The organism is Actinocatenispora thailandica, from assembly GCF_016865425.1.
GTDB classification, from domain to species: domain Bacteria; phylum Actinomycetota; class Actinomycetes; order Mycobacteriales; family Micromonosporaceae; genus Actinocatenispora; species Actinocatenispora thailandica.
In genome coordinates this window covers 3,331,872-3,389,542 of record NZ_AP023355.1, presented here as the reverse complement: position 1 = coordinate 3,389,542, position 57,671 = coordinate 3,331,872, and the positions used below count along the sequence as shown (strand labels likewise).

The 57,671-nt window shown below is 73.1% G+C and carries 47 protein-coding genes, 1 pseudogene and 1 riboswitch (2 of these 49 cut by a window edge); of the genes and pseudogenes, 23 read left to right on the top strand and 25 right to left on the bottom strand.

Features of this window, described 5'->3' with window-relative positions; translation table 11 throughout:
* The 7 genes and pseudogenes from steA to Athai_RS15045 all read left to right on the top strand — a co-directional run.
* Window positions 1–11: the 3' end of a putative cytokinetic ring protein SteA gene (gene steA, locus Athai_RS15075; protein WP_203962069.1), read on the top strand. The gene continues 1,171 nt to the left of window position 1, outside the view; only the last 11 of its 1,182 coding nucleotides appear in the window; its start codon lies beyond the left edge, outside the window; the stop codon is at window positions 9–11.
* Window positions 8–934: a copper transporter gene (locus tag Athai_RS15070; protein WP_203962068.1), complete on the top strand. Its 927-nt coding sequence runs from the start codon at window positions 8–10 to the stop codon at window positions 932–934. Before steA ends, Athai_RS15070 begins: the two co-directional genes overlap by 4 nt.
* On the top strand, window positions 934–1,881 hold the full coding sequence (locus Athai_RS15065; protein ID WP_239156953.1) for a hypothetical protein: 948 nt from the start codon (window positions 934–936) through the stop codon (window positions 1,879–1,881). The genes Athai_RS15070 and Athai_RS15065 overlap by 1 nt, the downstream gene beginning before the upstream one ends.
* A 160-nt stretch (window positions 1,882–2,041) precedes the next feature.
* A complete protein-coding gene (locus Athai_RS15060; RefSeq protein ID WP_239156952.1) occupies window positions 2,042–3,133 on the top strand; it encodes a glycosyltransferase family 4 protein in 1,092 nt (363 codons plus the stop codon).
* A complete protein-coding gene (locus Athai_RS15055; RefSeq protein WP_203962066.1) occupies window positions 3,130–5,187 on the top strand; it encodes a hypothetical protein in 2,058 nt (685 codons plus the stop codon). The genes Athai_RS15060 and Athai_RS15055 overlap by 4 nt, the downstream gene beginning before the upstream one ends.
* A gap of 260 nt (window positions 5,188–5,447) precedes the next feature.
* Window positions 5,448–7,211 (top strand): annotated as a pseudogene (locus Athai_RS15050) (CTP synthase); the annotation flags it as partial.
* Between the two features lie 128 nt (window positions 7,212–7,339).
* On the top strand, window positions 7,340–7,927 hold the full coding sequence (locus tag Athai_RS15045; RefSeq protein WP_239156951.1) for an NUDIX domain-containing protein: 588 nt from the start codon (window positions 7,340–7,342) through the stop codon (window positions 7,925–7,927).
* A gap of 178 nt (window positions 7,928–8,105) precedes the next feature.
* Here Athai_RS15045 and Athai_RS34150 read toward each other — a convergent pair whose 3' ends face one another.
* Window positions 8,106–8,726 carry a TM2 domain-containing protein gene (locus tag Athai_RS34150; protein WP_239156950.1) on the bottom strand — a complete coding sequence of 207 codons (621 nt, stop codon included), beginning with the start codon at window positions 8,724–8,726 and terminating at the stop codon, window positions 8,106–8,108.
* A gap of 204 nt (window positions 8,727–8,930) precedes the next feature.
* Here Athai_RS34150 and Athai_RS15035 point away from each other — a divergent pair, with 204 nt between their 5' ends.
* The 5 genes from Athai_RS15035 (at window position 8,931) to Athai_RS15015 (ending at window position 14,292) form a co-directional block, all read left to right on the top strand.
* Window positions 8,931–9,941 carry a site-specific tyrosine recombinase XerD gene (locus Athai_RS15035; protein ID WP_203965733.1) on the top strand — a complete coding sequence of 337 codons (1,011 nt, stop codon included), beginning with the start codon at window positions 8,931–8,933 and terminating at the stop codon, window positions 9,939–9,941.
* Between the two features lie 265 nt (window positions 9,942–10,206).
* Window positions 10,207–11,088, top strand: coding sequence for a ParA family protein (locus Athai_RS15030; protein WP_157035239.1), 882 nt, complete (start codon window positions 10,207–10,209; stop codon window positions 11,086–11,088).
* A gap of 111 nt (window positions 11,089–11,199) precedes the next feature.
* On the top strand, window positions 11,200–12,402 hold the full coding sequence (locus tag Athai_RS15025) for a segregation and condensation protein A (protein ID WP_420829782.1): 1,203 nt from the start codon (window positions 11,200–11,202) through the stop codon (window positions 12,400–12,402).
* Window positions 12,284–13,534 carry an SMC-Scp complex subunit ScpB gene (gene scpB, locus Athai_RS35285; RefSeq protein WP_203966737.1) on the top strand — a complete coding sequence of 417 codons (1,251 nt, stop codon included), beginning with the start codon at window positions 12,284–12,286 and terminating at the stop codon, window positions 13,532–13,534. The genes Athai_RS15025 and scpB overlap by 119 nt, the downstream gene beginning before the upstream one ends.
* Complete coding sequence (locus Athai_RS15015; RefSeq protein WP_203962064.1) at window positions 13,531–14,292, top strand: pseudouridine synthase; 762 nt, start codon at window positions 13,531–13,533, stop codon at window positions 14,290–14,292. The genes scpB and Athai_RS15015 overlap by 4 nt, the downstream gene beginning before the upstream one ends.
* On the opposite strand, the gene Athai_RS15010 is transcribed toward Athai_RS15015, so the two are convergent.
* From Athai_RS15010 to Athai_RS14985, 6 genes are all read right to left on the bottom strand, one after another.
* The gene (locus tag Athai_RS15010; protein WP_203962063.1) at window positions 14,262–15,185 is read right to left on the bottom strand and encodes an EamA family transporter; all 924 of its coding nucleotides are present in this window, start codon (window positions 15,183–15,185) and stop codon (window positions 14,262–14,264) included. The two genes, Athai_RS15015 and Athai_RS15010, sit on opposite strands and share 31 nt — an antisense overlap.
* A 219-nt stretch (window positions 15,186–15,404) precedes the next feature.
* Window positions 15,405–16,244: an ABC transporter ATP-binding protein gene (locus Athai_RS15005; RefSeq protein ID WP_239156949.1), complete on the bottom strand. Its 840-nt coding sequence runs from the start codon at window positions 16,242–16,244 to the stop codon at window positions 15,405–15,407.
* Window positions 16,241–17,266 carry an ABC transporter ATP-binding protein gene (locus Athai_RS15000; protein ID WP_203962062.1) on the bottom strand — a complete coding sequence of 342 codons (1,026 nt, stop codon included), beginning with the start codon at window positions 17,264–17,266 and terminating at the stop codon, window positions 16,241–16,243. Before Athai_RS15000 ends, Athai_RS15005 begins: the two co-directional genes overlap by 4 nt.
* A complete protein-coding gene (locus Athai_RS14995; protein ID WP_203962061.1) occupies window positions 17,263–18,189 on the bottom strand; it encodes an ABC transporter permease in 927 nt (308 codons plus the stop codon). Before Athai_RS14995 ends, Athai_RS15000 begins: the two co-directional genes overlap by 4 nt.
* A complete protein-coding gene (locus tag Athai_RS14990; RefSeq protein ID WP_203962060.1) occupies window positions 18,189–19,196 on the bottom strand; it encodes an ABC transporter permease in 1,008 nt (335 codons plus the stop codon). The genes Athai_RS14995 and Athai_RS14990 overlap by 1 nt, the downstream gene beginning before the upstream one ends.
* 30 nt (window positions 19,197–19,226) lie before the next feature.
* On the bottom strand, window positions 19,227–20,990 hold the full coding sequence (locus tag Athai_RS14985) for an ABC transporter substrate-binding protein (protein ID WP_203962059.1): 1,764 nt from the start codon (window positions 20,988–20,990) through the stop codon (window positions 19,227–19,229).
* A gap of 557 nt (window positions 20,991–21,547) precedes the next feature.
* Here Athai_RS14985 and cmk point away from each other — a divergent pair.
* The gene (gene cmk / locus Athai_RS14980; RefSeq protein WP_239156948.1) at window positions 21,548–22,255 is read left to right on the top strand and encodes a (d)CMP kinase; all 708 of its coding nucleotides are present in this window, start codon (window positions 21,548–21,550) and stop codon (window positions 22,253–22,255) included.
* The gene (gene der, locus Athai_RS14975) at window positions 22,252–23,718 is read left to right on the top strand and encodes a ribosome biogenesis GTPase Der (protein ID WP_203962058.1); all 1,467 of its coding nucleotides are present in this window, start codon (window positions 22,252–22,254) and stop codon (window positions 23,716–23,718) included. Before cmk ends, der begins: the two co-directional genes overlap by 4 nt.
* 267 nt (window positions 23,719–23,985) lie before the next feature.
* Here der and Athai_RS14970 read toward each other — a convergent pair whose 3' ends face one another.
* Window positions 23,986–24,798, bottom strand: a complete 813-nt coding sequence (locus Athai_RS14970; protein ID WP_203962057.1) for a hypothetical protein — start codon at window positions 24,796–24,798, stop codon at window positions 23,986–23,988.
* Window positions 24,799–24,856: 58 nt separating this feature from the next.
* On the bottom strand, window positions 24,857–25,783 hold the full coding sequence (locus Athai_RS14965; RefSeq protein ID WP_239156947.1) for a LysR family transcriptional regulator: 927 nt from the start codon (window positions 25,781–25,783) through the stop codon (window positions 24,857–24,859).
* Window positions 25,784–25,867: 84 nt separating this feature from the next.
* Between Athai_RS14965 and Athai_RS14960 the strand changes: the two genes are divergently transcribed.
* From Athai_RS14960 to Athai_RS14950, 3 genes are read left to right on the top strand one after another with little or no spacing between them, the layout of a single operon-like run.
* A complete protein-coding gene (locus tag Athai_RS14960; protein WP_203962055.1) occupies window positions 25,868–26,572 on the top strand; it encodes a succinate dehydrogenase cytochrome b subunit in 705 nt (234 codons plus the stop codon).
* Between the two features lie 2 nt (window positions 26,573–26,574).
* Window positions 26,575–28,524 (top strand): fumarate reductase/succinate dehydrogenase flavoprotein subunit, encoded by a 1,950-nt coding sequence (locus Athai_RS14955; protein ID WP_203962054.1) that lies wholly within the window; start codon window positions 26,575–26,577, stop codon window positions 28,522–28,524.
* A complete protein-coding gene (locus tag Athai_RS14950; RefSeq protein WP_203962053.1) occupies window positions 28,521–29,267 on the top strand; it encodes a succinate dehydrogenase/fumarate reductase iron-sulfur subunit in 747 nt (248 codons plus the stop codon). Before Athai_RS14955 ends, Athai_RS14950 begins: the two co-directional genes overlap by 4 nt.
* Window positions 29,268–29,330: 63 nt before the next feature.
* Here the strand turns inward: Athai_RS14950 and Athai_RS14945 are convergent, their stop codons facing one another.
* The 3 genes from Athai_RS14945 to Athai_RS14935 are packed head-to-tail and all read right to left on the bottom strand — an operon-like array spanning window position 29,331 to window position 30,443.
* Window positions 29,331–29,510 (bottom strand): DivIVA domain-containing protein, encoded by a 180-nt coding sequence (locus Athai_RS14945; RefSeq protein ID WP_203962052.1) that lies wholly within the window; start codon window positions 29,508–29,510, stop codon window positions 29,331–29,333.
* 52 nt (window positions 29,511–29,562) lie between these two features.
* A complete protein-coding gene (locus tag Athai_RS14940) occupies window positions 29,563–30,030 on the bottom strand; it encodes a MarR family winged helix-turn-helix transcriptional regulator (RefSeq protein ID WP_203962051.1) in 468 nt (155 codons plus the stop codon).
* Complete coding sequence (locus Athai_RS14935) at window positions 30,027–30,443, bottom strand: SRPBCC family protein (protein ID WP_203962050.1); 417 nt, start codon at window positions 30,441–30,443, stop codon at window positions 30,027–30,029. The genes Athai_RS14940 and Athai_RS14935 overlap by 4 nt, the downstream gene beginning before the upstream one ends.
* A gap of 135 nt (window positions 30,444–30,578) precedes the next feature.
* Window positions 30,579–30,705, top strand: a riboswitch (FMN riboswitch).
* Between the two features lie 66 nt (window positions 30,706–30,771).
* Between Athai_RS14935 and Athai_RS14930 the strand changes: the two genes are divergently transcribed.
* On the top strand, window positions 30,772–31,413 hold the full coding sequence (locus Athai_RS14930; protein WP_203962049.1) for a nicotinamide mononucleotide transporter family protein: 642 nt from the start codon (window positions 30,772–30,774) through the stop codon (window positions 31,411–31,413).
* 54 nt (window positions 31,414–31,467) lie between these two features.
* On the opposite strand, the gene Athai_RS14925 is transcribed toward Athai_RS14930, so the two are convergent.
* Window positions 31,468–33,102 carry a phospholipase C gene (locus Athai_RS14925; protein ID WP_203962048.1) on the bottom strand — a complete coding sequence of 545 codons (1,635 nt, stop codon included), beginning with the start codon at window positions 33,100–33,102 and terminating at the stop codon, window positions 31,468–31,470.
* Window positions 33,103–33,209: 107 nt separating this feature from the next.
* A complete protein-coding gene (locus Athai_RS14920; protein ID WP_203962047.1) occupies window positions 33,210–33,815 on the bottom strand; it encodes an acyl-CoA-like ligand-binding transcription factor in 606 nt (201 codons plus the stop codon).
* Window positions 33,816–34,146: 331 nt separating this feature from the next.
* Between Athai_RS14920 and Athai_RS14915 the strand changes: the two genes are divergently transcribed.
* A complete protein-coding gene (locus Athai_RS14915) occupies window positions 34,147–35,085 on the top strand; it encodes a sigma-70 family RNA polymerase sigma factor (RefSeq protein WP_203962046.1) in 939 nt (312 codons plus the stop codon).
* A 71-nt stretch (window positions 35,086–35,156) separates the two neighbouring features.
* Window positions 35,157–36,086 carry a TerC/Alx family metal homeostasis membrane protein gene (locus tag Athai_RS14910; protein WP_203962045.1) on the top strand — a complete coding sequence of 310 codons (930 nt, stop codon included), beginning with the start codon at window positions 35,157–35,159 and terminating at the stop codon, window positions 36,084–36,086.
* Window positions 36,087–36,101: 15 nt separating this feature from the next.
* On the opposite strand, the gene rhmD is transcribed toward Athai_RS14910, so the two are convergent.
* From rhmD to Athai_RS14885, 5 genes are read right to left on the bottom strand one after another with little or no spacing between them, the layout of a single operon-like run.
* Window positions 36,102–37,289: an L-rhamnonate dehydratase gene (gene rhmD, locus Athai_RS14905; protein WP_203962044.1), complete on the bottom strand. Its 1,188-nt coding sequence runs from the start codon at window positions 37,287–37,289 to the stop codon at window positions 36,102–36,104.
* A gap of 1 nt (window position 37,290) precedes the next feature.
* Window positions 37,291–38,301: a zinc-dependent alcohol dehydrogenase gene (locus Athai_RS14900; protein WP_203962043.1), complete on the bottom strand. Its 1,011-nt coding sequence runs from the start codon at window positions 38,299–38,301 to the stop codon at window positions 37,291–37,293.
* Window positions 38,302–38,349: 48 nt separating this feature from the next.
* Complete coding sequence (locus Athai_RS14895) at window positions 38,350–39,114, bottom strand: SDR family NAD(P)-dependent oxidoreductase (RefSeq protein WP_203962042.1); 765 nt, start codon at window positions 39,112–39,114, stop codon at window positions 38,350–38,352.
* Window positions 39,115–39,148: 34 nt separating this feature from the next.
* Window positions 39,149–39,922 carry an MBL fold metallo-hydrolase gene (locus Athai_RS14890; protein ID WP_203962041.1) on the bottom strand — a complete coding sequence of 258 codons (774 nt, stop codon included), beginning with the start codon at window positions 39,920–39,922 and terminating at the stop codon, window positions 39,149–39,151.
* Window positions 39,919–40,713, bottom strand: a complete 795-nt coding sequence (locus tag Athai_RS14885; RefSeq protein WP_203962040.1) for an IclR family transcriptional regulator — start codon at window positions 40,711–40,713, stop codon at window positions 39,919–39,921. The genes Athai_RS14890 and Athai_RS14885 overlap by 4 nt, the downstream gene beginning before the upstream one ends.
* A gap of 116 nt (window positions 40,714–40,829) precedes the next feature.
* Here Athai_RS14885 and Athai_RS14880 point away from each other — a divergent pair, with 116 nt between their 5' ends.
* From Athai_RS14880 to Athai_RS14870, 3 genes are all read left to right on the top strand, one after another.
* Window positions 40,830–44,987, top strand: a complete 4,158-nt coding sequence (locus Athai_RS14880; RefSeq protein WP_203962039.1) for a hypothetical protein — start codon at window positions 40,830–40,832, stop codon at window positions 44,985–44,987.
* A gap of 227 nt (window positions 44,988–45,214) precedes the next feature.
* Window positions 45,215–46,546: an MFS transporter gene (locus Athai_RS14875; protein ID WP_203962038.1), complete on the top strand. Its 1,332-nt coding sequence runs from the start codon at window positions 45,215–45,217 to the stop codon at window positions 46,544–46,546.
* Window positions 46,543–49,971, top strand: a complete 3,429-nt coding sequence (locus Athai_RS14870; RefSeq protein ID WP_203962037.1) for an alpha-L-rhamnosidase — start codon at window positions 46,543–46,545, stop codon at window positions 49,969–49,971. The genes Athai_RS14875 and Athai_RS14870 overlap by 4 nt, the downstream gene beginning before the upstream one ends.
* Before the next feature lie 108 nt (window positions 49,972–50,079).
* On the opposite strand, the gene Athai_RS14865 is transcribed toward Athai_RS14870, so the two are convergent.
* From Athai_RS14865 to Athai_RS14840, 6 genes are all read right to left on the bottom strand, one after another.
* On the bottom strand, window positions 50,080–51,267 hold the full coding sequence (locus Athai_RS14865) for a YbfB/YjiJ family MFS transporter (RefSeq protein ID WP_203962036.1): 1,188 nt from the start codon (window positions 51,265–51,267) through the stop codon (window positions 50,080–50,082).
* Complete coding sequence (locus tag Athai_RS14860; protein WP_203962035.1) at window positions 51,264–51,851, bottom strand: TetR/AcrR family transcriptional regulator; 588 nt, start codon at window positions 51,849–51,851, stop codon at window positions 51,264–51,266. Before Athai_RS14860 ends, Athai_RS14865 begins: the two co-directional genes overlap by 4 nt.
* A gap of 219 nt (window positions 51,852–52,070) precedes the next feature.
* The gene (locus tag Athai_RS14855; protein WP_203962034.1) at window positions 52,071–55,067 is read right to left on the bottom strand and encodes an alpha-L-rhamnosidase; all 2,997 of its coding nucleotides are present in this window, start codon (window positions 55,065–55,067) and stop codon (window positions 52,071–52,073) included.
* Window positions 55,068–55,123: 56 nt separating this feature from the next.
* Window positions 55,124–56,149 (bottom strand): fatty acid desaturase family protein, encoded by a 1,026-nt coding sequence (locus tag Athai_RS14850; RefSeq protein WP_203962033.1) that lies wholly within the window; start codon window positions 56,147–56,149, stop codon window positions 55,124–55,126.
* Window positions 56,150–56,258: 109 nt separating this feature from the next.
* A complete protein-coding gene (locus Athai_RS14845; RefSeq protein ID WP_203962032.1) occupies window positions 56,259–57,293 on the bottom strand; it encodes a S41 family peptidase in 1,035 nt (344 codons plus the stop codon).
* Window positions 57,290–57,671: the 3' portion of a hypothetical protein gene (locus Athai_RS14840; RefSeq protein ID WP_203962031.1), read on the bottom strand. Its footprint extends 131 nt past the window's final position; only the last 382 of its 513 coding nucleotides appear in the window; its start codon lies off the right edge, out of view; it ends in the stop codon at window positions 57,290–57,292. The genes Athai_RS14845 and Athai_RS14840 overlap by 4 nt, the downstream gene beginning before the upstream one ends.

Sequence of the window (57,671 nt, the reverse complement as noted above, 5' to 3'; positions counted from 1 at the left end):
TGTTCTCGTGATCAACTTTCGCTATCACGTCGTCACGTTGACGGCGGTCTTCCTCGCTCTCGCCGTCGGCCTGGTGCTCGGCACCGCGGCGCTCAACGGCACGCTCACCGACAACCTGAACGACCAGGTCGGTGAGCTGCGCAAGTCCAACGAGCAGTACCGCGGCCAGGTGCAGCACCTGACCAGCGAGGCGAACAAGAAGGAGGACTTCGACCGGCAGCTGGCGCCGCGGATCCTCGCCGGCACGCTGACCAAGCGGTCGGTGCTGGTGCTCGCGCTGCCCGGGGCCGACGACAAGGCGGTCAGCGGGACCGAGCAGATGCTCGGCTACGCCGGGGCGTCGCTGGCCGGCGAGGTGCGGCTGACCAACACGTTCACCGATCCGAAGAACAACGACGCCTTGAACGACCTGGCCTCGGCGAAGCTGCCGGTGGACATCCACACCACGCTGCCGAACAACGCCGACGGTGTCGAGTCGTCCTCGGCGTTGCTCGCGGCGGTGCTGATGAAGCGGCACGACACGGTGTCGAAGGACTCCCGCACCACGGTGCTCACCGCGTACGCGACAGGGCAGAACCTGATCGTCGGCAAGGCGGTGAAGACGCCGGCGGAGGCGGTCGTGGTGGTGGCCGGGCCGCCCGCCACCGATCCGGACGCCGCGAAGCGCAACGCGTCCGCGGTGACCGTGGTGCGCCAGTTCGCCAAGGCGGGGCAGGCGGTCCTGGCCGGCCCGGGTACCTCCGGGCAGGGCAACGTGATCGGCGCGGTGCGCGGCGACAGCGAGCTGACCGCAACGGTGTCCACAGTGGACACGCTGAACCTGGTACAGGGGCAGATCACCACGGTGTTGGCGTTGTCCGCCCAGCTGTCCGGCACGGTCGGGCAGTACGGGCTGGGCGACGGCGCAAGCCAGCTGCTGCCGGCGAGTGGCTGATGGCGGCGGATGCGGTGCGTCGAGCGGGCTCGGCCGGTGCAGCGCGCGGTTCGTCGGCCGGACGGGCGCTGGCCGGGGTGCTGAGCCGGGTGGCCGTGGCCGGGGCTGGTGCGGTGGCGGCCCGGGCGGTGCTCGGCGCGGTGCGCTCGGCGCCGGTCGCGGGTGCGCTGGAGCGGGTCAACCATCGCGGTACGACGGTGAGCCTCGCGGCCGGCCCGGCGCTGGCGGTGGCCGCCGCCGGCGCCGCGGCTCTCGGCGCGGGCGACGGCGGCACCCGGGCGGCCGCGCTGACGGTCGGGCTGTCGGCCGGTGCGGTCGGGCTGTACGACGACGTGGTGGGGCAGCGCCCGGATCAGCGGCAGGCCAAGGGGTTCCGCGGTCATCTGGCCGCCCTGCGGGCCGGCCGGGTGACCAGCGGACTGGTCAAGATCGGCGGGATCGGCGCGGCGTCGCTCGCCGCTGCGGCCCTGGCCGACCGGGGGCGCGGCGTGCATCCGGTCGACACGTTGGTGTCGGCCGGCGTGCTGGCCGGCGCGGCGAACCTGGCGAACCTGTTCGATCTGCGTCCGGGCCGGGCGGTCAAGGTCGGCCTGCTGGCAGGCGGTCCGCTGGTCGCGGGCCGGGCCGGCGGGCTCGCCGCCGGCGCGCTCGGCGCCGCGGGCGCGCTGCTGCCCGACGACCTGCGCGAGCGGGTGATGCTCGGCGACGGCGGCGCGAACGCGCTGGGCGCCCTGCTCGGGCTGGCCGCCACCCGCACGCTGGGGCGATCCGGCCGGATCGCCCTGTTGGCCGGGATCGCCGGGCTGACCCTGGCCAGCGAGAGGGTCAGTTTCACCGCCGTGATCGAGGCCCATCCGGTGCTGGCAGCGGTGGACCGCTGGGGCCGCATTCCGGCGGTACCGGTCGATCGCTCGCAGTTCACCGCATCGGCCGAGCCGCGCCCGTAACCCGGCGTTCGCCGGGTCGCAGCGACCTGTCAGGCTAGGAACGACCGGCGGGACACGGTGTCCCGCAGCGGAGGCGACAGCGACGGGGACGCGCGACGCCCCGTGCGGCCAGGGGCCCCAGGGTGCGGGTCGGCCGCCGGACCGCGCGGTGGGGAGAAGCGTGGCAGACGTACGGGATCGGGTCGCGCTGGTGCTGCCCACCAGCACCGGCGGCATCGGCCGGCATGTCGGTTCGCTGGCCGCCGCGCTGGTCCGGGACGGGCATCCGGTTCGGGTGCTGGGGCCGCGTGAGGTGGCCGAGCGGTTCGACTTCGGTGCCGCGGCCTTCCGCCCGGTGCCGATCTCCGCGGGCCTGAATCCGGCCCGGGATCTTCCGGCGCTCGCGGCGCTCGCCGCCGGGCTGCGCGGTGCGGACGTGGTGCACGCGCACGGCATGCGGGCCGGGCTGCTCGCCGCGCTGGCCCGACCGCGGTCCGCGCCGCTGGTGGTGACCTGGCACAACCTGTTGCCGAACAACGGATCCGGCCCGCGCCAGCGGCTGCTCGCCGCACTGGAGCGGCGGCTGGCGCGGTCCGCCACCGTGCACCTGTGCGCCTCCGACGATCTGGTCGACCGGGTGCTGCGACTGGGGGGCCGGGACGTCCGGCCGGCGCCGGTGGCCGCGCCGTCGCTCCCGCCGCCACGGCGCGACGCGGCCCAGGTACGTGCCGAGCTCGGTGCGGTGGGCCGCCCGCTGGTGCTGTCGGTCGGTCGGCTGCACCAGCAGAAGGGGTACGACCTGCTCGTCGACGCCGCGGCCCGGTGGCGCGGCGTCGAGCCGCGGCCGCTGCTGGTGATCGCCGGTGACGGGCCGGAACGGGCCGCGCTGACCGACCGGATCGCCGCGACCGGGTCACCGGTCACGCTGCTGGGCCACCGGGACGACGTGGCCGACCTGCTCGCCGCCTGTGATCTGGCGGTGGTGTCGAGCCGCTGGGAGGCCCGGCAGCTGTTCGCCCAGGAGGCGCTGGCAGCCGGTCGGCCGCTGGTGTGCACGGCGGTCGGCGGGGTGCCGGGCTTGGTCTGCGACGCCGCCGTGCTGGTACCGGCCGGCGACGGTGATGCGCTGGCCGGTGCGGTCGAGGCGCTGCTGGCCGACCCGGCTCGCCGGTCCGAGCTGGCCGCACGGGCACGAGATCAGGCCGCGCGCTGGCCGACCGAGGCGGACACCGTGGCCCAGGTCGAAGCCGTCTACGCCGAGCTGCTCGAATGAGCCGTCGGCGCTGCACCGGGTTCGCCGGGCTGCTGATCGCGCTCGGCGTACTGCTCGGGCTGGCGGCGCCGGCGTCGGCGGCACCCACCCACACCGCCCGCTCCAGCGGCCAGGTGGTCGTCATCGGGGTACCGGGGCTGCGCTGGGACGACGTGTCCTCGACCGGCACGCCGGCGCTGTGGCGGCTCGCCCGGCAGGGCTCGATCGGTACCCTCTCGGCGCGGTCCACTCGCGCGTTGACCTGCCCGGACGACGGCTGGGTGACGCTGGGTGCCGGTGCCCGGGCGCAGCGCGGCCCGCATCGGGCGACGCCGAGGACCTGCCCGGATCCGCCGGCCCGGCTGGTGGTGCACCCGGACGGTTCGGCGGTGCTGGACGACCAGCCGGACGTGGTGTCGCGCAACGCTGCGGTGCAGGCGCGACCCGGCGCCCTGGCGGAGTCGCTGCGCTGCGCGACCGCGATCGGCCCGGGCGCGGCGATGGCGGCGTCCCGGCCGGTCGGCCGGGTCACCCAGTACCTGCCGACGCTGCCGCGACGTCCGCGGGCGGTGCTGGCGCGCTGCCCGCTCACCGTCGTGGACGCCGGCCGGGTCACCGGTACCGGCGCGTCCCGGCGGGCCGCGGTCCGCGCCGTGGATCGGCTGGTCGCGCGGGTGCTGGCGGCCCGGGCGACTGATTCCACGGTGCTCGTGGCCGGGGTGTCGGACACCGGGGCTCCGGCGCGGCTGCACGTGGCGATCGCCGAGGGGCCGGACTTCCGCGGCGGGTGGCTGACCTCCGGCAGCACCAAGCGCACCGGGTACGTGCAGCTGGCCGACGTGGCGCCGACGGTGACCGACACGCTGGGGTTGCGGCGTCCCGCCGTGTTCAGCGGCCAGCCCTGGCAGCACGGCTCGGCGCGGAGCGCGACGATGACGGCGAGTCGAAAGCGGCTGATCGACGCGGACCGCTCGTCGGTGGCCACCGCCGGTGTCGCCGGCTGGTTCGTGGTGGTGCTGGTGGCCAGCCAGCTGCTGCTGTACCTGCTGGTCGGGCTCGCGCTCAGCCGGCTCGTCGACGCGCCGGAGCGCACCCGCGCCCTCGTCTCCACGGCGGCGACCGCGGCCGCCCTGGTGGTACCGGCGATGCTGCTGGCCAACGTGGTGCCCTGGTGGCGTACCGGCGCGCCCGGGTGGACGTTTCTGGCCGTCGCGGCGGGCTGGCTCGCGGTCGCGACCGCGGTGGTGCGGACCGGGCCGTGGCGGCGCTGGCGGCTCGGCCAGCCGGCCGCGACCGCGGCCGTGGTGGTGGCGGTGATCGGCGTCGACGTGGTCAGCGGCGCGCACCTGGAGCTGGACAACGTGGTCGGCTACGCCGCGGTGACCGGCGACCGGTACACCGGGCTGGGCATGGTCGGGCTCGGCGCGTTCGCCGCCGCGGTACTGGCGCTCGCCGGCTGCCTCGCCGTCCGGGTGCCCCGCCGGTACCGGCCGCTGCTGATGGCGCTGGTCGGTGGGGCCGGCGTGGTGGCCGTCGGCGGGCCGTTCTTCGGCGCCGACCCGGGTGCGGCGATCGGGATGACCGCCGGGGCCGCGGTGGCGGCGGTGCTGTCCCGGGGCGGGTTTCTCACCCTCACCCGGCTCGGTTGGGCGATCGTCGCCGGGGTGGGGGTCACCGGTGCGTTCGCGCTGCTGGATCTGACCCGGCCGGCGGAGCAGCGTGGCCACCTGGCCCGGTTCGTCGGCAACCTGTTCGGTGGGACCGCCGGTCCGGCGCTGCACCGGGTGATGCAGGCGAACACGATGGCCACGATCGGCAGCCTGCTCAGCCTGCTGGTCGTGGTGGCCGCGGTGTTCGTCGGGCTGGTGCTGCTGGGGCCGACCGCCGGGCTGCGCCGGGTGTACGGCCTGTTCCCGTCGCTGCGCGGCGCGCTCGCCGGTGCCGCGGTCGCCGCGGTACTGGCTGGGCTGTTCGACGGGGCCGGGCTGATCGTGACCGGCGCGGCGGCGTCGGTGGCGGTGCCGCTCGCGGTGCAGTACTGCCTGCAGGTGACGCGGCCGGTGCGGAACGAGTAGGTACCTGCCGGTTCGGCCCGTCCCTGCTCACACGTCCCGACGGCGCGCCCGGTGGTTCTCTTCGGTCCGGCCGGGCCTGCTGTTACTCTGGAGTCCCGTGGATCGCGTGGCATTCTCCTCGGACGGCCTGCTTGTCTTGGCCGGCGAACGGCCCGACCACCTGCGGCAACGGCACAGTGCCAGGAACGGGCACGATGCCAGCAACGGGACGACGCCGCAGTCATCTGTCGCATTCGCCGCACTCACCACGGGAGTCCGTTTTGGCCGGCTCGGCGCGCACGACCAAACACATCTTCGTCACCGGGGGCGTCGCCTCGTCGCTCGGTAAGGGCCTGACCGCCTCCAGCCTCGGTAACCTGCTCACCGCACGCGGGCTGCGGGTGGTGATGCAGAAGCTCGATCCGTACCTCAACGTCGACCCGGGCACCATGAACCCGTTCCAGCACGGCGAGGTGTTCGTCACCGAGGACGGCGCGGAGACCGACCTGGACGTCGGCCACTACGAGCGGTTCCTCGACTCGCCGCTCGGCGCGTACGCCAACGTCACCACCGGGCAGGTCTACTCGACGGTGATCGCCAAGGAACGCCGCGGCGAGTACCTGGGTGACACCGTCCAGGTGATCCCGCACATCACCAACGAGATCAAGGAACGGATCCGGGCGATGGCGGTGCCCGGCCCCGACGGCGCGACGCCGGACGTGGTGATCACCGAGGTGGGTGGCACCGTCGGCGACATCGAGTCGCTGCCGTTCCTGGAGGCGATCCGGCAACTGCGGCACGAGATCGGCCGGGACAACTGCTTCTACCTGCACGTCTCGCTGGTGCCCTACCTGGCGCCGTCGGGTGAGCTGAAGACCAAGCCGACCCAGCACTCGGTGGCGGCGCTGCGCAACATCGGTATCCAGCCGGACGCGATCGTCTGCCGCTCCGACCGGGACATCCCGGCGGGCGTCAAGGCCAAGATCGGGCTGTACTGCGACGTCGAGGCCGAGGCGGTCATCGGCTGCCCGGACGCGCCGAGCATCTACGACATCCCGAAGGTGCTGCACCGGGAGGGCCTGGACGCCTATCTGGTGCGCCGGATGGACCTGCCGTTCCGGGACGTCGACTGGACCCGCTGGGACGACCTGCTGCACCGGGTGCACCGGTCCCGCGGCAGCGTCACGATCGCGCTGGTGGGCAAGTACATCGACCTGCCCGACGCGTACCTGTCGGTGACCGAGGCGCTGCGCGCCGGCGGCTTCGCGCACCGGGTGCACGTGGACATCCGGTGGGTGCGCAGCGACGACTGCGAGACCCCGGCGGGTGCCGCCGCGGCGCTGCGCGGCGTGGACGGGGTGCTGATCCCCGGCGGGTTCGGGGTGCGGGGCATCGAGGGGAAGATCGGCGCGGTGCGGTACGCGCGGGAGAACGCGATTCCGACCCTCGGGCTGTGCCTGGGCCTGCAGTGCATGGTCATCGAGACGCTGCGCAACGTGGCCGGCCTGGCCGGCGCCGACTCGGCCGAGTTCGACGAGCGCGCCGCGCACCCGGTGATCGCCACCATGGCCGACCAGCGTGACGTGGTCGCCGGGGAGCGGGACATGGGCGGCACCATGCGGCTCGGCGCGTACCCGGCGACGCTCGCGGCCGGCTCGCAGGTGGCCCAGGCGTACGAGACGACCGAGGTCAGCGAGCGCCACCGGCACCGGTACGAGGTGAACAACGCCTACCGGGACAAGCTCGCCGCGGCCGGCGTGGAGATCAGCGGTACCTCGCCGGACGGCCGGCTGGTGGAGTTCATCGAGATGCGCCGCGAGGTGCACCCGTTCTTCGTCGCCACCCAGGCGCACCCGGAGTTCAAGTCCCGGCCGACTCGGCCGCATCCGCTGTTCCGCGCGTTCGTCGCCGCCGCGGTGGACTACGAGCAGGCCGAGCGGCTGCCGGTGACGCTGCCCGACACCGATGACGACGTCCCGACGATCGCTCCGGCGAGCAGTGCGTCGGCCGGTTCCACGGCGGCCTCCGCGGCGGGGAGTGCGTCGGCCGGTTCCCCGGCGGCCTCCGCGGCGGGGAGTGCGTCGGCCGGTTCCACGACGACCTCCGCGGCGGGGAGTGCGTCGGCCGGTTCCGCGGCGGTCGCGCCGCGGGCGGCGGTGTCCGGGGCGAGCTCGTGAGCGCCGGCCGGTCCGACTACCCGGTCGTCGAGCACGTCGAGCGGCCGGTCAACCCGGTGTTCTCGCTGGTCAGTGACAAGGTACGGATGCCCGACGGGGAGGTCGCGCGGCGCGACTTCATGCATCACGTCGGGGCCGTGGCGGCGGTCGCGGTGGACGCCGACGAGTCGGTGCTGCTGATCCGGCAGTACCGGCATCCGGTCGGCGAGACGATGTGGGAGCTGCCCGCCGGACTGACCGACGTGCCGGGGGAGGCGCCGGTGGACACCGCCCGGCGCGAGCTGGCCGAGGAGGCGGACCTGACGGCTCGCGACTGGCGGATGCTGCTCGAACTGCACACCACGCCCGGCTGCTCGGACGAGCGGATCCGGGTGTACCTGGCTCGCGAGGTGGCACCGGTGCCGGCGCACGAGCGGTTCGAACGCACCGCCGAGGAGGCCGGGCTGACCACCCGCTGGGTGCCGCTGGCCGACGCGGTGGCGATGGTGACGACGGGCGAGCTCACCAATGCCACGGCGGTCGCCGGGGTGCTGGCCGCGGCCCGCAGCCGGGACAACGGCTGGACGGGCCTGCGCCCGGCCTGACCCGTACCGTGGGGGCCCGGCTCGTGCGGAGCGCCCGGCTCGTGCGGGGCGCGCGGTTCGTGCGGGGCGCGCGGTTCGTGCGGGGCGCCCCGCCCGGGGCAGGCTGCCGGGTGCGGGTGCTCGGCAGCCTGCGGGCGCCCCGCCCCGGCCCGGCCGGGCCGAGCGCCCGGGGGCCCGGTCAGTTGTCGCGCAGCTTGCGGCCCTCGGAGTCGGGGATCGAGTTGTTGGCGAGGATGATGATGCCCTCGATCAGGCCCCAGATCGCGCCGATGCCGGCGGTGCAGACCGTGGCCACGATCTGCAGTACGCCGAGCCCGACGTAGCCCATGTAGAAGCGGCCCACGCCGAACCCGCCGAGCAGGATGCTGAGCAGGCCCGCGATCAGCTTCGTCTTGTCCGACAGCGGCTGCCCGGTGACCGGGTCGTACGCCGGCTGCCCGTAACCGGCCGGGGCCGGCTGCTGGTAGCCCTGCTGGTATCCCGGCGGCTGCCCGTAGCCCTGCTGATAGGGATCCTGCTGGTACGGATCCTGGTACGCCTGCTGGTAGCCCTGTTGCTGATACGGGTCACCGGCCGGCGGGTAGCCGCCCTGCCCCGCCCCCTGGTACCCGGCGCCGCTGTTCGGGTAGCCGGGTCCGCTGCCCGGCGCCGGCAGGTTGCCGCCCTGGTACGGACTGCCGGACGCGGGCGGGTACGGACCGCCGCTGGTCGGATAGCCGGGCCCGCTGGCAGGTTGGTTGTTTCCCCCGCCGGGCCCCTGGTTGGGCGGAGGATACGGACCGCCTGGGTCGTACGTCATGGCGGCGACGGTATCCAATCCGCAGGTCGCTGCCAACGGAGGGGCCGGAAACCGACCGTAACGGTGGCGGGTTCCGGACCCACGTCCATACCACGGACCGTCTCGCGACCGATGATCACGCACGGTGGCCCGAAGCCCGACCGGTACCTCCTAGGATGGGGTGCGGCCAGTGGAGGTGGCGTGTCCAGCGACGTGTCGGGCGAGATGTCGACCTCCCGGGCTGCCCGGCGGGAACCCGCACCCGACGGGCCGGAGCAGACCACCCCCGAGCTTCGGGCGGCGGTGCGGGCCTATCTCGACCACCTGCTCGTGGAGCGGGCGCTGGCCGGCAACACGCTCAGCTCGTACCGGCGGGACCTGGGTCGCTACCAGCAGTGGCTGGTCGCGGCGGGTGTCACCGCGCTGGCCCAGGTCGGCACCGGCCACGTCGCGGAGTTCCTGGCCACGCTGCGGCTCGGCGACGAGCAGCACCCGCCGCTGTCGGTCTCCTCGGCCGCCCGGACGGTCAGCGCGGTGCGCGGGCTGCACCGGTTCGCCGCCGCGGAGGGGCTCACCGACGGCGACCCGGCGCACGACGTCCACCCGCCGACGCCGGGCCGGCGGCTGCCGAAGGCGCTGTCGGTGTACGAGGTGGAGCAGCTGCTCGCCGCGGCCGGCGCCGAGACCGACGCCGACCCACTGGCGCTGCGCGACCGCGCGCTGCTGGAGTTCCTGTACGGCACCGGCGCGCGCATCTCCGAGGCGGTCGGCGCCGCCGTCGACGACCTGGACCTCGCCGACGGGCGTACCGGTGACGCGGCGGGCAGCACCGTGCGGCTGTCCGGCAAGGGCGGCAAGACCCGGCTGGTACCGGTCGGCGGCTACGCCTGCCGGGCGGTCTCGGCGTACCTGATCCGGGCCCGGCCGGCGCTGGCCCGCGCCGGCGGCGGGCACGGCGCGCTGTTCCTCAACGCCCGGGGCGGCGCGCTGTCCCGGCAGAGCGCGTGGTCGATCCTGCGCCGGGCGGCCCAGCGGGCCCGGCTGGCCGGGTCGGTGTCGCCGCACACGCTGCGCCACTCGTTCGCCACCCACCTGCTCGACGGCGGCGCCGACGTGCGGGTGGTGCAGGAGCTGCTCGGGCACGCCTCGGTGACGACCACACAGGTCTATACGCTGGTGACGGTCGACAAACTGCGTGAGGTGTACACCACGACCCATCCACGCGCGCGGGCTTGAGCCGACCCGTACCGTTTGACTCGACGCGCCGGTGCCCGATCAGACGGTGTCCGGTGCAGGACAGGAGCGTGCCGCCGTTGCGACACGCCGGGGATGATGGCGGGCGAGAAGATCCCACCGTGGCGTACAGTCGGGCCACGGCCGCCCCTCTTCCCCGGTGGTCCGGGGCGGCGCCGGGATTTCCGGGCAGCCGGTGGGAAGGGTGTTGAGGATGACGAGTCTCAGCGGGGACGCGTGGGACAAGCTCCGGCAGGAGCCGCCTCCCATGGAGCTCGGCGCTGAGGCGGAGCTGGGGCCGGCCGACCCGTCGGCGTACACGATCAAGCGTCCGATCCTGCAGCCGCCGCCGGTCGAGCGGCACGGGCCGGCCCGCATCATCGCGATGGCGAACCAGAAGGGTGGCGTCGGCAAGACCACCACCACGATCAACCTGGGCGCCGCGCTCGCGGAGTACGGGCGGCGGGTGCTGATGGTCGACTTCGACCCGCAGGGCGCGCTGTCGGTGGGCTTCGGGGTCAACCCGCACAACCTCGACCTGACCATCTACAACCTGCTGATGCAGCGCGACGTCGGCCTGGACGAGGTGCTGTTCAAGACCAACGTGGACGGGCTGCACCTGCTGCCGGCCAACATCGACCTGTCGGCGGCCGAGATCCAGCTGGTCAACGAGGTCGCGCGGGAGCAGACGCTGACCCGGGTGCTGCGCCCGGCGCTCAAGGAGTACGACTACATCCTGATCGACTGCCAGCCGTCGCTCGGACTGCTGACGGTCAACGCGCTGACCGCCGCGCACGGTGTGGTGATCCCGCTGGAGTGCGAGTTCTTCAGCCTGCGCGGGGTGGCGCTGCTGCTCGACACCATCGACAAGGTGCGCGAGCGGCTCAACTTCGACCTGGAGCTGGAAGGCATCCTCGCCACCATGTACGACTCGCGTACCACGCACTGCCGGCAGGTGCTGCAGCGCGTCGTCGAGGCGTTCGGCGAGCGGGTCTACCAGACCGTCATCACCCGTACGGTCCGGTTCCCGGAGACCACGGTCGCCGGCGAGCCGATCACCACCTGGGCGCCCTCGTCGTCCGGCGCCCGGGCGTACCGCCAGCTCGCCCGCGAGGTCATCGGCCAGCAGTCGCTGCGCCAGGGGATGTAGGTACGGTCGTTCGGTGGCTGGGGTGACGGTGGGCCGGCTGCCCGAACACGCGCCGGTGCCGGGGTGGTGACCGGTGCGGCGGACCAGCCCGGCGTGGGTAACGTTGCGCAGGTGAGCACGCCCGCACCGTCCGAACCCGAGCGGTCACCGACCGCCGCTTCCGCTCTCGATCCCACGACCGGGTCCGGGACGGCCGACGGCCTGGGCGGCGATCCCGGTGGTACGACCGGGGAGGTCGATGGTGCCACCGAGCCGGCCGACGACACCCTCGACGCCGACGCCGACGCCGACGCCGACGCCGGGGCCGGGGCCGACGGCGGTGAGCGCCGCGGCGGGTTCAGCGTCCGGTTGGACAACTTCGAGGGTCCGTTCGACCTGCTGTTGCAGCTGATCAGCAAGCACAAGCTGGACGTGACCGAGGTTGCGCTGTCCAGGGTGACCGACGAGTTCATCGCGCACATCCGGGCGATGGGCAGCGAGTGGGACCTGGACGAGGCGAGCGAGTTCCTGATCATCGCGGCCACCCTGCTGGACCTCAAGGCGGCCCGGCTGCTGCCCTCCGCGCAGGTGGAGGACGAGGAGGACCTGGCCCTGCTGGAGGCGCGCGACCTGCTGTTCGCCCGGCTGCTGCAGTACAAGGCGTTCAAACAGGCGGCGGCGCACCTCGACGAGCTGGAGAAGTCGGCCGCCCGGCGCTACCCGCGCACCGTCGGGCTGGAGCCGCGGTACGCCGAGGTGCTGCCGGAGATCGTGCTGTCCATCGGGCTGGACCGGTTCGCACAGCTCGCGGTGCGCGGCATGACACCCAAGGCACCACCGACCGTGACGATCGACCACGTGCACATGGTGCGGGTCAGCGTCCGGGAGCACGCCGCGATCCTGGCCGAACGTCTGCAGCGCATCGGTACCGGTACGTTCCGGGCGCTGTGCTCGGACTGCGCGAACACGCTGGAGATGGTGGCGCGGTTCCTCGCCCTGCTGGAGATGTACCGGGAGAACATGGTCGGGTTCGAGCAGCTGGAGGCGCTCGGCGAGCTGACCGTACGGTGGCAGGGCGGCGACGGCGCGGCCACGCTCGACGTGGACGAGTACGCGGGCACCCCGCCGGCCGCGGACCCAGCGTCCGGGGATGCCGGCGGCCCGGCCGGCGACACCGACGAGGCGCAGCCGCAGCAGCAACGGGGGAGAGCAGCACGTGACCGGCAGCGAAGACGACCAGGCGCGCGGCGACGCGTCGTCGCTGGCCGACCGGGTGGCCGCGTGGACCCCGCCGTGGGCCCGCCCGGCACCCGCCGCCGACGACGCGGCCGCTGATGCCGTACCGCCGGATCCGGCCGCGGCCGACGACCGTGAACCGGCCGAGCGCAGTGACCCGGCCGACGACCGTGAACGGGCCGACGGCAGTGACCCGGCCGACGGCAGTGACCCGGCCGACTGCCGGGGGCCTGCCGACGGGGCGACGCCGGATCATGCCGAACCGCCGACGCTCGAGGCCGAGTCGACCTCAGGGGACCGGGAGCCGGTCGCCGACACGTCCTCCACGACCCCGTCGCTCGCACCGGGCGCGGAGGTGTCCACGGACGACGACGAACGGCCGGCCGAGGCATCGGAGCCGGCGTGCGCCAGCGCGCCGGCCGACGGTGCGGCCGACGGTGCGGCAGACGGTGCGGCCGACGGTGCGGCCGACGGTGCGGCCGACGATGCCGGGCCGGGCCCGGACGCCGAGCCGAACAACGGCGCCGGGACGCTCGACGGTGTCGGGCCTGCGGCCGGTGTCGGGCCTGCGGCCGGCGCTTCGCCGGTCGATGGTGTCGGGCCTGCGGGCGGTGCCGGGTCGGGCGTGGCAGCACAACCGGCGCCGGAACCGACCGCCGCCGCGGCCGAGCCGCGGGCACTGCCGGAGCTGGACGATCCGGAGACGCTGCGCGCGGCGCTGGAGGCCATCCTGATCGTGGTGGACGAGCCGGTCAGCGAGGTGGTGTTGGCGCAGGTGCTGGAGCGCCCGACGGCCACCGTGGCGGCGGCGGTGCGCGAGCTGGCCGAGTCGTACAGCGCGCAGCGGCGCGGTTTCGAGCTGCGCCAGGCGGCGGGCGGCTGGCGGATCTACACCCGGGACGACTTCGCGCCGTACGTGGAGCGGTTCGTACTCGACGGTCAACAGGTGCGGCTGACCCAGGCGGCGCTGGAGACGCTCGCGGTGGTCGCGTACAAGCAGCCGGTGAGCCGGTCCCGGGTGTCCGCGATCCGCGGTGTCAACTGCGACGGCGTGATGCGCACCCTGGTGACCCGCGGGCTGATCGAGGAGTGCGGCTCCGAGCCGGAGTCCGGCGCGTACCTGTACCGCACCACCACTCTGTTCCTGGAGCGGATGGGCATCAACTCGACCGACGACCTGCCCGACCTGGCACCGTTCCTGCCCGACGACCTCCCCGAGGAGACACCGTGAGCCACGCCGACTCCGCCGCTGCGCCCGACGGCCTGCAGCGGTTGCAGAAGGTGTTGGCGGCCGCCGGGCTCGGGTCGCGGCGGGCCTGCGAGGAGCTGATCGCGGCCGGCCGGGTGACCGTGGACGGTCGCGAGGCGCAGCTCGGCGACCGGGCCGACCCGCGGGTCTCGGTGGTGCACGTCGACGGGCTACGGGTGGTCACCGACGACCGGATGGTGCACCTCGCGCTGAACAAGCCGCGCGGGGTGCTGTCGGCGATGTCCGACGACCGCGGCCGGCGCACTCTCGCCCAGTACGTGCCGGGGGACGTGACGCGACTGTTCCACGTCGGTCGGCTGGACGCCGACAGCGAGGGTCTGCTGCTGCTGACCAATGACGGCGATCTGGCGCACCGGCTGATGCACCCGTCGTACGAGGTGGCGAAGACCTACCTGGCGCAGGTGCCGGGCCCGGTGCCGCCGGCGGTCGGTCGTCGGCTGCGCGACGGGGTGCAGCTGGAGGACGGGCCGGCCGCGGTCGACCGGTTCCGAGTGGTGTCCACCGATCGGGGCCGGGCGCTGGTCGAGGTCGTGTTGCACGAGGGGCGCAACCGGATCGTGCGCCGGATGCTCGCCGAGGTCGGGCATCCGGTGGAGCGGCTGATCCGCACCCGGATCGGTTCGGTGGCACTGGGTGACCTGCGGCCGGGGGTGACCCGGCCGCTGAGCCGGGAGGAGCTGGGCGGGCTCTACGGCGCGGTGGAGGCCGGCGCCCGCTGACCGACCGCGAGCAGCAGCAGCGCGGCGCCGAGCAGCGCCTCGCCGACCCAGCCGGCGACCGCGAGCCGCTCGTGCAGCACCAGCACACCCAGTACGGTGGCGACGGCCGGCTCGGCGAGCGCGAGCGTGGTGGCGACGGCCGCGGTGACCGTGCGCAGCCCGCGACCGTAGAGCACGTAGGCGAGGAACGTGGTGACCAGCGCCAGGTGGGCCACCACCAGCGGCCCGTGGCCGTGCAGCATCCAGGCCGGCCCGGCGGCGAGCTGCAACGGCAGGACGAGCAGCGCGCCGCCGCCGAACATCGCGCCGGTCACCGGCGCCGAGCCGCGACCGCGGGAGATCAGCAGCCCGGCGATCGCGGTGTACGCGGCGTAGCTCGCGCCGGCGGCCACGGCGAGCAGGATGCCGACCGGGTCCAGGTGCGCGGTCGCGTCGCCGCCCACGGCCAGCAGCACGGCGCCGGCCAGGCAGCCGGCGGTCGCCAGCACCCACCGGCGTCGCGGGCGGTGCCGGCGCAGCAGCCAGTCGAGCAGCCCGGCGCTGACCGGCGCGCAACACAGCATGATCACCGTGCCCGGTGCGACGCCGGCCCGGGCGACGGCCGGGAAGAACGTCAGCGGGTAGCCGGCGACGGTGGCGGCGCCGAGCACGACCAGCGCGTACTCGCGCCGGCCGCGGGCGGCCGGCCCGGCGCCGGCGAGCCGGCCGGTGAGGTACAGCAGGAGGCCGCCGATCGCCAGGCCGGACGAGCCGACGACGACGGCGGGCACCCCCGCCGGTGCGAAGGTACTGACGGTGCCGGTGCTGCCCCACAGGGCCGCGGCGGCGAGGACGCACAGCGCTCCGGCGCTGCTGGAGGACGGTACCGCGGGCTGTGCGGTGGAGGTGGACACGGCGCTGCTCCCACGACGAGATCGGTGTGGACCGGTGGTGGGCGCGGGCGGCGTCGGATCGATGCCGGCAGCGCACGGGACCACCGCCGCGCCGGTGCGGAACCGGTGGCGGTGGGGTGCTGCCGCGGCGCCCTCAGCGCGCGGGCGGCGGGGTGACGGGGGGCCAGAAGCGCATCCCCGAACTCTAACGGTCGGTGCCGGGGGCCGGTGCGGGGGCGATCAGCCGGCGTCGTGCAGCCGCGGTACGTCGGCGAGCAGCTTGCGGGTGTAGTCGTGCCGCGGATCGAAGATGACGCGTTCGGCCGGCCCGGCCTCGACCAGCCGGCCCTGGCTGAGCACCAGTACCTGGTCGGAGACGTAGCAGGCCTGTCCGATGTCGTGGGTGATGAACAGGATGGTCAGCCCGGCGCGGTCACGCAGGTCGGTCAGCACGTTGAGGATGGTGGCGCGCAGCGAGGCGTCCAGCATCGAGGTCGCCTCGTCGGCGATCAGCAGGCTCGGCCGCATCAGCAGCGCGCGGGCGATCATCACCCGCTGCCGCTGCCCGCCGGACAGCTGGTGCGGGTACCGGCCGAGCACGTCGCCGGCCGGCAGCCCGACCTGTTCCAGCGCGTCGAGCATGCGCTGTTCGGTGAGTTCGGCGCCGAGCAGCCGGCGGGACCGGGCGAGCAGCCGCCGTACCGTGAAGAACTGGTTGAACGCGCTGAACGGGTCCTGGAACACCGCCTGCACCTGCCGCCAGTACGCGGTGGTGTCGGTACGGCCGGTCACGTCGGCACCGTCGAACACCAGCCGCCCGGAACTGACCGGCAGCAGCTTGAGCAGCATCCGGGCCAGCGTGGACTTGCCGCTGCCGCTCTCGCCCACCACGGTGGTGATCTCCCCGCGGCGCAGTTCGAACGACACGTCGTCGACCGCCCGTACCGCCGTGCTGCCCCGGCCGAACACCCGGGTCAGGTGCTCGGCGACGACCAGCGGCGCACCCGTGGCCGCGGGGGTCTCGGTGCCGTCGGCGGCCGGTGTCGCGGCGCCGGCCGGTGGGTCCGCCTCGATGCTCACAGCCTCGCCTCCAGCGGCTCGTCGGGATGCTCGGCACGCCACCAGCAGGTCGCGTAGCCGCCGCCGATGGTGCCGAGCAGCGGCGGTTCCCGTTCGGCGCAGACGTCGCTGGCCAGGCTGCACCGCGGATGGAACCGGCAGCCGGCGGGCGGTGCGGACAGGTCCGGCGGCGCCCCGGCGATCCCGCCGACCCGGCGGGTACGGATCTGCGGCTCCGGCACCAGCACCGAGGCCAGCAGCGCCGCGGTGTACGGGTGGCGCGGGTCGTCGATCAGCCCGGCCGCGTCGCCGACCTCGACCAGCCGGCCGGCGTACATCACCGCGATGCGGTCGGCGACCGCGCGCAGCACCGGCAGGTCGTGCGTGACGAACACGATCCCGCCGACCAGCCCGCGGTGCAGCAGCTCGCGGAGCAGCTCGGTGAGTGCCCGCTGGGTGGACACGTCCAGCGCAGAGGTCGGCTCGTCGGCGATCAGCAGCTTCGGATCCAGCAGCGTGGACAGCACGGTGACCACCCGCTGGCGCATCCCGCCGGACAGCTGGTGCGGGTAGCTGTGCACCACCCGGCGCGGCAGATCCAGCGCGTCCAACCGGTCGGTGAGCAGGTCGAGCGCCTCGGCCCGGCGGATCCGGCCGCGGTGCGCCCGGACCACGTCGACGGCGAGGTCGCCCACCCGGGTGGTGGCCGACAGCGAGTTCATCGCGCCCTGGGGCAGCAGCGACACGACGCTGCCCCGCCAGGTTCGCGGTGGGCGCCGGCCGCCGGACAGGTCGAGCTGCTCGCCGTCGATGGTCAGCTCGCCGCCGAGCACCGACAGCGGCGGCCGCGCGGTCAGCGACAGCACCGCGGCCAGGGTCGACTTGCCGCAGCCGGATTCGCCGGCGATGCCGAGGACCTGGCCGCGGGGCAGCTCCAGGCTCACGTCGTCGACCGCCACGACGTCGGTGCCGCGCTGCCCGCGGTACGCGGCGCGCAGCCCCCGCGCGTGCACCAGTGGCGCCGGTGCGGTGGTGTCGCTCATTCCGCCGCTCCTTCCGGTACCGGCCGCCGCGCCGGCGGCGCCGGCGGGGTCACCGGGGCGCGCCGTCCGGGCCGGCGGCGGCGTGCGGTACCGGCGTGCCGGCGCAGCCGCGGGTTGAACACCTCGTCCAGGCTGGACTGCAACATCAGCAGCGCGAACGCGAGCAACGTCAGCATCAGCGTCGGCGGGACGAACGCCCACCAGGCGCCGGTGCGTACCGACTCCCAGGCGAGCGCCCAGTGCAGCATGATGCCCAGCGACACCCCGCCGGACGGGCCGAGGCCGAGCATCGACAGCGCCGCCTCGTTGAGCACCGCGCCGGAGACCTGCAACACGAACGCCATGCAGATGTAGGACAGCATGTACGGCACCACGTCGTAGCAGATCAGCGAGAACGTGCCGGCGCCGGACAGCCGGGCCACGTCCAGGTGCTCGCGGGTACGGACGCTGGACGCCTGGGCGCGCACCGCGCGGGCGGTCCACGGCCAGCTGGTGACCGCCAGCACGATCGCGAGGGTCACCGTGGATCGGGTGCCCAGCGCGATGGAGATCAGTACCAGCACCACGATCGACGGGATCGCCAGGATCACGTTGGTGAAACCCATCAACCCCTCCTCGACGGCGCCGCCGCGATAGCCGGCGAGGGTACCGATCGCCACCCCGAGCAGGGTGGCGATCGCGCCCGCCACCAGACCGATCACCAGCGAGGTGCGGGTGCCGTACATCAGGTTGGTGAACACGTCGTGACCGAGGTTGTCGGTACCCAGCCAAGCGTGCCCGCTGGGGTGGTCGTACAGGCCGCCGACCACGTCGCCGACCTGGTGGGTGCGGAACACCAGCGGCGCGACCAGTCCGAACAGCAGGACCGCGGCGACGATGCCGGCCGCCACGTAGAACCGGGTGGAGAAGCGTGCGGTGGACATCAGCGGTCACCTCGGCTGCTGGCCCGGATGCGCGGATCGATGATGCCGTACGCGACCTCGACGCAGAAGTTCGCGACCAGCACCGCCACCGCGATCAGCAGCGTCAGACCGGTCACCACCGGGTAGTCGTTCTGGCTGATCGCGGTGAACAACAGGGTGCCCACACCCGGGTAGGAGAACACGATCTCGGTGATCAGGGCGCCGCCGACCAGCGTCCCGATCGACAGCGCGAGCCCGGTGACCTGCGGCAGCATCGCGTTACGGAAGATGTACCGGACGATCGTCCGGTCCCGCAGCCCCAGCCCCCGGTCGTAGTTGACGTAGTCGCTGCCCAGCTCGTACACCGCCATCGACCGCATGCCGACCGCCTGGCCGCCGACGAACACGATCACCAGGGACAGGAACGGCAACCAGTAGTGCGTCAGCGCATCGGAGACGAACGCGGCGGACAGCTCCGGCGAGTTGCCGAACGAGTAGCCGCCCGAGGGCGGCAGCACCGGGATCACCACCGCGAGCAGGTAGAGCAGGAGGATCGCCACGCAGTAGTACGGCATCGACGAGGTGAACAGCGAGCCGAGGAACGCGCCGCGGTCGAACCAGCCGCCGCGGTACGCGGCGAGCGCGCCGAGCACGTTGCCCACCAGCCAGCCGATCAGGATCGCCGGCAGCTGCAGCGCGATGCTCCACGGCAGCGCCTGCCCGATCAGCCCCTGTACGGTCGCCGGCGACTGGGCGAACGAGACGCCCAGGTCGCCGTGCGCCAGGTGGCCCAGGTAGACCACGAACTGCTGCCACAGCGGCTTGTCCAGGCCGAACTCGTGCACGTAGTGGGCGTGGATGGCGTGCAGCTGGCTGCCCTCCACACCACCGCGCGACAGCGACGACACGATCGTGTCGACCGGGTTGCCCGGGATGAGTCGCGGCAGCAGGAAGTTGAGCAGGATCGCCACCAGCAGCGCACCGAGATACCACGCCGCCTTGCGCCCCAGGTACCGCGGCAGGCTCATGAACACCCCCTCACCACCTCCGCCGGGCGCTCATGACTTCGTGGTGGGCTTGAGGTCGTAGAGCCAGTCGATGCCGGCACCGCGGAACTGCGGTGGCCCGGTGGGATGTTTCGCGGTGGGGAAGCCGCTCCAGGTCTTGGTGTTGAACTCGTAGAAGTCCAGCGGCCGGTACACCAGCGGGATCATCGGTGCGTTGGCCATGAAGATGCGGTCCAGCTCGCCGTAGGTCTGCTTGGCCGCGTCGCCGGTCTGGGTGGCGGCCTTGTCCAGCAGCGGCGCCACTCGCGAGTCGTGGAACCGGCCGTAGTTGTAGAACGCCGACGTGCCCGGCTTCGACACGCCGCGCGAGTCGAGCACGTCCCGGAACCGCTGCCACGGGCTCGCCGCGCTCACCCCGGCCACGTACCAGCAGGCCAGGTCGAAGTTGCCGTTCTGCACCGCGGTGGTGGTCTGCGCCTGCTGCGGGAACTTCGTCGAGATGTCGAAGCCGGCCGCCTTGGTGCTCTCCGCCACCACCTGCAGCGCGGTCTGCCAGTCCGACCAGCCGGTCGGGGTCTGCGCGGACCACGGGCCGAGCCGGGTGCCGTCGGGCAGCCGATACACCCCGTCGGAGCCCTTCTTCGCGCCGAGCTCGTTCTCCAGGATCGACCGAGCCTGCGCCGGGTCGTACTTCCAGCCGTGCTGCGCGACGTTCTGCGCGTCGAAGTACTGCTCCTCCACACCGCGGGGGAGGATCACGCTGGACTGGGCCGGATCGGAGTACTGCGACATCGCGGTCTTCGCGATCCGGGCGTAGTCGATCGCGAACGCGAGCGCCCGGCGCACCTTCGGATTGTCCAACCCCTTCTTGGTGGTGTTCACCACCAGCATCGGGATCGACCCGGGCACCTGGTACGGCGCCTTGTCGTACCAGGTGCCGACCGGCTCGTGCTTGTCCTGCCACATCTTCCAGATCTCCGGCGTGAACTGTTGCATCACGTCCACCTCGCCGCGTTCGAACGCGAGGTTGCCGGCACTGTTGTCCTTGAAGATCGGGTGCACCAGGTACTGCGGTACGGGCAGCTTGCCGCGCACCGCCTTGCCCCAGTACTTGTCGTTGCGGGTGTACGCCAGCTGCGAGGCGGAGTACTTGTCCAGCTGGTACGGGCCGGAGCCGACCGGTTTGGTCACCGGGTACTCGGACAGCTGCTTGGTCTTCTGCTCGATCGGCGCCCAGATGTGCTTGGGCATGATGTACACCGTCGCGAGCGACGACTTGACCATGCCGGGGTTGGGTTGCTTCGCGTCGAGCTCGATCGTCACGGTGTGCGGGTCGGTCGCGGTGACCGACTTCGCGTACTCGAAGAACGCCCCGAACGGCACCTCGGGGTGGCTCTTGGCCAGCTCCAGCGTGTAGACCACGTCGTCCGCGGTGACCGGTTTGCCGTCCTGCCAGGTCGCCTTCGGTTGCAGCGCGACCTGCAGGGTGTGGTCGTCCGGCGCGGTGAGCTTGCTGCCCAGCTGCGGCTCCAGCTTGCCGTTGAGCAGGTTGAACCCGAACAGCGTCTCGAAGACCAGCTGCATGTTGTCCTGCGCGGTGGGCCAGCCGGCGTTGGGGTTGAGCGGGTTGAACGTGGTGGGCGGGGACCACTGGAAGCCGGCCACGAACAGGGTCTTGCCGCGCTTGCCGCCGGCGCTGCCGCCGCTGCCGCAACCGGTGAGCAGGGTGCCGCCGAACGCGGCGCCGGCTCCGGCCAACGACACCCCGGCGAGAAACTGTCGGCGGGTGGTCTGTGGTGCGGATTTCTCGGTCATCGTGCTGCCTCCTCCACGGAGCCGCTACGTTTTGTGGTTGACCGGTTCAGCAATGAGCTGGAATGAGAGCACCATGAATGCGGGCTACGGGCGCACGAACACCGGTTCCGCCGCGTCATCGTGGCTTCAAGAAATGACGACACGCCACCGAGTCCGCGCCGGGCACGGTAAAAGACGTGCTCGGATACGATCCGACCTGAGCTGGTAGAAGGAGATTAGAGCGGTCCGGAGTGCTGCGCAATCCCTGTGCAAGTCAATTTTCGTAGCGGTTTCGTCAACTCTCGGCCGACCGGCCTTCGAGCTTTGAAAACGGCGACGACCCGGGGTAGGTCCGGCATTGAGGTGAACCGGTTCGCCACCTCGCCGCCGGGACCTGGCCGATCGGGCCGCGCGCCACCCGGCGGCGCGGTGCTCGGTGCATCCGGGGCGCTCCGTAGACTCGCTGGTGGTGTCCGGCGCCGGCAGCGACCGGTCGGCGTGCCGCCGGCCGGCCCGACGGGGCGGTGCGGCTGCGGCCAGGCGCCAGCAGATTGACGGCATGTCCAGGGAGGACAGCGGTGCAGACCGACAGCAATCGGACGCCGTTTCACGGCGTGGTCGCGATCGACGGGCCGTCCGGCTCCGGAAAGTCGACCGTGGCCAAGCGGCTGGCCGTCGCGCTTCGCGCCGGCTACCTGGACACCGGGGCGATGTACCGGGCGGCCACCTGGGCGGTGCTGGCCGCCGGCGTGCCGCTCAGCGACGCCGACGAGGTCGCGGCCTGCGTCCGGTCGGCCGCCCTGTCCATCACCACCGATCCGACCGCGGTGTCGGTCCGGGTCGGTGACGTCCCGGTGGACGCCGCCATCCGGGGCCCCGAGGTCACCGGGGCGGTGTCCGCGGTGTCCGGCGTGCCGGCGGTGCGCGCGCACCTGATCGCCGAGCAGCGCCGGCTGATCGACGCCGCCCGCGACGTCGGCGGCATCGTGGTGGAGGGTCGCGACATCGGTGCCGTGGTGGCGCCCGATGCGGAGCTGAAGGTGTTCCTGACCGCCGATCCGGCCGAGCGGGCCCGTCGACGCAGCGCCGAGACCGCGGCGGACGTCGCGGCCACCGCGGCCGACCTGCAGCGCCGCGACACCGCCGATTCGAAGGTGACCACACCGCTCGCCGCCGCGGACGGCGCGATCGCCCTGGACACCACGTACGAGTCGATCGACCAGGTCGTCGACCGGCTGCTCGGGCTGCTGTCCGCGCACGCCCCGGCCGGGGTCGAGGCGCCATGACCGGCGCGGTACCGCCGGACTCCCGGGACGCCGGCCACGCGCCGGACCCGGCGGCGTACGACGGGGAGTTCGACCTGCTGTCCGACGACGGTTTCGGCGCGCCCGGCCTCGCGCTGCCGGACCAGCCGACCGGGCCGGTGCCGGTGGTGGCGGTCGTCGGCCGGCCCAACGTCGGCAAGTCGACCCTGGTCAACCGGATCATCGGGCGCCGGCAGGCGGTCGTCCAGGACACCCCGGGGGTCACCCGGGACCGGGTGGCCTACGACGCGTCCTGGAACGGCCGGCCGTTCACCGTGGTGGACACCGGCGGCTGGGAGCCCGACGCGAAAGGCCGCGCGGCGGCCATCGCGGCGCAGGCCGAGTCCGCGATGCAGGCCGCCGATGTGGTGGTACTGGTCGTCGACGGCGTCGTCGGCAGCACCGACACCGACGAGGCGGCGGCCCGGGTGCTGCAGCGCGGCGGCAAGCCGGTGCTGCTGGTCGCCAACAAGATCGACAACACCCGGCTGGAGTCGGACGCGGCGGCGCTGTGGTCGCTCGGGCTGGGCGAACCGCTGCCGGTTTCGGCACTGCACGGTCGCGGCTCCGGTGACCTGCTCGACCTGGTGGTGGCGAAGCTGCCGGAGCAGCCCGCCGCGGCGGAGCCTGGTGCCGGCGGACCGCGCCGGGTCGCGCTGGTCGGCCGGCCGAACGTGGGCAAGTCGAGCCTGCTCAACAAGCTGACCAAACAGGACCGCGCGGTCGTCGACAACGTCGCCGGGACCACCGTCGACCCGGTCGACTCACTCGCCGAGATCGGCGGGCAGACCTGGCAGCTGGTGGACACCGCCGGGCTGCGCAAGCGGGTCGGCACCGCGAGCGGCACCGAGTACTACGCCAGCCTGCGCACCAACGCCGCGATCGACGCGGCCGAGGTGGTCGTGGTGCTGCTGGATGCGAGCGAGCCGATCTCCGAGCAGGACCAGCGGATCCTGACCAAGGTGGAGGAAGCCGGCCGGGCGCTGGTCATCGCCTTCAACAAGTGGGACCTGGTCGACGAGGACCGCCGCTACTTCCTGGCCCGCGAGATCGAGCGCGACCTGCGCCGCATCACCTGGGCGCCGCGGCTCAACATCTCGGCGCGTACCGGCCGGGCGGTGGACAAGCTCGCGCCGGCGATGCGCACGGCGCTGGCCGGCTGGCAGACCCGGGTACCGACCGGGCGGCTCAACCAGTGGGTGACCGAGCTGGTGCAGGCGCACCCGCACCCGGTACGGGGAGGTCGGCAGCCACGGATCCTGTTCGCCACCCAGGCGGGGATCTGCCCGCCGCGGTTCGTGCTGTTCACCACCGGCGCGCTGGACGCGGCGTACGTGCGGTACGTGGAGCGGCGGCTGCGCGAGGACTTCGGCTTCGTCGGCAGCCCGATCCAGCTGTCGGTGCGGCCGCGCAAACGCCGGGGCGACAAGTCCGGCAAGCACTGACCCGGCGCCCGCCCGCCGACCGGGTGCCGAACCGGTGGCGGGCGCCGGCACTGCGGCGCCACACCGGCGCCGCCACGGCACCGGGTCAGCGGGCGATCACCAGCACCGGTGTACCGGTCGGGGTCCAGGTGCAGCCGGCCGTCGTCGACGGTGCCGGTGGCCCGTCGGCTCGTACCGGTCGCCGATCCTCGCCGGTTCCTCCGGCGCGGGGGTTGCAGCACGGGGCGGCCCGAACCCCGGCGGCGAGCAGCAGCACCCGCCCTCAGGTCAGGACAGCCGGCCGAGCACGTACTTGACGATCGCGCGGGCCTGCTTGTCGGCGGTCGAGTAGCCGAGGTTGGTGCCCGAGTAGGACTTGCCGTCCGAGCTGGCGCCGTCGTAGCTGGCGCCGCCCCACTTGACCGAGACGACCACGTTCCCGGCGCGTGCCTCGACCCAGGCGCCGCCCAGGTGGTAGCTCTTCGCGTCGGCTTCGGTGTTGCCGTACACGACGACGTTGGTGTACTTCGCGGTGAACGCCTCGTCACCGAGCCCGGAGATGTCCTTCGGGTCCTTCTCGTACTTGTTGTTGGCCTCGCCGGCGTACGACTTGTCGTCGGCGAAGCTGCTCTTGGCGTCCTCGATCGGGCCCCGGGAGCTGACCGACCTGGTCACCTGAACCTGCAGGTAGGCGCACTTGTCGCTGCGGAAGATCTCCCAGGAGCACGCCCACTGGTCCTTGTCGGTGGTCTTGTCCGTCTTGGCGCCGTCGACCAGCTTCGGCTTGCTGCTGCCGATCGAGCACTCCTTCGGCAGCGCGCTGTACGTCTTCGCCGAGGCCGAGGCCGAGGCAGAGGCCGACGGGGTGGCGGTGCGCGACGGGGTCCGGCCGCCGGCGCCGGGCTGGCCGCTGGTGCCGCCGCCAACGGCGAGGACCACGCTGACCACGACAATGCCGACCAGCGCCGCGGCGCCGACCGCGAGCACGGCGGGGAACCAGGCGGGGCGCCGGGGCCGCGGCGGAGTCGGGGAGCCCCAGCCGCCGGTCGGCGCGGTCGCGCCCGGGTTCTGGTCGGGCCGCCAGCCGGTGTAGTCGCTCATGCTGCGATTGTTCGTGATCGCCGCCACCCCGGTCACCCGGCCCCCGTCAGCGCGGGCGTCAGGCGACCGGGCGGGTACCGCGGGGGAGGGTGCCGGCGCGCGCCGCCTGGTCGAGGTAGCCGAGCAACACGTCGCGCAGCGCGCGGGCGGCCCGCGGCGGCTGGACGTCCTTGCGGTGTGCCAGCCCGATGGTGCGAGACAGTCCCGGCCGGGCGAACGGGGTGATCCGGAAGCTGTCCGCGACCACCATGCTGGGTACCACGGCGAGGCCGAGGCCGGCCGAGACGAAGCCGAGTACCGCGTCCATCTCGCCACCCTCGATGGCGAAGCGCGGCTCGAACCCGGCGTCGTGGCAGGCGGTCACGGTGAACTCGCGCAGGTCGTACCCGCGGCGGAACATCACCAGCGGCTGGTCCTCCAGGTCGGTGATGCGCATCGCGTTGTCGTCGGTGGGTGGCGGCGCGTCGATCGCGGAGGCGACGACGAGTTCCTCCCGCAGCAGCGGGGTGGTGGCGAGGGCCGGGCCGGAGGCGGCCACCGGCAGGATGATCAGCGCCACGTCCAGCTCGCCCTCGGCCAGGTCGCGGACCAGATCGCGGGAGCCGGACTCCTCGATGGTCAACCGGATGCCCGGATACTGCCGGCGGTACTCCCGCAGGACGGCCGGCAGCAGGCCGGTGAGCAGGCTCGGGGTGGCGCCGAGCCGGACCCGGCCGGAGCGCAGCTGGACCAGCTCCTGTACCTCCAGCCGGGCCGTGTCGACGTCCGCCAGGATCCTCCTGGCCAGCGGCAACAGCGTCTCGCCGGCGGGGGTGAGGGAGATGTTGCCCCTCGCCCGGCTGAACAGCGGAGCGCCCATTTCGTGTTCCAGCGCCCGGATCTGCTTGGACAGCGACGGTTGGGCGACGTGCACCATCTCGGCGGCGCGGGTGAAGTGCCGGGTCTCCGCGACGGCGAGGAAGTAGGCGAGCTGCTGAAGTTGCACCGCTCCACGATAGCTGGAGGCTATCGAGTCCAGCGCGATCATGTCTTGGACCTCATGGCACAACCGGTCCTACCGTTGTCGGACGTGGCAATAGCGACCCGGGCAGCCCGCCCCTCACCCCTCCGCACGCTGTGGCACTCGACCGTCGGCAAGAAGGCGGTCATGGCCACCACCGGCGTGATCATGCTGCTGTTCCTGATCGTGCACATGGCCGGGAACCTCAAGATCTTCTTCGGCCCGACCGACTTCAACGGCTACGCGCACTGGCTGCGCACGATCGGCGAGCCGGCCCTGCACTACAGCTGGTACCTGTGGATCCAGCGGGTGGTGCTGCTGGCCTGCCTGGTGGCGCACGTGGTCTCGGCGATCCAGCTGACGCACCGTGACATGCACGCCCGGCCGCAGCGCTACCGGTCGAAGCGGCCGTGGCGGGCCACCTTCGCCACCAACACGATGCGCTACGGCGGCGCCATCCTCGCGCTGTTCGTGGTCTGGCACATCCTGGACCTGACCGTCGGTGCGGTGAACCCGCGTGGCGAGGCGGGCCACCCGTACCAGAACGTCGTGGCCGACTTCCAGGTGTGGTGGATCGGGCTGATCTACGTCGTCGCGATGCTCGCCCTGTGCCTGCACATCTACCACGGCTTCTGGTCGGCGGCGCAGACGCTCGGCGCCAACAACGCGGCCCGCAACGTGGCCTTCAAGACGATCGCCACCGCCCTGGCGCTCGTGATCACCGTGGGCTTCCTATCCGTACCGGTCGCGGTGATGACCGGGCTGGTGAGTTGATCATGTCGAAAAAGGTTGGTTCCTACACGGTCGGCGACGACATCGTCGACACCAAGGCACCGTCCGGCCCGGTCCAGGAGCGTTGGGACGCCCGGCGGTTCGGCGCCAAGCTGGTCAACCCGGCGAACCGGCGCAAGCACCGGGTCATCGTGGTCGGCACCGGCCTCGCCGGCGGCTCGGCGGGTGCCACCCTCGCCGAGCAGGGCTACCACGTCATCCAGTTCTGCTACCAGGACTCGCCGCGGCGGGCGCACTCGGTGGCGGCGCAGGGCGGCATCAACGCGGCGAAGAACTACCGCAACGACGGCGACTCGGTCTACCGGCTGTTCTACGACACCGTCAAGGGCGGCGACTTCCGCTCCCGCGAGTCGAACGTCTACCGGCTGGCGCAGGTGTCGGTGGAGATCATCGACCAGTGCGTCGCGCAGGGCGTCCCGTTCGCCCGGGAGTACGGCGGGCTGCTGGACAACCGGTCGTTCGGCGGCGTGCAGGTCTCCCGCACCTTCTACGCCCGCGGGCAGACGGGCCAGCAGCTGCTGCTCGGCGCGTACCAGGCGCTGAGCCGGCAGATCGATGCCGGCAACGTCGAGATGCACCCGCGTACCGAGATGCTCGACCTGATCGTGATCGACGGCCGGGCCCGCGGCATCGTGGCCCGCGACCTGGTCACCGGGGAGATCTCCACCTACCTCGCGGACGCGGTGGTGCTCGCCAGCGGTGGGTACGGCAACACGTTCTACCTGTCCACCAACGCCAAGGGTTCCAACGCCACGGCGATCTGGCGGGCGCACAAGCGCGGCGCGCACTTCGCCAACCCGTGCTACACGCAGATCCACCCGACGTGCATCCCGCGCTCCGGCGACCACCAGTCGAAGCTGACCCTGATGAGCGAGTCGCTGCGCAACGACGGCCGGATCTGGGTGCCGAAGAAGAAGGGTGACACCCGCTCGCCGGAGCAGATCCCCGAGGACGAGCGCGACTACTACCTGGAGCGCATCTACCCGTCGTTCGGCAACCTGGTACCGCGGGACGTCGCCTCCCGGGCGGCGAAGAACGTGTGCGACGAGGGGCGCGGCGTCGGCCCCGGTGGCCTCGGCGTGTACCTCGACTTCGCCGACGCGATCGCCCGGATGGGCCGGGACAAGGTCGCCGAGAAGTACGGCAACCTGTTCGAGATGTACGAGCGGATCACCGCCGAGGACCCGTACCGGGTGCCGATGCGCATCTACCCGGCGATCCACTACACGATGGGCGGGCTGTGGGTCGACTACGACCTGCAGTCGACGATCCCGGGCATGTTCGTGATCGGCGAGGCGAACTTCTCCGACCACGGGGCGAACCGGCTCGGTGCCTCGGCGCTGATGCAGGGCCTGGCGGACGGCTACTTCGTGCTGCCCGCCACGATCAACGACTACCTGGCCCGCGGCGGCTTCGAGGCGGTCGAGCCGGACGACCCGGCGATCACCACCACGGTGGCCGAGGTGCAGGACCGCATCAAGCGGCTGCTGGCGGTCGACGGTGACCGCACCGTCGACTCGTTCCACCGTGAGCTGGGCACCCTGATGTGGGACGAGTGCGGCATGGCCCGCAGCGCCGAGGGGCTGAAGAAGGCGCTGCGGCGGATCCCCGAGCTGCGCGAGGAGTTCTGGCAGCGGGTGAAGGTGCCCGGTACCGGGTACGAGCTGAACCAGTCGCTGGAGAAGGCGAACCGGGTGGCCGACTTCCTGGAGCTGGCCGAGCTGATGTGCCTGGACGCGCTGCACCGCGAGGAGTCCTGCGGCGGGCACTTCCGGCTGGAGTCGCAGACCGAGGACGGCGAGGCCGAGCGCGACGACGAGAACTTCAGCTACGTCGCCGCCTGGGAGTACACCGGCGTCGGTGAGCCACCGGTGCTGCACAAGGAAAACCTGGACTTCGAGTACGTCCACCCGACCCTGCGGAGCTACGCGTGAACCTGACCCTGCGGATCTGGCGGCAGCCCAGCGCGGACGCCGACGGCCAGATGGTGACCTACCAGGTCACCGACGTCAGTGGCGACATGTCCTTCCTGGAGATGCTCGACATCCTCAACGAGGACCTGATCCTGCGCGGCGAGGAGCCGGTGGCGTTCGACCACGACTGCCGCGAGGGCATCTGCGGCTCGTGCGGCATGGTCATCAACGGCCAGGCGCACGGCCCGGAGCGCACCACCACCTGCCAGCTGCACATGCGGCAGTTCGCCGACGGCGACGTGATCGACATCGAGCCGTGGCGGGCCGGTGCGTTCCCGGTGGTCAAGGATCTGGTGGTGGACCGGTCGGCGTTCGACCGGATCATCCAGGCCGGCGGCTACATCACCGCGCCGACCGGTACCGCGCCGGACGCGCACGCGGTGCCGGTGCCGAAGCCCGATGCCGACTCGGCGTTCAACAACGCCACCTGCATCGGTTGCGGCGCCTGCGTGGCGGCGTGCCCGAACGGTTCGGCGATGCTGTTCACCTCCGCCAAGATCAACCACCTGAACGTGCTGCCGCAGGGGCAGCCGGAGCGCGAGTCCCGGGTGCTCAACATGATCACCACGATGGACGAGGCCGGCTTCGGCGGCTGCACCAACACCGGCGAGTGTGCGTCGGCCTGCCCGAAGGGCATCCCGCTGGCGAGCATCGCCAGGATGAACCGGGAGTTCCTGCGCGCCACCCGCAAGGTCGGTCGCTGACCGCCCTGGAGGGTCGATTCGGCGACCGCTCCGGCGTCCATGATGGACACCGGGGCGGTCGTCTCAGCGCCGGCTGACCTGCTCGACGTACCGGTCGACCTGCGCGGTGTCGTAGCCCCGCAGCACGACCCGGAAGCGGGCCGGTGCGGTGCCGCCGGCGCGCAGCTGGTCGATCCAGTCGTCCACGGCCCGCACGTCGTAGCCGCGCAGCACGACCGTGAACTGTGGCTCGAAGTCGGTCATCGCCACCTCCCGGCCGTGCATGGTAGCCAGTCGGGTCATCCGTTCCCGGCGGTCAGGAGTGCCGGTCCGGACGGCGACGCAGCATCCGGGACAGCAGCCGGGCCGCGGCGGCCTCGTCCGGGCCGAAGAACTCCGCGTCGACCGCCTCGACCGCACCGACCGCGTGCCGGGCGACCTCGGTACCAGTGGCGGTGAGCCGGAGCCGGCGGGCCCGGCTGTCGGCCGGATCGACCTCGCGGACCAGCAGCCCCTTCGCCTCCAGCTTCCGCACCACCTGCGAGGTCATCTTGACGTCGGTACCGGCCTGCCGGGCCAGTCGCAGCTGGTTCGGCGCCTCGCCGTGCTCGTCCAGCCACCACGCGCACGCCAGCAGCACGAACTGCACGTGGGTCAGCTGGTACTCGGCGAGTGCCGCGGTCACGGCCCGCTGCCAGTCGAGGGTCAACCGCCACAGCAGGAACCCGGGGCTGTCGGCGGCACCGCCCGGGAAGCGGCTCGCCGGCGGCTCGGCGGTGGTCACTTCTCGGCCAGCGCGAGCAGCCCGGCCATCGCCGCCGGGAAGTCCTCGGTGATCTGCGGGCCGAGCTGTGGCCCGAGCGTGTCGGACGCCGCGCCGGTGATCTCCAGCCGGTGCCGCACCCGGGTACCGCCGGACTCCAGCGGCTCCAGCGAGTGCCGGAACCGCAAAGTGACCCCGCCGAACTCGGTGACGTCCGCGTAGGCCACGCCGTCGGTGATCTCGGCGATGGTCGATGTGATGGGGTCCTGGCCGACCGGGTTCATCACCACCCGGGAGCCGACCCGGAACTCGCCGTCCAGCCGAACCGACTCCATCGAGGTGTCCCAGTCGGCCCAGTGGTCGAGATCGCGCAGCACCCGCCAGACCTGCTCCGGAGCCGCCACCGTCGTACCCACGTACTCGTGCTGCCACATCGTCGTCTCCTGATCTCCGCGTAGATGATCTGCGCAGAGACTAACTGGCCGGGTGCTGGCCGGTCAAGCGGTCGGGTCGGTCACATCGGGGAACGGAACAACCGGCGGCATGAAAGGGTTGGTCGCAGACAGAGCATGCGCTCCGGGGCTCGGTGAAAGTCCGAACCGGCGGTGACAGTCCGCGACTCGCCGATCAGTGTCGGCGATTGAACCGGTGAAACTCCGGTACCGACGGTGACAGTCCGGATGGGAGGACGCGCACGCGGCTGGCGGTGCACCGAGCCGTCCGCCGTGCGTCCAGGATGCCCCGGCGCAGGAAGGGGCTCCGATGGGGCACGGCCTGATGCAGTACGGCGTCACCATCCTCGGCCAACGCATCTCGTACGCGGAGATCCTGGGCCAGCTCGCCGCCCTCGCGGTGGTGTTCCTGGCGCAGCGGCGCACCCTGTGGACCTGGCCGGTCCAGGTGCTCGCCACGGTGCTGCTGTTCGTCGTGTACACCTCGGCCGACCTGGGCGGGCTCGCCGCCCGGCAGGTCGTCATCCTGGCGATCTCCGCCTACGGCTGGTGGGCCTGGTCCCGCCGCCGCGACCCGGTACACGGGGTGCTGGTGCGCACCGCGACCTGGCGCGAACGGGCCGTCCTCGCCGCCGTCCTCGCGGCCGGAACGGTCGGCGTCGCGGTGCTGCTCGACGTGCTGAACGCGTCCTGGGCGCCGTGGCCGGACGCCTGGATCTTCGTCGGAACCGTGGTCGCCTTCGCCGGGCAGGGCCTCGGGCTGGTGGAGTTCTGGCTGGTGTGGCTCGCGGTCGACGCGGTCGGCGTGCCGCTGCAGATCCACTCCCACCTGTACTTCTCCGCCGCCGTCTACGTCGTCTTCGCGGTGCTGGTGCTGATCGGCGTGCGCGACTGGCTGCGGACCGCCAAGCGCGAGGCGGTCGACCGGGTCGCCGACCACGCCAGCGCCTGACCCGACGAAACCGGGGCGGTCCTCGGTCGGGACCGCCCCGTGCGACGTGCCGGGTCAGCGTTTCGCCGCGCCGGTGTCCGGATCGAGCAGCAGCGGGCGCGGGTCGGGCCGGTGCCGGAAGTCGAGCATGCCGGTCAGCGGTGCGGCCAGCGCGTCGTACGAGTGGTCACCGATCCGCCCGGTGTGCCAGTTGTCCTCGATGAACCGCAGGATCGAGGTCTGGTCCAGCCGGGTGTGGTCGACGTAGTTGCGCTTCGCGTACGGCGAGAGCACCAGCATCGGCAGCCGCGCACCGTAGCCGCACCGGTCCGAGTAGCCGCCCGCCGCCGGCTTGGCCAGGCACATCGGCTGGTCCTGGCCGGCGTCGGCGGAGCCGTTGACGATCGGCGGCGACACGTGGTCGTACCAGCCGTCCGAGTCGTCGTAGGCGATGACCACGGCGGTGGAGGACCACTGCTTCGCCGACTGGATGTCGTTCAGCGTCGAGGCGAGGAAGCGCTGCTCGTCCAGCGGATCGGAGTTGCCGGCGTGCCCGTTCTGGGACGCCGGCGCCTTCAGGAAGCTGACCGCCGGCAGGTTGCCCGCGCCCAGCGCCGCGTGGAAGTCGCTCAGGTCGTACTGGTGGTTCGCCTGGTCGGTGTGCCCGATCGCGGTGACCGAGGACGGCGGCAGGTGCTTCGGGTTCGACGTCGACTCGTAGTACTGGAACGGCTCGTGGTGCGGCGTGTAGTCGACCACCTGGTTGCCGCCCACGTTGGCGTGCGTGGCACCGCAGACCGCGTACCCGTTGGCCGTGCCGGTCGGTCGGAAGCCGCCCTGGAACCAGCCCCAGGTGACTCCCTTGGCGTTGAGCCGGTCACCGATGTTGTCCCCGGTCATCACCGCGAGGTTCTCGTCCGCGGTGTGGTTGCGGTCCGAGCAGTCGTCGAACGCCGGGTCCGGGTCGCTGATCATGGTGCCGACCCCGTTGGCGTCGGGGGAGTGCACGAACGGGTCGCCGACCTTCTGGTGCGTCACCGGGTCCACCGCGTACACGCCGTGCGTCTGGCCGGACACCAGGTCGATCGCACCCGGCGTGGACGGGCCGAAGATCGCGTCGAACGAGTGGTCGGCCATCGAGTACCGCTGGGCGTAGTTCCACATCGCGGTGACCGTGTTGCCGTCGTAGTAGTCCATCACCAGGCCCGGCTCGCCGAACAGGATCGGCTGCCCGGTGCAGGTGTCCTTCTCGGTGTACTCGACGAACCTGTCGGCCCTGCCGCCGTCGTACGCCTGCTGCTCCGGTCCGTACGAGTGGTTCTGGTCGCAGGTGAGCGCGTGGTCGGGGGACAGCCGCTTCGGGTTGTACTGGTTCGGGTTGTGCTTGCGCAGCTTTGGCGACAGGCCGTCCACCTTCGGGGTGTGCTTCTTCGGGTGGAACGGGGTGCCGTCGGCGTTGGTCGCGTACGGGTAGGTGCCGAAGTAGTGGTCGAACGAGATGTTCTCGTCGAAGATGACCACCACGTGCTTGATCGGCGTCGCGGTGTGTGCGGGGGAGTGCGACCAGGACGGATGCGCGGTCTCGCCGGAGGCGGCGGCGGACGTGAGCGCCGCGCCGGTCAGTACCGCGACGGCGGCCGCGGCGATCGCGGTGCGTCGCCGGTGCCGGCGCCAGCCCGCCGGTCGACCGGATGTTGGTGCGCTGTCCATCTGTCGCCCTCCTGTCGGTTACCTGCCGTTCACCGATCCGCGGGCGATTATGGCACTGATTTTCACGAAACAATAGGCATCCGGAGCTTTCCGGGCAGCGCTGCGGCTCACCCGTCGCCGTGCGGCGGCACCAGCCCGGACTCCAGGTAGGCGAACGCGTCGTCGATCAACCGGGCCGGGTCGGTCCCGTCCGGCGCGTCGGTCCAGGCCTGGATTGCGGTACGGATCGCCGCCACCGACGCCGCGGCGGTCAGCTCCACGTACAGGTGGTCGGAGGCCAGGCCGGTACGGCGCGCCACGCCGGCCGCGAGCGCCCGCTGCACCGACCCCATCACCGCGACGAACCGGCCGATCAACCCCGGCTGTTCCCGGATCAGTTCGAGCCGGTCCTGCCACAGGTCCATGCCCATCGCGTCGGCCACGGCCGAGCCGAGCACCGCCCGGATCGCCCCTACCGGGGACTCGGACGCCGGGCGCTTGGCCACCGCGCTGGTGACGAACGCGTCGATCTCGGCGTCCCAGTCGATCAGCGCTTCTTCCTTGCTGGTGAAGTAGTTGAAGAAGGTTCGGGGCGACACGCCCGCCCGGGCGCAGATCTCCTCGACCGTGACCGAGTCCGGGTCGCGGCCACGGACCAGTTCCAGCGCGGCGCGCTGCAACGCGTCCCGGGTCGCCATCTTCCGGTGTGCCCGCCGGCCCCGAATGATGCTCATCCGCGCCTCACCTCCACCGAGCGCCGGGCCGCCACCGAGCCGGGCGGCGCCCGTACCGTGGTCGTCGCGCCGGGGGCCGGATCCGTTCCCGGGCGGCGCCCGGTGGCGACGCTGTGACCAGTGCCATCTTGGCCAATATCTTTGCAGCGGCTGCAAGGTTTCGATAGTTTGCAGTCAGTGCAAGACTGCCGCGCCGTGGCCCGCCACGCGCGGTCGTGACACCGAGCGGGCGGCGCCGCCCACCTGTGGTGCGGCGTCGTGGGGCGCTAGTCGCCGACCTGACGCGTGGGGTGCCACCGCGCGCGTGGCCGACGGGGATTCGGTGGGGGACGTGACGGTAAGCGAGACCGAGCAGTGTGCCGGTGATGCCGACGGCGACGGGCCCACTGCCCGGGTGCAGGCGCTGGCGCAGGCCGCCGGCGGTGACCGCGCCGCGGCTCGTGCCGCGGTCATCGAGTCGTTGCTGCCGCTGGCCGACCGGCTGGCCCGGCGCTACCGCGGGCTCGGCGTGCCGCTGGAGGACCTGCGGCAGGTCGCCGCGACCGGCCTGATCAAGTCGGTCGACGGTTACCGCCCGCAGCTGGGCAGGTTCGTCGCCTACGCGGTGCCGACCATCACCGGCGAACTGCGCCGCTACCTGCGGGACCGGGCCTGGGCGGTGCGCCCGCCGCGCCGGTTGCAGGAACTCGCGCTGCGCACCCACCATGCCGCCGAGGCGCTGTGCGCCCGGCTCGGACGTTCGCCGAGCGTCGGCGAACTCGCCGACAGCGTCGGCGAGCCGGTCGAGCAGGTCGGGCACGCGATGGCGGCGTTTCGCGCGTACATGGCCGTGTCGCTGGACGGCGCGACGGGTGCGGCGGAGGCGCCGCTGGTCGAGCAGCTGCCCGGTGCCGACCCCGGGATCGACGCGGTCGTCGATCGGCTGGCCCTCGCCGAGGCGCTGACCACGCTGCCCGGCCGGGAGCAGGCCATCATCCGGATGCGGTTCCTGGACGAGCTCACCCAGCAGGAGATCGCCGAGAAGCTCGGCATCTCGCAGGCGCACGTGTCCGGCATCCTGTCCCGTACCCTGCGCGAGCTGCGCGGCCTGCTGTCCGCCGAGGGCGCCGCGCCGGCCGTGGCGCCCGCGCAACGCCGCCCGTCGGGGCAGCCGGTCAAGCCCGCCGGTCGGGCCTGCGGCGCGCCCGGCAGTCGGCGCGCACCGCGCTCGGCGCAGCCCTCGTACGGCCGGGGCCCGTGCCGGCGCGGCAGTACCGGCCGCCTCCGCTGACCCGCGCGCCGCTGGGCGCTTGATCGTTCCTCCCGCATACTGGGTGACCTGGGGATGCGGGGGGAGTGACGATGGCCGTCCCGGTCTGGGTGTGGTTGGCCACCGTGCTGGGCATCGCGGTGCTGATCGGCGTCGACGTGTGGCATGCCCGCAGCCCGCACCCGGTCGGCTTCCGCGAGGCGGTGACCTGGTCGGCGATCTACCTGACCGGCGCGCTGGTCTTCGGGCTGGGTGTGCTGCTGTTCGCTGGTAGGGAACCCGGCGCCGAGTTCTTCACCGGCTTCCTGGTGGAGAAGAGCCTGTCGGTCGACAACCTGTTCATCTTCGCGCTCATCCTCGGCCGGTTCGCGGTGCCGCCCGAGCACCAGCAGCGCGCGCTGCTGATCGGGGTGGTCGGGGCGCTGGTGCTGCGCGGTGCGTTCATCGCCGTCGGCGCCGCGGTGATCAGCCAGTTCGCCGTCACGTTCGTGGTGTTCGGCGCCTTCCTGCTCTACACCGGGATCCGGCTGCTGCGGCCCCAGCAGAACGAACCGGACGTGCTCAACTCGCGGGCGGTGCGGCTGCTGCGCCGCATCATGCCGGTCACCGAGGAGTACGCGGGGTCCCGGCTGCTGGTGCGCCGCAACGGGCGGCGGGTCGCGACGCCGCTGTTCCTCGTCGCGGTGACGATCCTGTCGGTCGACCTGGTGTTCGCGCTCGACTCGATCCCGGCCATCTTCGGCATCACCGAGAGCGCCTACCTGGTGTTCACCGCGAACGCGTTCGCCCTGCTGGGGTTGCGCGCGCTCTACTTCCTGCTGATCGGGCTGCTGGACCGGTTGGTGCACCTGCACTACGGTCTTGCGGTGATCCTGGTGTTCATCGGCGTCAAGCTGATCCTGCACTACGTGCACACGCTCGTGCCGGCGGTGCCGGGGATCCCGACCTGGCTGTCGCTGGTGGTCATCGTCGCCGTCCTCGCGGTGGTCACCGCCACCAGCCTGCGCGCCACCCGGCGCTGAGCCCACACCGGACGGTCACTCCCGCCTGTACGGCCGGGCCAGCGCGAGGCCGGGGTCGAGCGTCACGCCGAACCCGGGCGCGTCGAGTTGGCCGATGCGCAGCCTGCCGTGCTCGGGTACCGGCTCACCGAGCAGCTGCGGGTGGAACATCGGGATCACCTCGTCGGCCGCCGGCGCCATCATCAGGAACTCCGAGAACGGACTGTTGTGCTGCCCGAACGCGAAATGGTACGAGTACACGCTCGACCCGTGCGGCACCACGAGCAGGCCGTGCGCGTCGGCGAGCGCGCTGATCCGCAGCAGCTCGGTCAGCCCGCCACACCAGCCGACGTCGGGTTGCAGGATGTCCGCGCAGCCCATCTCGGCCAGCAGCCGGAAACCCCACCGGGTCGCCTCGTGCTCGCCGGTGGTCAGCAGCATGCCGGGCGGCAGCGCCTTGCGGACGGCCGCGTAACCCCAGTAGTCGTCCGGTGGCAGCGGCTCCTCCAGCCAGCGCAGCCCGTGCTCGGCGGCGGCGTGCGCCAGCCGGATCGCGTAGTCGGCGTCCAGCGACATCCAGCAGTCGTAGGCGAGCCAGGCATCCGGGCCCGTCGCGGCGCGCATCTCGGCCAGCAACCGCAGGTTCGCCGCGAAGCCGTCGGCGCCCTCGGCCGGGCCGTGGTGCAGTGGCAGCTTGCCGCCCAGGAACCCGAACTCCACCGCGAGATCGGGCCGGGCGCCGGTGGCGTAGCACGGCTGCTCGTCGCGGACCGCACCGCCGATCATCGCGTACACCGGTTCGGCGCGGACGTGCCCGAGCAGGTCCCACAGCGCCAGGTCGACGCCGCTGATCGCGTTGAGCACCAGTCCCTTGCGGCCATAGAACAGGGTGGACGAGTACATCTGGTCCCAGATCCGGGACAGGTCGGTGACCGTGGCGCCGAGCACGAACCGGGACAGGTGCTTCTCGACGATCCAGGCGGCGGGCTCGCCGCCGGTGGTGACCGCGAACCCGGAGCTGCCGTCGCTCGCCTCGACCACCACGACCAGGGTGCCGAGCACGTTGAGCCCGAAGCTCTGCCGCGACTCGCGGTAGCCGGGGTAGCGGGCCATCGGGGTGGCGATGTGGTCGTCGATCCAGTGTGGACCGTCCTGGTCGTGGTAGTCCGCGCCGCCGCCGCGCAGCACGTACGCCCGGATGTCGGTGATCGTGGGGGCGGCCATCTCAGCCCTCCTCGTCGAAGCGGACCAGGATCTTGCTCGCCGCACTGCCGTCCCGGGCCAGCCGGGTGAACGCGTCCGCCGCCTCGGCCAGCGGCACCTGCGCGGAGATCAGCGGCGCGAGCAACTCCGGTACGGTGCCGGCCCACGCCGCGGTGGCCGCGAACTCCTCGGCGGTGTAGCAGAAGCTGCCGATCAGGCTGCGTTCCGCGGTGCTGATCGGGTACGCGGCGAGGTCGAGCCGCGGCGCGCCCATGCCGACCAGGACGACCCGGGCGCCGGGCTCGGTCGCCGCGAGCGCCTCCGCGACGGTGGCGTCGACCCCGACCGCGTCGATCGCGACGCTCGCCGGCGCGTCCAACGTGTCGAGCGCGCCGTCCGGCTCCACCGTGGCCACGCCGAGCGCGTCGACCAGGGTGCGGCGGCCAGGATCCGGCTCGGTCACGACGATCCAGGCCGCGCCGAGCCGCTTCGCGGCGAGCGCGACCGCCTGCCCGATCGGGCCGCCGCCGAGGACGAGCACCCGGTCGCCGGCGCCGACCGAGCCTCGGCAGGCCGCGTGGTAGCCGACCGCGAGCGGTTCGACCAGCGCGCCGTGCGGCAGCGGCATCCCGGCCGGCAGCGGTACCACGTTGGCGGCCGGCAGCAGCAGCCGGTCGGCGAACGCCGCGCTGCGGTGCGGGTCGACGCCGATGACGGTGCGCCGGGCGCAGATCTGCGACCGGCCGCCGCGGCAGGCGGCACACTCGCCGCAGGCGAGCACCGGATAGGCGGTGGCCGGGGTGCCCACCGCCAGGTCGACGCCGGCGCCGACGGACTCCACCGTACCGGCGGTCTCGTGGCCCATCACCTGGCCCGGTTGGCGCCGGCCGTTGTCACCGGTGAACCCGTGCAGGTCCGAACCGCAGATGCCGGTCGCGGCGATGCGCAGCACCACCTCGCCGGGCCCCGGCACCGGGTCGGGGCGCTGCTCGACCGTCAGGTTCCAGAAGTCGTCCAACACCAGTGCGCGCAAGCCTGGCCTCCGTTTCGCGCCGACCCGAACGGCATCGGGTCGGTACCGTCATTGCAGGTTGACGAACATGCCGCCGTCGACGAGCAGCTCGGCGCCGTTGACGTAGCCGGCCTCCGGCCGGGTCAGCAGCCAGATCGCGCCGGCGATGTCGTCGGGTACGCCGGTGTGGCCGACCGGGATGCGCTGGGCGAACATCTCCCGCTTGCCGGGGCGGGCCAGGTCCTCGCGGTTGATGTCGGTCTCCACCGTGCCGGGCAGGACCGCGTTGCAGGTGATGCCGTGCGGCGCCAACACGATCGCGAGGCTCTTCATCAGCGAGCTGATGCCGGCCTTGGTGGCGCAGTAGTGCACCTGGTGCGAACCGCCCACCCAGGCCGAGATCGAGGACACCGACACGACGCGCCCGCCGCGGCCGGCGGCGACCATCTGCCGGGTGAACGCCTGGGTCACCAGGAACACGCCGCGCAGGTTCACCTGGTGGGTGCGGTCCCACAGCTCGACGTCGATGTCGAAGAAGTCGGCGAACGGGCAGATTCCGGCGTTGTTGACCAGCACGTCCAGCGGCCCGAACTCGGCGTGCACCGCCTCGGCCATGGCGGCCACCTGGGTCGGGTCGGCGACGTCGGCGGCCACCGGGTACGGGTCTCCGCCGGCCGCGGTGACCAGCTCGGCGGTGTGCTCGGCGTGCTCGCGCTCGCCGGGCGGGTAGTTGATCGCCACCCGGGCGCCGTCGCGGCCGAACCGTACCGCGGTGGCGCGGCCGATGCCGCGGGCCGCCCCGGTGACCAGTACCCGCTGCGCTTCGTCGGTCATGGCCGGCGCCTCCTGTCGATGCACGGGGGTGGCTTCATCCGACCCGCCCGCCGGGGTACCGGTCGAAGTTCGCCGGGTCGTACAGCGGCAGGATGTGCGCCGCGCTGCGACGGACCCGCTGGTAGCTGGACCGGCATTCGTCGATGTTCTCGCTGATCCCGATCGGGTGGTCGGCGAGCACGTTGTCCAGCAGGAAGTAGGTGTCGGAGATGGCCGCGGTGCCGGTGGCGGTGTCCGCCTCGACGACCATCGACGCCCGGTGGTGCCCGCCGCTGAACCAGGTGCGCAGCCCCGGCGCGACCTCGTCCTCGTCGGCGAGCAGCCGCACCCGCGGCCAGGCCTCGGTGACCAGGTGCACCAGGATGTCGTCCGGGATCGAGGTGGCGCGGTCGTCGTGCGGGTGCTGGTGGGTGGTGTGGAAGTGGCACCATCCCCGCTCGGTGAGGCAGATCTGCGCCTCGGTGAACAGCGGCACGTTGCTCACCGTGTACAGCTGGAGCGGGGTGAGCAGCACGTGCGTGACCTCGTCCGGGGTGACGCCGCGCGCGGCGAGGGCGTCCACGATGTACTCGCCGGGTTCGCGGCGCAGCACCGCGCGGGGGCCGAGAACCTGCGTCCACTTCTCGTTCATCGGGCCCAGATCGGCCGCCGGGCCGGTGTTGACCAGCGCGGTGACCCCGCCGCCGCGGATCAGCGCGGCCTGGAACCGGAGCGGGATCCACTCGTCCCACCGGCTCATCCAGTAGGCCTCCGGGCCCGGTACGTCGCCACGGCCCATCGACAGCAGGTCCACCTGGTAGCGGCTCACGTGGTCGTCCTCCTCGGTTGGTCGGCGTCGAAGCCGAGCTCGGCCGAGAGCCCGGATCCGGCCTCGCGCAACAGTTCCAGGCCGCGGGTGCGCAGCTCGCGGCGGAACCGGATGGTGGGCACCGAGACGCTCATCCCGGCGACCACCCGGCCGGTGGCGTCCCGGATCGGGACGGCGAGGCAGCGGACCCCGACCGTGTACTCCTCGGTGTCGGTGCCGTAGCCGCGCCGGCGCACCTGGCGCAGCTGCTCGCCGAGCGCCGCCAGCGAGGTGATGGTGTGCTCGGTGAACGCCGTGAGGGGCACGCCGGTGAACCGGTGGGTCAGCTCGGTGTCGGCCAGCCCGGCCAGCAGTACCTTGCCCAGCGCGGTGGTGTGCGCCGGCAGCCGGCGGCCGACCGCGGAGGCCAGCGCGAGCGCCTGGTTGCCGTCGACCTTCGCCACGTACACGTTGTGCACTCCGTCGAGCACGGCCAGCTGCACCGTCTCGTTGAGCTCCGCGCAGATCCGGCGCATGTGCGGCAGGGCGCGGTCGGCCAGCGGCAGCGACCGGCCGTACGCGTTGCCGGCGGACAGCGTGCGGATGCCGAGCGAGTACCGCCGGGTCTGCTCGTCGAAGCCGGCCCAGCCGGAGTCGACCAGGGTGCGCAGCAGGCCGTGCAGGCTGGACTTGGGATAGCCGAGCCGTTCGGCGAGCGCGGTGAACCCCATCGGCTGCTCGTGCTCGGTCAGCACCTCCAGGATGGCCAGCGCGCGCCGCGCGGACTTCACCGGATCCGGGAGCGAGTTCATCTACATGAACTTTCTTTCCGTCTCTTGAACTGTTGGCGGCGACGCTACTACGTTTCCTGGCGAAACAGAACCGTGACATCTCACCGCCATCCCGGGTAAACCTGCGAGGTACCGGCATGACGCACTCGGCTGTACGGCACTGGGAACGCGCGCTGACCGACCCCGACCTGGGTTACGGGCCGGTGCCGATCTGGTGGTGGTCGGGGGACCGGCTGGAACTCGACCGGCTGCGCTGGCAGCTGCACCGGCTCTACGACGGCGGGGTGCGCGCCGCGGTGGTGCTGAACCTGGCGCCGTCCGGGCCGCTGCACGGTTGCCTCGCCGACGATCCGCCGTTCGCCTCGCCGGCCTGGTGGCAGATCTTCACCGGGGTGTGCGCCGAGGCGCGGCGGATCGGCTTCCGGCTCTGGTGCTACGACCAGATCGGGTTCTCCGGCGCGAACCTGCAGGCCGACCTGGTCAGCGCGGAGCCGGCGTTCGCCGGCTGGGACCTGCGCCGCACCAGCGTGACCGGTACCGGGGCGCTGCGGGTGGCCGCCCCGCCGGGTGCGGTGCCGGTGGCCGCCTCGTTGTCCACCGTGGACGGTACGGCCGAGGTCGCGGTGGACCCGGCCGGCGCGGGTGCCGAGGTGGCGGGCGCCCCGCCGGGTGCGGGCACCGAGGCGACGCTGACCCTGTACCACGCGGTGCGGCGCGGTTTCGACTACTGCGAGCCGGCTGCCTGCGCCGCGCTGCTGGACCGGGTGCACGGCGAGTTCGAGCGACACGCCGGGGCGTACTTCGGCGACGTGATCGTCGGCACCTTCCAGGACGAGCTGCCCGCGATGCCGACCTGGTCGGCGCGGTTCGCCGCCGAGTTCGCCCGGCGCCGCGGCTACCGGCTGACCGGGGTCCGGCTCGCCGCCCTGTTCGGCGGGGCCGGCGACGAGCACGCCCGGATCCGGTACGACTACCAGCGCACCCGCGCGGAGCTGGCCGACCAGGCGTTCTTCGTCCCGCTCCGGGACTGGCACCGGCGGCACGGGCTGACCTGCGGGTACGACCAGCAGCACCCGGCGCGGGCCGGCGAGCCGATCGGCTCGACCGAGCTGTACGCGGACTACCCGCGGCTGGGCGGCCGGTACGGTGCGCCGGGCAGCGACCACTGGGGCGACCCGAAGATCCACAGTGGACTGTCGCACCTGCACGGCGGGAGCCAAACCTGGCTGGAGGGGTTCCACTCCAGCGGCTGGGGCGGCACGCTGGAGGAGACCTTCGACTGGCTGCTGCCGTGGCTGCGGGCCGGCGTCACCCTCTACGACCCGCACGCGGTCTACTACGCGACCAGGGCCGGCTGGTGGGAGTGGGCGCCGCCGTCCACCTGCTGGCGGCAGCCGTACTGGCCGCAGTACCCGGCGTTCGCCCGGCTGGTGTCCCGGCTGTGCGAGCTGCTGTCCACCGGTACCCACGAGTGCGACGTCGCGGTGCTGCATCCCACCGCCACCGTGCAGGCGGCGCTGACCGTCGACGGCCGGGCGCTGCCGGCGGCGCGCGCCGCGCAGGACGCGTACCTGCAGTTGAACGGATCGGCGTCCTGGCTGCGCGAGGTACCGGGTGCGCTGGCCGCCGCCGGGGTGGACCACGAGGTCGTCGACGATGCGGCCGTCGCCGGCGGGACGGTCGCCGGCGGCGTGCTGCGGCTCGCGACCGAGACGTACCGGACGGTGCTGCTGCCCGGCTGCGGGTGGCTGACCGACGACACCGCCGGCCGGCTCGCCGAGCTGGCCGCCGGCGGCGGCCGGGTCGCGTGCGTCGGTACCGTGCCGCGCGGCGCGCTGCCGGCGAACGGCCCGGGCTGGGCCCGGTTCGCCGCCGCCCTCGCCGCCGGAACGATCGAGACACCCAGGACGCCGGTCGAGGCGCCGGCCGGCGAACCCGCCGGTGCCCCCGCTTGTCCGGCCCCTGCCGATCCGGCCGGCGAACCCGCCGGTGGGTCGGCTGGCCCGGCCGCCGCGGACGCCGCCGGCGAGAACGCCGCCGCCCGGTCCGGGCAGCGGCCCACGGGATCGGCCACCCGGCCGGTGGCCGCACTGGCCCGTCGGCTCGCCGCGGAGGCGGCGGTGCGCTGCGACGTGCCGACGCTGGTGCGGCGCGCCGGGGACACCCGGCTGGTGCTGCTGACCGCGCACGACGCGAGGACCGGTACCGCGCAGCCGATGCACGGCGACTGGGTGTTCTTCGACGTGCACCGCTTCTTCGACTTCGACCGGTACACCCGCACCATGCGCGACCGCGGCTACACCTTCCGGCCGTGCGGGGCCGACCGCGTCGCCACCCTCTCGGTACCGGCCTGCTGGGGGCGCGCCCAGCTGTGGGACGTGACGGCCGGCACCCGCAGCACCCTGGACCGGCTCGTCGCCGGGGACCGCGCCACCGTACGGGTGCCGTTCGGGTCCGGGCCCGCCGCGGTGGTGGTGTTCGGCGCGAGCACGCCCGCGCCGGCGGCCGGCCCGCAGCCCGGGCGGGTGCTCGCCACGTTGCCGAATCGCTGGACCGCCACGGTCGAGCCCATGCTGGACAACCGGTGGGGTGACCTGGCCGCGGGCCGGACCGACCCGCCGGTGCAGACCTGGCGGCTGGCACACCGGGAGACCGGGCCGGAGGTGACCGCGGAACGGTTGCCGCCGGACGGCTGGGACCAGGTCGTCGCCACGTTCGGCCGGTACGGGTCGGTCGCCGGGCCGTGCGACACCGCCGAGCAGCTCGCCGCAGCCGGCTGGCGGGCCGCGGTGTACTCGCTGTCCCGGGGCATCCCGGACGATCCGCGCCACCACGCGACGCTCGGCCCGAAGGGATACGTGCCCGAGGAGTTCGTGCACGTCGATAACGTGCGTGCCGGGCAGTGGGTGGCGCTGCGCACCGGTTTTCGCCTCGACACCGGCCAGCGCACCGGGCTGCACCTCGCGGTCGGCGCACCGGGTGCCCGCCGCCTGGTGCTCGACGGCGTCGTGCTGCCCGCCGCCGGAGACGGGTACCTCACCATCCAGCCGATCCCGGCTCGCGCCGGCCACCACGAACTGACCGTGCAGGTGCGGTCCGATGTGGACGGTGCGGTGCGGCTGTGGTGGGCGCTGACCCGCGAACCGGACCAGTTGCGCCGGCCGGAGTGGCTGGTGCCGACGCGGTCGCCGGCGGCGGTGGGGCACCGCTTCACGCTGCCCGGCCGGATCCGCCGCGCGGTGCTGCAGATCGGTACCGAGGGCGCCGCGGTGATCCGGCTCAACGGTGCGCGGATCGGCCGGCACGGCGGCTTCGACCCGTACGCGCAGAACCGTGCGGTGCGGGTGCGCCCATACGAGGTCGCCGACCGGCTGGTCGCCGGCGAGAACGAGCTGGTGGTCGAGTTCACCGACCCGGCCGGTGCGGCGGTGTGGGTGGACGGGACGATCGACACCGACGCCGGCCGGGCGGACCTGGTGTCTGCGCCGCACTGGACGATCGGCGCGCCGCGGGTGCGTCGGGAGCAGTGGCTGGATCCGCGCACCGGCTGCCTGTGGCCGCGGCCGCACCCGCTGCCCGGGGCCGGTTGGTTGGACGGACGGCCGCCCGGCGCGGTCCTGCCGGTGGTCCCCGTCGAGTCGGTGCCGGCCGCGCCGCGCACCCAGTGGTTCCGGTGCCGGTTGCCGCCCGGCGCCCGGCGGATGACCGTACCGGTGCGCGGTGCCGCCCGGGTCTGGCTGGACGGCACCGAGCGGCCGGTGCTCGACGGCGAGGTCGAGATCACGCCGGGAGCGAGCCGGGCGCTGCTCGCGGTGTCCACCGTGGACACGGCCGGTGGGGCGACGCTGACCGGGCCGGTGGAGTACCGGACCGGGCCCGGTGAGATCGACCTCGGTGACTGGGCCGACGCCGGCCTCGGTTCGTACTCCGGGGCGGTGCGCTACGCCCGGACCCTGACCGGGCTCGACCCGGACCAACCGACCTGGCTGGATCTCGGCGAGGTGCGCGGCACCGTGGAGGTCCGGCTGAACGGCGTGGCCGTCGGGCAGCTGCTGCTTTCCCCGTACCGGGTGCGGATCGACCGGTGGCTGCACGCCGGCGCGAACCGGCTGGAGCTGGTCGTGCGCAACACCCTCGCGCCGTATCTGGGCGACACCACACCGACCGCCGGGGTGTTCGCCGGGCAACGCCGTTCCGGTCTGTTCGGGCCGGTCCGGCTGCTCGGCGCCGCGCGGCCGGCCACCCGCACAACCGGACGGGGAACGGACCGACCCTGCGATGGGAGCGGCAAGTGAGTGAGCGTGAGCGAGTGAATCGGTGGCATCGGGTGTGGTGCCTCGTCGGTGTTCCGACGAAGGAGGAACGCCCATGAGTGAGCGTGAGCGAGTGAATCGGTGGCGTTGCGTGTGGTGCCTCGTCGGTGTTCCGACGAAGGAGGAACGCCCATGAGTGAGCGTGAGCGAGTGAATCGGTGGCGTTGCGTGTGGTGCCTCGTCGGTGTTCCGACGAAGGAGGAACGCCGATGAGTACGGCAGCGGACGCGGTGCTGGACGACGGCGCCGAGCGTCGGCGGTACTGGAAGTGGACGGCGGTGGCCGGGATGGCCAGCTACATCGACGCCGGGTCCATCGTGGCCGGCTCGGTCGGGCTGAGCCTGTGGTCGCACAAGTTCGGGCTGACCAGCAGCACGGTCGGGCTGCTCGGCGCGTTCAGCTCCAACGCGATCTCGGCCGGGATCGGCGCGCTGATCGGTGGCTGGATCTGCGACCGGTTCGGGCGCAAGAAGATCTACACCTGGGATCTGCTGCTGTACGCGTTCGGCATCCTCTGGATCATCTGCGCGGTCAACACCTGGATGCTGTTCGTCGGCTACATTCTCGCCGGTCTCGCGGTCGGCGCCGACGTCCCGGCGTCCTGGACGCTGATCACCGAACTCGCGCCGGCCCGAACCCGCGGCCGGCTCGGTGGGCTCGCCCAGGTGCTGTGGAACCTGGGCCCGGTGGTGACCCTGCTGCTGTCGCTCGCGCTCTCGTCGCTGGGCATGCTCGGGGTGCGGCTGGTGTTCATCCACCTGTTACTCGTGGCGATCGTCACCTGGGTGCTGCGGCACGGCGTCGCGGAGTCGGTGCGCTGGCGACGTGCCACCAGCAGGTCCGCCGCGGCGGGTGGCAGAGCCAGGATCGCCGCGCTGTTCACCCGGCGGGGCACGACCGCGCTGCTGTTCTGCATCGGCATGTACGGGGTGTGGAACCTGTTCGCCGGCACCAACGGCTTCTACTTCCCGTACCTGCTGAGCACCTTCGGCGCGCAGAGCCAGGCGGCGAGCGTCGGCCTGCAGTGCGTGAGCTTCGGGCTGACGGTGATCGGCACCCTGGTGGTGTACATGCCGTTCAACGACCGGGTGAACCGCCGGGTGCTGCTCGGCGTCAGCGTGGTGCTGCAGTTCCTCGGAATGGGGCTGTTCGTGGTGCTGCCGCTGAACCTGCCGGTGGCGCTGGCGTACGTGCTGCTGATCGGGTTCGGTTCCGGCTTCGGGCAGCAGCACTTCTTCCAGCTGTGGTCCGGCGAGCTGTTCCCCACGGTGCTGCGCTCCACCGCGCAGGGCTTCACCTTCGCCGTGGTGCGCATCGGGTTGGGGATCTGGAGCTTCTTCGTTCCGCTGATCACCGCGAACGCCGGCTTCCGCTACCTCGCCCTGATCCTGGTGATCCTGCAGGCGGTCAGCGGGCTGATCGGGGTGGTGTTCGGCCCGCGCACCGCGGGCCAGACCCTGGAGCAGATCGAGGCGAGCCGCGGCTGGCGGGACGAACCGGCGTCGGCCACCGACCCGGTGGCGGAGCGAGGGACGGCATGAAGCGACGCACCGCACTGGCGGCCCTTGCCGCGGGCTCCGGTTCGGCCGCGCTCGGTGTGGTACCGCCGGGCCCGGCGACCGCGGGGCCGGCCGGAGCACCGCTGCGACCGTACCGGCTGCGGGTCGACGGCCTCGCCGATCCGCTCGGCATCGACGACACCGCGCCGCGGTTGTCCTGGTGGCTGGCCGGCGACGGTACCGACCGGCGCCAGACCGGCTACCAGGTCCGCGCGGCGTCGACGGAGGCCGGACTGTCCGCACCGGACCTGTGGGACTCCGGGCGCGTCGAGTCCGCCGACAGCACCCAGGTCGGCTACCGCGGCAGCACACTGCACTCCCGGGACCGGGTCTGCTGGCAGGTGCGGGTGTGGGACGAGGCGGGCCGGGTCGGTGACTGGAGCGACGCCGCGTGCTTCGAGCTGGGGCTGCTGTCGGCCGAGGACTGGACCGCACGCTGGATCACTCACCCGGACTGGCTGCCGGTTCCCACCGACACGCCGCTTCCGCTGCTGGCCAGGCAGTTCCGGGCCGGCACGGTGCGCCGGGCCCGGCTGTACCTCACCGGCGTGGGGATCTACCACGCCACCCTGAACGGTCAGCCGGTCACCGACGCGGTGCTGGAACCGCCGAACACCGACTATGCCGCCCGCGTCGTCTACGCCTGCCACGACGTCACCGGGATGATCCGGGACGGCGCCAACACCCTCGCGGTACGGCTGGGCAACGGCACGTTCAACGTGCCGGACACGCCCGACCGGTACCGCAAGTACGTCGGGGTGCAGGGGCCGCCGAAGCTGCTCGCCCAGCTGGAGATCGACGGCGAGACGATCGGCACCGACACCCGCTGGCGGACCACGCTCGGCCCGACCACGTTCGCCACCTGGTACGGCGGGGAGGACCACGACGCGCGGCGCGAGCCGGCCGGCTGGCAGCGTCCGGGCGCCGACCTGTCCGGCTGGCGTGCGGCGGTGATCACCGGTCCGCAGGCCGCGGACACCGCGCTCACCGCGCGCCGGTGCCCGCCGATCCGGGCGGTCGACACCGTGGCGGCGGTGGCGATCACCCAGCCGAAGCCGGGGACCCACGTGTTCGACCTGGGCGTGAACATCGCCGGCTGGGAGGAGCTGCGGGTCGCCGGCCCGGCCGGTACCGAGGTGACGATCCTGCCGGGGGAGCGGCTCGGACCCGACGGGTTGGTCGACCAGGGCACGATGATCGCCGGTGGGGCCACGTCACCGCCGATCGTGGACCACTACACGCTGGCCGGGCACGGCACCGAGGTGTGGCATCCGCAGTTCTGCTACCACGGGATGCGCTACCTCCAGGTGACCGGGCTGCCGGCGGAACCGGACCGCTCGATGCTGCGCGGGATCGTGTTGCGGACCGACAACGAGCCGGCCGGCGAGTTCGGCAGCTCCAGCGACCTGTACGACGGGGTGCACCGGATCATCGACCGTTCGGTGCAGGGCAACATGTTCAGCGTGCCGACCGACTGCCCGGACCGGGAGAAGCTCGGCTGGCTGGAGGAGACGCACCTCAACTTCGCCACGCTGAACCGCAACTACGACATCGCCGCCTGGTTCGCCGAGTTCCTGCGCACCGTGCGGGAGGCGCAGGAGGACACCGGGCTGGTCCCGGACATCGCCCCGCAGTACGCGCACTTCTCCGGCGGCAGCCACGACGAGCCGAACTGGGGCAGCGCGATCATCCTGGCCGCGCTCGCCACCTGGCGCAGCTACGGCGACGATCGGGTGCTGTCGGACAACTACCCGGCGATGCGGCGCTACCTGGACTACCTGTCCGGCCGGGCATCGGGCGACCTGCTCGACTACGGGCTGGGCGACTGGGGCGAGCTGGGTCAGAACACGCCGACCGGCGTCGCGGCCAGCTACGGGTACCTGCGTGCCGCGCGTGGCCTCGCCGAGGTGGCGACGGCGCTCGGCGAGAAGGACGACGCGGCCCGCTACGGCCGGCTGGCGGACCGGATCGCCGCCGCGTTCGACACCAGGTATCGCGACGGGCACCGCTACGCCAACGGCACCCAGGCGGCGGATGCCTTCGCGCTGGACGCCGGGGTGGTCCCGGCCGCCGAGCGCGCCGCGGTGCTCGACCACCTGATCGGCCAGATCCGGGCCTTCGGCAACCACCTGACGGTCGGCGAGATCGCGTTGCCGGCGGTGTTCCGGGCGCTGGCGGCCGGTGGCCGGGACGACGTGGTGGCCGACGTTCTCGCCACCACCGGCGATCCGAGCTACGGCTACCAGCTGGTGTGCGGCGCCACCTCGCTCACCGAGTACTGGGACGGGCCCACCGCGTACGGCTCGCAGAACCACTGGATGCTCGGCGCGATCGAGGAGTGGTTGCACACCCGGGTCGGTGGCCTCGCCGCGGCAGGCGGCAGCGTGGGCTACCACGACCTGCTGATCGCGCCGGTACCGGTCGGCGACCTCACCTCGGCGCACGTGCGGTACCACACCCCGTACGGCCCGGCGGGCGCCGAGTGGTCCCGGCGCGGCCACGAGTTCCGGCTCACCGCGACGGTGCCGGTGGGCACCACGGCGCTGCTGGTGGCACCGCCGGGGGTCACCGCGGTACGCCCGCCCCGGGGTGCCCGCCGGGACGGCGACGGCTGGCGGGTCGGTTCGGGCGAGTGGACGCTGACGGCCACCAGCAGGAGCACGGCGCCGCGCCCCGGCCCGGTGCAGCTGGCGATCAACGGCCCGCGCACCGAGGTCCCGGTGCTCGGCGACGAGCCGATCACCGCCGACTTCCGGCTGCACAATCTCGGCACGCATGCGGCCACCGTCGTACCCCGGGTCAGCGTCACCGACGGGTTCACCGCCCGGGTCACCCGGCGGCGGGTCCGCATCGCCGGTCGGGAGACGGTCACGGTGCGGGTGACGGCGACCCGTACCGATCCGGGCGCGAAGGCCGGAACGCTGCGGCTGTCGGCCGGCGGTACCACGACCGCGGTGCCGCTGGCCCAGACCGACGACTGGGTGCGCCTGGCGACGATGGAGTCGTCCAGCGACCACAACGGGTCGGCCGCCTCCTACACCAACGACGGCGTCACCGACTCGGCGTACTGGCACAACGGCGTCGGCGGTTGGAACGACGGGACGAGCAGGCAGTTCCCGGACACGCTGACCGCGCGCTGGTCGCATCCGGTGGCGTTGCACCGGGTCGTGGTGTACACACTGGACAGTGCACGGTATCCGGCCAGCCGGTTCGGGCTGCGCGACTACGACGTGCAGGTCGCCGACGGTGCGCGCTGGCGCACCGTGGCCAGCGTGCGGGGCAACACCGCCGGCCACGTCGAGTCGACGTTCGCGACCGTGCGCACCACCGCGCTGCGGCTGTCGATCACCGACACCAACGATCACGGCTACAGCCGGGTCCTGGAACTGGCCGCCTACTCCACCTGACGACCTGCGGGCGGGCCGGCACCCGGGGCCGGCCCGACCGCAGCTCTGGCCCCGTGCCGGGGCCACGACCTGCGCGGCGAGCGGTCGCGGGCCTGGACCCGTTTCGGGTCACGACCTCCGGGGCGAGCTGTCGCGAAACAGGACGGCCACGCCGATCGCCACGGCGAGCAGCGCGGCGCCGAGCGCGAGACCGGCCCGCACCCCGCCCGGGCCGTCGGACAGCACCCCGGACAGCACCGGACCGACGCACTGTCCGGCGGCGAACGCGGTGGTCAGCGCGGCGATGGCAGCGGTCCAGTGCCGGGGCGCCAGGTGCTGCCGGGCCGCCGCGGTCACCGCCGTCACCACGGTCAGGAACGCGCCGCCGAACGGCACCGCCGACACGATCGCCACCGGCAGCCCGCCGGGCAGCAGCGGCAACCCCGCGCCGAGCACCAGCACCGCGAGCACCAGCGCGACGCCCCGGCCGGCGCGCAACCGGGCCAGCAGCGGTGCCCAGAGGAAACCGGCCACCGTCGCCGCCGCGCCGAGCAACGCCCAGAACGCGGTGACGGTACCGCTGCCGGCGCCCTCGGCCCGCAGGTACGCGACGATGAACGTCATGTAGGCGATGTAGCCCGCACCGAACAGGCCATAGCACACCAGCAGCGGGAGCAACGGCCGCAGCGGCAGCCGGCCACCGGCCGACCGGTGCGCCGTCTCGTCCTCGGCCGGTACCGCGCGGGCCGCCGGCACCGCGACCGCGAGCGCCGCGAACGCCAGCACCCCGAGCACCACCCAGGCGCCCCGCCAGCCGAGCACGGCCAGTACCGGCGGGACCGTCAGGCCGGACAGCAGGATGCCGGCACCGCCGCCGCAGAAGTACACGGCGAGCAGTCGGGTGGCCTGGCCGGCGCTCGCGTCGCGGCCGGCGCGGGCGGCGAGGCCACCGCCGACGACCAGCGCGACGGCGCCGGCCGCGCCGGCGACCAGGCGAAGCACGGCCAGTACGGGCACCGACCCGGTGCCGGCCGACGCGAGCACCGCCGCCGCGGTCACGACCAGGCCCACCAGGTACCCGGTGCGTAGCCCCAGCCGTGTCGCGAGCGGCGCCGCGACGAGCGCACCCAGCAGGTAGCCGGCGGCGTTGGCGGTGTTCAACGCGCCCGCCGTGGCGAAGCTGAGCGACAGGTCGGTGCGCATCGCCGGCAGTACCAGCGCGTAGGCGAATCGGGCCAGGCCGAGTGCGACCGCCGGCCCGGCGGCGAGCCCGGCGGCGACGAGCAGCGGGCGGGCCTGCGCCGCCGTGACCGTCACCGCGGCAGCCCGGCGGCGAGAACGAGTGCCGCGAGCTGCCGGCCGGTGTCGAACGCGGCCGCGTCGCCCTCGACGAGCACCCGCGCGTTCGCCCCGTCGAGCACCAGCAGCAGTTGCTCGCCGATCCGGGCCGGGTCGCGGGCGCCCGCCTCGCCGGCCAGCTCGGCGAACGTGTCCGCCCACCAGCGCTTGTGTTCCCGGATCACCTGCCGGGCCGCGGCGTCGTCGGACTCGACCAGTTCGGCGGCCGCGTTGAGGAACGCGCAGCCGCGCGCCCCGGCGTCCCGGTGCCAGTCGCGCAGCCAGTCGAACACCGCGAGGATCCGCTCGGCCGGCGGCCGGTCGGCGATCCCGGCGAGGTAGCCGGTGAGCCCGTCGCGCCGGGTCTCGGCCTGCCGTGCCAGCGCCGCGGTGACCAGCTCCGACTTGGACCGGAAGTGCGCGTACAGGGTGGGCTTGGAGACGGTGGCGGCCGCGGTGATGGTGTCCACTCCGGTCGCGGTGACGCCGCGGCGGTAGATCACCGCGGCGGTGGTCTCGACGAGTCGGTCGCGCGCGGTGCCGCGCGGGGTCCGTTCGGCCATGCGTAACAGACTAACAGGTCAGTAAGGTTGGCCAGGTCGGCCGACACCACGGCCCACCGGGACCGGCCGATGCAGTGCGTCGCCTCGCGCCGTCGCGGGGACAGGGACCGATGCCCCGGCGGCGGCGTGGTCGTCCGGCACCGCCCCGGCGCGTGGATCGTCGCCCGGCGGATTCGCCGCCGGGCCGCCGACCTGGACGCTCGCGGCCGGATGCGCCGCTCAGCCGGCGAACTCGTAGGTTCCGGAGCCGACCCACACCACCGTGCCGCCGGCCGCATCCGGCGTCACCGACCGCACGCCCGGCTGGTCGGTGCCCGGCGGCTCCACCCCGGCAGGCAGGTGCACGTCCGCGGTGGTGTTCGGCGGTACCTCCACCGCCAACCGGTACGGTTCGGCCTGCCACCGCACCGCCGCCGGACCGTAGCCGGTGACCAGTCGGGTGTCCGCCGAGTCGATCCCGCCGCCGGGCCGCGGCCGTACCGTGATCCGCCGGTACCCGGGTTCGGCCGGCGCCAGGCCGCCCACCACCCGGTGCAGGAAGTCGCCGACCGCGCCGTACGCATAGTGGTTGAACGAGGTCATGCCGGCGTCGGCGAACCCGCGCGCCTGACTCCACGAGTCCCACCGTTCCCAGATCGTGGTGGCGTCCCCGTGCACCACCGGGAACAGCCAGGACGGGTACGTGTCGCGCAGCAGCAGCGCGTAGGCGACGTCCAGCCGGCCGCCGTCGGCGAGCGCATCCAGCAGCCACGGGGTACCGAGGAAACCGGTGCTCAGGTGCGTGTTGCGGGCCGCGACCTCGGCGGCGAGCCGGCGCACCACGGCGGGCCGCTCCGCCTCGGTCACCAGCCCCGCGCGCAACGCCAGCACGTACCCGGTCTGGGTGCCGCCGGCGACCCGCCCGTCCCCGCCCACGTACCGGGCACGGAACGCCGCGGCGGCCCGGTCGGCGATGTCCGTGCAGTGCGCGGCGGCGTCCGGCTGGCCCACCAGCCGCGCCAGCCGAGCCGCGACCCGAGCCGAGTGCGCCAGGTACCCGGCGTTCACCACGTCCTTGTCGGTCGGCGTCACCGCGAGCCAGTCGGCGAACCCGCCGCCGGGATGGCGCGGCGCGTCCGGGCGGTCCAGGTAGTCCAGCCAGCGCAGCATCGCCGGCAGGCACTCGCGCACCACCCGGGTGTCGCCGTACGCGGCGTGCAGCGCGGCGGGCACCAGCACGATCGCGTCGCCCCAGCCCGGGCTGCCGTACTGCGGGGTGTCCAACTGGCCGCCGAGCACGTCCGGCGCGACGTGCGTGATCGCACCGTCCGGGCGCTGCGCGTCGCGCACGTCGATCAGCCACTTGCGCAGGAACGCGGCCACGTCGTAGCCGAAGGCCGCGGTCGGCGCGAACACCTGCGCGTCGCCGGTCCAGCCGAGCCGTTCGTCGCGCTGCGGGCAGTCGGTCGGTACCGCGAGGAAGTTGCCCCGCTGGCTCCACAGGATGTTGTCGTGCAACCGGTCGAGCCGCGGGTCGGAGCACCCGAACTCGCCGGCGGCGGCCATGTCCGCGTACGCGACCAGGGCGGTGATCTCGGCGCCGGCCGGGCAGCCGGTCAGCTCGGCGTAGCGGAAGCCGTGGCTGGTGAACTCCGGCTCGAACACCTCGCCGTCGGTGCCGCCCGCCAGCACGTACTCGTCGGTGGCGCGGGCGGTGCGCAGCGCCTCCAGGTACGGCTCGCCGTCGTGGTCGAGCACCTCGGCATGCCGCACGATGATGCGGCGGCCGGCGTCGCCGCGTACCCGCAGCCGCAGCCAGCCGACCAGGTTCTGACCGAAGTCGACGATCAGCCGACCGTCCGGGGTTGCGGTCACCGACCGCGGCGCGAGTTCGTGCCGGACCCGGATCGGCGGCGCGATCGCCGCGGTGACCCGCCCGGCCGGGCCGTCGGCCGGCACCGCGGCCGGCCAGTCGTCGCCGAACCCGGGAGCGTCCCAGCCGGCCGGTTCGGCCCGGGCGTCGACCACGGTGCCATGCTGCAGGTCGGCGTGGCGCACCGCGCCGGTGCCGGTGCGCCATCCGGTGTCGGTACCGATCACCTGGTGTGCCCCGTCGGCGGTCCAGACGTGCAGCTCGGCGCGCAGCGCCCGGATGTGTCCATAGTGGAACGATCGGCAGAACCCGACGCTGCCGGCGTACCAGCCGTCCGCGAGCACCGCCCCGAGCACGTTGTCGCCGTCTCGCAGCAGCGCGGTCACGTCGTGACTCTGGTACGGCACCCGGGTGGCGTAGTCCGTCCAGCCGGGCGCGAGGTGTTCGCTGCCGACCCGGGTTCCGTTGAGCCGCATCGAGTACAGCCCGGCGGCGGTGACGTACAGTCGGGCCCGCCGCACCGGCGCGTCGAGCCGGAACGCCCGCCGCAGGTACGGGCTGGGCCGATGGGTCACCGCCGCGCGACCCCACGGCGGAGCGCCGTGCGGCCCGAGCGACACCGCCAGCTCTCCGTCGCCGGTACGCCAGGTGTCGTCGGTACCGACGGTGCGCGGCGGCAGCCCGTCCAGCGTGACGTCCAGCCGGCCGACCGCGTGCCCGTCCGGCGCGTGCACCGCGATCTCGTTGGTACCGGTCCGCAGCGCCCGGGCCGCGTCACCCACGGCGGGCACTTCGGTACCGTTGAGGCGGACCGTCACGTCGTCGGCGAACGCCGTCCTGGCGGCGAGCACCCGGCGCCCGCCCGGCAGCTCGAACGAGGTGCGCAACGTCGCGGCGGCACCGCCGGGCGCGCCGATGCGGTGCAACGAGTGCAGCGGCTCGGTGGTGTCCAGATCCGGCGGCAGCGGGGCGTCCCGCTCGCTCGCCGCGGTGATCCAGCTCGCCGTCCACCGTGCCTCGTCGAGCTGCCCGGTCTCCCAGCTGCCCGGTGGCGACCAGTCGCTCTCGGTGCCCCGGTCATCGGTGACCCGCACCCGGAACACGTACCGGGTGTGCGGCGCCAGCGCCGGCCCGCGATAGGCGATCCCGACGCTGTCGCTGGACGCGACCCAACCGCTGTCCCACGACACGTTCCCTTCGAGCGGGTCCGCGTCCGCCGCGACGACGACCCGGTAGGCCCGCTGTTCGATGCCGCGTCGGGTGCCGTGCAGCCGCCAGGACAGCTGCGGCGCCGGTTCGTCGACCCCGATCGGATCGACCAGCCGTTCCGCCCGCAGATCGTCGACCCGCACCGGTTCCGTCACTCGCGCCACCCCCAGATGCCTGCTGCGGCAACGCTTTCAGGCCGCCGGCGGCGGTGTCAAGAGCGCAGCGGGCGACCCACCTCGTGCAGCGCCTGGAACGCCCTGGCGTACGAGCGGGGCAGCGACTCCTGCTCGTAGTCGACACCCAGCTCGGCGCAGTAGGCGGCGACGATCGGTTGCGCCCGGCGCAACGCGGGTCGCGGCATCGACGGGAACAGGTGATGCTCGATCTGGTAGTTGAGGCCGCCGAGCAGCCAGTCGGTGACCGGCCCGCCCCGAACGTTGCGGGAGGTGAGCACCTGGCGGCGCAGGAAGTCGAGCTTGACGTCCGGGCCGAGCACCGGCATGCCCTTGTGGTTGGGCGCGAACGACAGTCCCATGTAGACACCGAACAGTGCCTGGTGCAGCGCCAGGAACGCGATGGCCTTGCCCGGTGACAGCACGGTGAACGCGACACCGACGTAACCCACCACGTGCAGTCCGAGCAGCACGCCCTCCAGCACCGGCCGGCGAACCTTGCCGCCGAACGCCGAACGGAACCCGGCCACGTGCAGGTTGAGGCCTTCCAGCGTCAGCATCGGCAGGAACAACACCCCCTGCCAGCGGGTCACGAACCGCTGCACGCCGGAGGTGTCCTCGGCCTGCTTCTCGGTCCACCGCACCGCGCCGGCGGCCACGTCCGGGTCGGCCCCGACCTGGTTGGGATGCGCGTGGTGCCGGGTGTGCTTGTCCGCCCACCATCCGTGCCCGAGTCCGATCAGCAGGTTGCCCGCGATCAGCCCGATCCGATCGGCGCTGCGCCGCGACGAGACCACCTGCCGGTGCGCCACCTCGTGCCCGACGAACCCCACCTGGGTGAACGCCACCGCGAGCAGCACCGCCGTACCCAGCTGCCACCACGAGTCGCCGACCAGCGCGAACACCAGCCAGGCCCCGACGTACAGGGCGGCGGTGGAACCGAGGGCGAGCACCTGGTACCCGGGCCGGCGGGCCAGCAGCCCGGCCGCGGCGATGCGCCGGGACAGCTCCGCGTAGTCGCTGCCGGTGCCGGTGCCGTGTCGGACGGTGGTCGGTACGGACATCGCAGCTCCTGACTGGTGGGGGAGAACCCCTCCAGGCTGCGGGAGCCACGATGCCCACACACTGCCGTATGCACCCGAATCCGTACTGGGGCCAGCCCCAGTACGGCCGTCACCCGTCGTCGAGCTCCCGTAACGCCAGCAGCACCGCGGCGTTCGCGTCGGTGTCGTACTCGCTGCTGGTGAGCGTCACGTCCGGGTGGAGAAGGGTGCCGTCGTCCGCATCGCCCGGTAGCGCGACCGACCACTTGAACGACACCATGCCGCGCAGTCCGGAACGTTCCAGCTGGAACGGCAGGATGTCGATGAAGCAGTTCGCCGCCTGAGCCGGTGCGGTCCCGACCACGGTCGCGCCATGCCGGCGCAGTGCGAGCAGCACGTCGAACCCGGCCGAGAACGTGAACGCGTCCACCACCACCGCCACCCGCGGCGACGGCAGGGTGTCCGCGGCGGCGAGCTGCCGGTCGAGGGCGGGCAGCTCGCCGCGCAGCTCGGCCAGCGCGTCCCGGCGCAGCTCGCGGCGGCGGCGCGGGTCGGTTCGGGTCGCGCGCCAGGCGCGCTCGTCGCCGAAGTCGTAACCCGGTGCGGCGTCGCTGCCGCGGTAGTGCTCGAAGTACTGCGGGGAGTGCCGCGGCACCTGGTAGCCCTCGTCGCCGTCGAGCACCGCCTGCACTCCGTACAGCAGGGCGGCGAGGATTTCGCCGATGATCGAGTTGCCGCCCGGGCAGTGCCGCAGGTCGACCACCAGCCGGTCGCCGCCCGCGGCGCGCAGCCGCTCGAGCAGCCCCGCGACCGCGTCGCTCGCTGATGGCACGAGCGCGATCCGCTCGTCCACCGTCGCCGGCGCACGGGTCACGCCCAGCCGCTCCAGCGCCGCGTCCAGGCGCTCGCCGAGCACCCAGCCGACGCCGCTCGCCCGGGCGGTCTCGAAGGCCTCCCGGTAGCCCAGCAGCTCGCCGAGTCGTAGGTAGCCGACGGTGCCCAGCAGCGCCGTCGCGATCCCGGTCGGCCCCAGCTCCGGCAGCCGCAGCCGCGACGCCGGTGCCAGCCGATCGGCTGGCACCGGCCGCCACGGCGTCAGTGCCGCCTCGGCCGGTCCGCCCGCGGCGGTCAGCTCGACCCGGCGCCGGTCCGCGGCGCCGGTCAACAGCGTGGCCCCGACCGGTCGTCCAGCGCCTGAGCGGGATGCACCAGGTTGCCGTGCTCGTTGTCGTACCCGCGCAGCCGCCGCATCCGCTCGACCAGCTCGCCGAACGCGACGCCGTCGACGGCGCGCAGCCGGGCGCCGAGCAGCGGCCGGTGACCAGCGGTGTGCACGGCGCCGACGACGAGCGCGCCGTCCACCACGTCCCAGTCGATCCCGTACCGGGGTGCCGAGGTGTCGGTGAACGACCGGCGCCCGGGCGGGAACACGGCGGTGTGCGCGTCCCGCACGCCGGCGGCGAGCCGGGCCAGGTGCCCGTACAGGTCGGTGACGGTCAGGCCGGACGCCGGGATGGCCGCCCGCGTCTCGTCGACCGCCCGC

Bases quoted from the DNA above. Each gene is read 5' to 3' on its own strand.
- Athai_RS14985 (WP_203962059.1), bottom strand. From the start codon at position 20,990: ATGACCGAGAAATCCGCACCACAGACCACCCGCCGACAGTTTCTCGCC.
- Athai_RS14860 (WP_203962035.1), bottom strand. From the start codon at position 51,851: ATGGCCGAACGGACCCCGCGCGGCACCGCGCGCGACCGACTCGTCGAG.
- Athai_RS34150 (WP_239156950.1), bottom strand. From the start codon at position 8,726: ATGACGTACGACCCAGGCGGTCCGTATCCTCCGCCCAACCAGGGGCCC.
- Athai_RS15035 (WP_203965733.1), top strand. From the start codon at position 8,931: ATGTCGACCTCCCGGGCTGCCCGGCGGGAACCCGCACCCGACGGGCCG.
- Athai_RS15000 (WP_203962062.1), bottom strand. From the start codon at position 17,266: ATGAGCGACACCACCGCACCGGCGCCACTGGTGCACGCGCGGGGGCTG.
- Athai_RS14935 (WP_203962050.1), bottom strand. From the start codon at position 30,443: ATGTGGCAGCACGAGTACGTGGGTACGACGGTGGCGGCTCCGGAGCAG.
- der (WP_203962058.1), top strand. From the start codon at position 22,252: ATGACCGGCGCGGTACCGCCGGACTCCCGGGACGCCGGCCACGCGCCG.
- Athai_RS14930 (WP_203962049.1), top strand. From the start codon at position 30,772: ATGGGGCACGGCCTGATGCAGTACGGCGTCACCATCCTCGGCCAACGC.
- Athai_RS14925 (WP_203962048.1), bottom strand. From the start codon at position 33,102: ATGGACAGCGCACCAACATCCGGTCGACCGGCGGGCTGGCGCCGGCAC.
- Athai_RS14920 (WP_203962047.1), bottom strand. From the start codon at position 33,815: ATGAGCATCATTCGGGGCCGGCGGGCACACCGGAAGATGGCGACCCGG.
- Athai_RS14995 (WP_203962061.1), bottom strand. From the start codon at position 18,189: ATGTCCACCGCACGCTTCTCCACCCGGTTCTACGTGGCGGCCGGCATC.
- Athai_RS15055 (WP_203962066.1), top strand. From the start codon at position 3,130: ATGAGCCGTCGGCGCTGCACCGGGTTCGCCGGGCTGCTGATCGCGCTC.
- Athai_RS14990 (WP_203962060.1), bottom strand. From the start codon at position 19,196: ATGAGCCTGCCGCGGTACCTGGGGCGCAAGGCGGCGTGGTATCTCGGT.
- rhmD (WP_203962044.1), bottom strand. From the start codon at position 37,289: ATGGCCGCCCCCACGATCACCGACATCCGGGCGTACGTGCTGCGCGGC.
- Athai_RS15030 (WP_157035239.1), top strand. From the start codon at position 10,207: ATGGAGCTCGGCGCTGAGGCGGAGCTGGGGCCGGCCGACCCGTCGGCG.
- Athai_RS14885 (WP_203962040.1), bottom strand. From the start codon at position 40,713: ATGAACTCGCTCCCGGATCCGGTGAAGTCCGCGCGGCGCGCGCTGGCC.
- Athai_RS14850 (WP_203962033.1), bottom strand. From the start codon at position 56,149: ATGTCCGTACCGACCACCGTCCGACACGGCACCGGCACCGGCAGCGAC.
- Athai_RS14970 (WP_203962057.1), bottom strand. From the start codon at position 24,798: ATGAGCGACTACACCGGCTGGCGGCCCGACCAGAACCCGGGCGCGACC.
- Athai_RS15065 (WP_239156953.1), top strand. From the start codon at position 934: ATGGCGGCGGATGCGGTGCGTCGAGCGGGCTCGGCCGGTGCAGCGCGC.
- Athai_RS14870 (WP_203962037.1), top strand. From the start codon at position 46,543: ATGAAGCGACGCACCGCACTGGCGGCCCTTGCCGCGGGCTCCGGTTCG.
- Athai_RS14880 (WP_203962039.1), top strand. From the start codon at position 40,830: ATGACGCACTCGGCTGTACGGCACTGGGAACGCGCGCTGACCGACCCC.
- Athai_RS14945 (WP_203962052.1), bottom strand. From the start codon at position 29,510: ATGACCGACTTCGAGCCACAGTTCACGGTCGTGCTGCGCGGCTACGAC.
- Athai_RS14895 (WP_203962042.1), bottom strand. From the start codon at position 39,114: ATGACCGACGAAGCGCAGCGGGTACTGGTCACCGGGGCGGCCCGCGGC.
- Athai_RS14875 (WP_203962038.1), top strand. From the start codon at position 45,215: ATGAGTACGGCAGCGGACGCGGTGCTGGACGACGGCGCCGAGCGTCGG.
- Athai_RS14955 (WP_203962054.1), top strand. From the start codon at position 26,575: ATGTCGAAAAAGGTTGGTTCCTACACGGTCGGCGACGACATCGTCGAC.
- Athai_RS14910 (WP_203962045.1), top strand. From the start codon at position 35,157: ATGGCCGTCCCGGTCTGGGTGTGGTTGGCCACCGTGCTGGGCATCGCG.